This window comes from Nonomuraea sp. NPDC050663, from assembly GCF_044456985.1.
GTDB lineage: Bacteria > Actinomycetota > Actinomycetes > Streptosporangiales > Streptosporangiaceae > Nonomuraea.
In genome coordinates this window covers 168,614-223,558 of sequence record NZ_JBITGL010000011.1, presented here as the reverse complement: position 1 = coordinate 223,558, position 54,945 = coordinate 168,614, and the positions used below count along the sequence as shown (strand labels likewise).

The window sequence follows — 54,945 nt, the reverse complement described above, 5'->3', positions numbered from 1 at the left end:
CGGCCTGGCTGCTGCCCGAGCAGCCCGCCCAGTTCCACCTGCTCGACGCCGTCGCCCAGATCGGCGTGCTGCTCCTGGTGGCCATCACGGGGATCCAGCTCGACTTCGGCATGGTCCGACGGCGCGGCTCCACCGCCGCGAAGGTCTCCATCGCCGGGCTCGTGATCCCGCTCGCGCTGGGCATCGCCACGGGGTTCATGCTGCCGCGCTCGCTGCTGGCCGAAGGCACCGACTACACGGTGTTCGCCCTGTTCCTGGGGGTCGCCACCTGCGTGAGCGCGATCCCGGTGATCGCCAAGACGCTCCTGGACATGAAGCTGCTCCACCGCGACGTCGGGCAGCTGTGCCTGACCGCCGGCATGGTCGACGACGCGTTCGGCTGGTTCATGCTGTCGATCGTCTCGGCGATGGCGACCACCGGGCTCCGGGTCGGCCAGATCACCCTCTCGCTCATCTCGCTCGTGGCGCTCGTGCCCTTCTCGATCTGGATCGGCCGTCCCCTGGTGCGCTGGGTGATGCGGCTCGCGTCCCGCTCGTCGGAACCGGGCCCCAGCCTCGCCACCGCCGTCGTCCTGGTGCTGCTCTCGGCGGCCGCCACCCACGCGCTCGGCCTGGAGGCCATCCTCGGCGCCTTCCTGTGCGGCATCCTGATCGGCCGTTCCGGCCACGTGAACTCCGACTGGCTGGCGCCGCTGCAGTCGTTCGTGCTCTGCGTGCTCGCTCCCCTGTTCTTCGCCACCGCAGGACTACGCATGGACCTCACCCTGCTGGGCAAACCCGAGGTCCTGGTCGCGTCGGTCGTGGTCCTGCTGGTGGCGATCGTCGGCAAGTTCGCCGGCGCCTACATCGGCGCCCTGCTCAGCCGGTTGAGCGGCTGGGAGGCGCTGGCGCTCGGCGCCGGCATGAACGCGCGCGGCGTCATCGAGGTGATCGTCGCGATGGTCGGGCTCCGCCTGGGCGTGATCACCACGGAGATCTACACCATCGTGATCGTCGTGGCCATCGTCACCTCGCTGATGGCGCCGCCGATCCTGCGCTTCGCGACCCGGCGGATCAAGGTCACCACGGAGGAGCGCATCCGGCACATCCACCACCGCCAGCTCGTGGAGTGAGCCTCACTCCAGCGGCACGACGTACGCGCGCCGTTCGCGGATCAGCCCGTCGCGCATCACGAACACCTCGCCCATCGCCGCCCGCATCACGCTGCCGTCCTTCTGGAGCGCTTCGAGGGTCATCTCCGCCATGACGACGTCGTCCTCCTCGACCATGCGGGTGATCACCACCTTGGGCGGGACGCCGACCGGGTCCGGCCCCTCGATGTTGGCGTCGTAGGCCTGCTTGCCGGTGATGTGGAAGTGGCCGAACACGGTCCACTCGATGTCGTCGGTCAGGCACGCCAGGATCTGGGCGTGGTCGGAGCTGTTGAAGCCGTCGATGTAGCGGCGGACGGTCTGCTTGTTCGCGGACATGGTGTCTCCTTCGTTCACTGACCGGTCGGTGCCGGGCTGGCGTTCTCGACACCGGTCATCGGATCAGCGGCTCACCGCCAGGTGTCCCTGGTCCACGAGTACCACCTGATCGGCCGGCCGGATGCGGGGCAGCCGGTGCGCGATGACCACCAGGGTCCTGCCACGGCAGTACGACCGGAGCGCGTCGTACACCTCGTCGGAGGTGACGCCGTCGAGGGCGCTGGTGACCTCGTCGACGACGAGCACCTGCCAGTCGGCCAGCAGCGCCCTGGCCACCGCCAGGCGCTGGCGCTCACCGCCGGAGAGCTGGTGCCCCTCCACGCCGATGGGGGTGTCGAGGCCCAGCGGCAGCTTGGCCACCAGGTCGTCGAGCCGGACGGCGGCGATCACCCGGAGCAGGTCGTCCTCGGTCACGGCGTCGCGGGCGAACAGCAGGTTCTCCCTGATGGACGTGTCGAACAGGGTGGTGTGCTGCGGCACGATCGTCGCCACGTCGCGCAGCTCGGCGCCGCCCGCCCCGTGGACCTCGACGTTCCCTGAAGTGGGGCGCAGGAGCCCGGCGACGATCAGCCCGAGCGTGCTCTTGCCCGATCCGGTGCGCCCGCGCACGACCGTGACCGAGCCCGCGGGCAGGTCCAGGTCGATGCCGCTGAGCACCTCCCGTCCGTCGTCGCCGTACCGGTGGCCGACCCCGCGCAGCGTCACGCCGACCCCGCGCAGCGTCACGCCGGCCCCGCTGCCTCGGGCCTGGCGTCCGTGGTCGCGCACCGGCTCAGGCAGGTCGAGGTACTGGATGACGCGCTCGAACTTGGCCAGCGAGACGTGGAGGCTGCTCGACAGCTGCAGAAGGGACTGGATGGGCTGCGACAGCTGCATCTGGAGGATCACCATGACGATCACGGTGCCGATGCTCAGTCCCGAGACCGCCGTGCCCGCCACCCAGAACACCAGCGGCGGCACGCAGGCGAACGACGCTCCGATGATCACGTAGGCGGTGGCGCCCACGACCCGCTGCCGCACCGTGATCTCGCTCAGCTGCCGGCACACCCCGACGAACCGTTCGAGCCGGCGCCCTGAACGGTGCAGCGTGCGGCCCAGGATGATCCCGCCCAGGCTGAGGTCCTCGGCGGCGAACCGCAGGAGCGAGGTGAGGTGCCGCTGACGTTGCCTGGCCAGGTCCTGGCGCCGCCGGGCGAAGCGATGGTTGAGCAGGGCCAGCACATAGGCCAGGGAGAAGGAGAGCAGGGCCAGCTGCCAGCTCAGCACCACCATCGCGATGCCCGAGGCGGCCAGCGCGGTGAAGGATCCCAGGGCCTGCTGCGCGGTGCTGGTGACGAACCGGTCGATCCCCTCGATGTCGCTGACCAGCCTGGCCTGGACCTCCGAGGTGCTCTCCTCGGTGTAGAAGGCCAGTTCCTGCGCCTGGGCCCGGCCGTACACCGTGGCGCGCAGGGTGGTCGTCACCCGCTGGCCGATGACGTTGGTGAGAGCCACGTTGCCGACGTCCAGGGCGCTGACGACGATGCCGAGGACGACCATGAGCGCGCACAGCAGGGTCAGCAGCACGGCGTCTCCGCGCAGCAGCCCCTGGTCGATGACCATGCGGGTCAGCAGTGGATTGGCCACTCCCAGAGGAACGGTGATCAGCACGATGAGCAGCGAGGCCGCCACCTTCCACCGGTACGGGCGGAACCAGGTGAGCATGCGCCGGAGCACGGCGGTGGCGGTCATGGGAAGGGATGGGGGTCGGAGGCGAGTTCCCCGGGCGTCAGGTCCCGGTCGCGGTGGCCGAGCAGCCGCGGCACCGTCAGCAGCCGGGGCAGGTCGTGGAGCCGGCGATGGTCGTGCCCGAACGTCATCGACAGGGTGCCGGGGATCAGCACCTTCACGCAGGCGAGGCCGCCCGCCCGGTGCTCGGACCCGGTCTGGTCGATCACGATCACGTCGAGCCCCGTCTCCAGGTAGCGGCCGGCCGTCTCGTTGAGCACGCTCGTCAGGTCCGTGCCGGAGAAGCCCCGTGTGTCTCCGATGTCGGCCGGCATGCGGCGGCCGGGCGCCCCGGTGAGGAAGTCGAGCCGCCGGGCCGCGTCCGGATGCGCGTACAGCAGGGCGTGGTCCTCCATGTCCTTGACGAGCCCCGGCTCGTCCACCATCCGCCGCGCCTGTTCAGCGTGCTCGGCGTACTTCTCTCCCACGGGGGCGATGCTCGCGGCGACCTCGGAGAGGGCATTGGCCATCGCGCGTTCCGGGTCGGGGCTGGACCCGGCCGCGGAGATCGTCGCCGCCCGCCCGTCACCGCGCGGGTTCACGGCGACGGCCCACACGCACGGGATCCGCTGCTCGACGCTGATGTCATGGAAGAACACGTCGTAGCCGGTCTCCGCCTCCACGCACGCGTGCTGCAGCAGCAGCCCTCGATCGGTGACCCCGGACAGGTCGATGCGCGGCGCGGGCATCCGGCAGTACCAGGTCAGCAGGAAGGCGTCGCGCTCCGCGACCTCCAGGATCCCGTGCAGGACGGCCTCTTCGAGCGAGCCGCCGAGCGCGCATCCGTTGGAGATCTCGTAGACCAGCTCGTGCCCGTTCTGGTAGTAGGCGCACGACTCCGGCACCAGGATCGGTTCCTTCCTGGCGAAGGAGTAGCCCCAGACCCAGGTGTAGGTCTCGTTCACGTCGAACGGCCGGTAGCGGAAGCCGGGCAGGCGGTACCTCTCCGCGGGGTAGAGGCCCAGGATTCGCGGATCGAGAGCGTGCCCGGCGACCTCGGCGAAGCTCGCGCGCACCGTCGGCCTGCGCGCGCCAGGAGCCCCGCCGTACCTCTCGAGCCCCTCCAGCACGGCGGTGCGCCGGGCGGCGGCGCGCGTCTCCGCGCGTCCGTAGCCCGTCACCTCGCCGCTGCGCCCGCCCACGCCGGCCGAGGCGACCGTCATGACACCCGCCGTCCATTCCGAGATCGAGCCGATCAGCCCGCATACCGGGTCGACGTACAGCTCCTCCAGGTCCTGCGCGGGGTCACGGGTGCGGAAGCCGCGTTCGCGGTGCATCCGCCGTGGTTCCATGACGAGATCGGCCAGCTCTGCGGTGTCGTCCGGCGCGTCACCACAGGTGCCGCAGAAGGCGTCCGGCAGGAACGGGTGCACGCTGACGTCCAGGCGTTCGAGATCCACCATCAGCAGGGCCCGGCTCGTGCGAAGGCCGGCGCCCGCCGACAACGACGCGACCTCGGCCGCGACGAGTTCGGCCACCTGCGTGGCCGCGAGCGGGGTGACCCACGACGAGGGGCGTTCGCGCAGGACCTCGCCGTGCCTTCGCCAGATGGCCCGGTGCCCCTCCTGATCGGCGCGGACGCGGCGGCGGCGCCGTTCGGCGCATGACACGCAGCCCGGGACGCCCGGGGTCTCCAGGGGGCCGATCACCACCTGGCCGAGCTCGGCGCGCACGCGCAACCAGGGCACCGCGAGCCCGATCGCGGCCGCCCGCGTCTCCGCGGTGCGGGCGGTGTTCCAGCTGTCGTCGGCCGCGACCAGCAGCACCGGCGCGCCCGCGACCCGCGCCGCCGTGTCGTGGCGGGCGACCTCACGGTCAGCCGCCGTGTCGTGGCGGGCGACCTCACGGTCAGCCGCCAGCCGGGCGGCGATCGCGTCGTGCATCAACCCGCGTCCGACCAGGGCCACCTCACGCATCAGACACCACCACCCGAGTCAGATAGGGCATGATCGAGGACACCGCCTCGTCATGATCAAGAGGTACGGCCAGCGCCACCCGGCCGCCGGCGCGCAGCCGCGACACCACCTCCGCCAGGTCTGCCGGCCTGAGCGAGGCCCGTCGCGATGGTCCGCGCAGCCGGTCCGGCAACGGTTCCGCGTGGCCGTCCCGCGGTGACTGCAGGCGAACGAGCGCGGACCTCAGGCCCTCTCCCAGCGCCTCGGCCGGGTCCAGGTCGGCGAAGTGGCCGATCGTGACCTCGCCCGCGCAGAAGGCGAAGGCCGGGACCCCGGGCGATCCGGTGAGGTCGTAGACCTCGGGCAGCTCGCCGAGGCGGACCAGCACATCGCGGCATCTGCGCCCCTCCTCGTGCAGGTCGACGGCCATGACGTCGATCCTGGGGAAGGGCTCGGAGCGCGAGACGAGGCCGGCCGTGACCATCTGCAGGCACCGGCCGGCCAGCCCCTTGCCGAGGGCGTGCTCCCAGCTGTCCCCGGCCGCGAGCCCGGCGGGCCCGCCGTCGAACACGTCGGCGGCCGGGACCAGCCGGGCCCGGTCAGGGCGGTCGATCTCGTGCGCCCAGACGCCGGAGCCGGTCAGCCTCCCGGGATCCACGGTGCGCGCCGCGTAGACGGCCAGCGCCCGTCGCACGGCGTCGCGGTGGGCGGCCTCGCGGCCGAACCCGGAGCCGATCCCGGCCTCCCCGTCCGGCAGGACGGCCCTGCACACGTTCACCAGCACCTGCGGCTCGTCGGCGTCCACCAGCCTGACGACCCCCAGGTACTCGTCGACGCACGGGGCGACCCTGCGCATGAACGAGCCGCGGTCGAGGTGCTCACCCGCCAGCAGGGCGCGCACCCGCTGGAGGAACATCTCACGCGAACGCGCCGGGGCCGGACGGGGACGCGGCAGGCACGGATGCCGCGTGCGCCGCCACGTGTCCTGCTCGATCCTGACCAGGTGCCGGCGTTCGCCGGGCGGCACGGCCCCCGTCAGCTCGCGGTAGGCGGCCTGAACCAGGCTCGCGGCCGCCCCCGGCGGCACGGCTCCACCCGGCCCCGCTCCACCCGGCACGGCTCCACCAGGCCCGGCTCCACCCGGCCCCGCTCCACCAGGCCCGGCCCCACCCGGAGCGGCCCCACCCGGAGCGGCTCCACCGCCGCCCATCCGGTGCGTCACGTCGTCCCAGCCCGGAGCCCCCGGCGGCAGCAGCCAGGTGGCCTCGCTCGTGACGACCAGCAGGGCCAGGGGGATCGCGCGCTCCTCGCAGACGCGCTGAAGCCGGAGGGCGCCCGGCCCATCGCCCGCGTAGAAGACCAGGTCGGCGGCGGGCAGCTCGGTCACCGCGGCGCAGGAGAGGTCCAGCACCGTGATGTCCCGCAGGCCGGATGCCGACACCGCCCGGACCAGGCTTCCCAGCGCCGGCTCGGCCCCCGCCACCACCACGGCGCGTTCCGCGTAGCCGGCCTCCCGTTCCCCTTCGAGGGCGTCGCAGGTCCGCAGGAGCTCGACGACCCGCTTCACGGCCTGCTCGCGGTCTGGCGGCAGCCCGGCGGTCAGTTGCTCGATCGTGTACCTGCCGTCGAGAAACGGCAGGAGCCGATCGACCCATCTCGCGATGGAGGTCCCGTCGATCCGCGCCAGCCCGCGATGCGTGAGGATGCGCAGGCCGTCGCCGCTCTGCGCCACGTAGACGTCATCGCGCAATCGCAGCCTCATCGCTCCGCTCCCTGAAGAACGGAACCGAGGGCGAACTCGCCGACCGAGCCCTCCTCCATCGGGTCCAGGCCGGTGGCCGCCGCGAACGCGGCGGGGTTGCCTCCGCCGAGCGCGCAGGGCGCCAGCTCCATCGCCGTGGCCACGAGGTACATCGTCTGGAAGAGGACGCCGACGTTCTTCATGATCAGCGAGTAGGCCATCGACTGGTAGCTCCCCATGACGCGCCCGAACCGTGCCGCGATCACCAGGAGAGCCTGCGGCTCCTCGCTCTCGGTCGCCGACGCGGCCGCGGTGCGCAGCAGCAACCGCACCTCCGGGGTGGCGCCCCCGACGCGTTCGAGCCGGTGGCGCTGCGGGTCGTAACGGTAGAGCCCCTGCTCCAGCCCCGAGACCCGGCGGATCACCGGGTAGATCTCCAGTTCGTGCAGGGCCCCGCCGCTGGGATGGGGGCGGCTCACGTAGTCGGCGCCGTGGGCGCGGTAGAGCTCGCGGTTGCGCGCGCAGCGGGAGAGGAACTCCCCGAGCTGCGTCGCGGTCAGCGGGCGCGTCTCGTCGTGGCGCCGGATGGAGCGGCGGCGTTCCAGCACGGTGGTCAGAGCCGGGTCGCCGACGCGCACGCGGACAGGATCGGGGCGGGCGAGCTCGACGACCTCGCCCGCGAACGGCTCGCGAAGGGCCGGCCTGCCGCTCGCCCAGGCGCCCTTGCCGTACGGCACGCCGGTCAGCTGCGTGCGGCTGCGGTGATGGAACCACAACTCGTGCGGCTGCCATGACGGCGACCCGTCGTCCTGGTCGTCGGCCGGGGAGAGCGCCAGGCCGGCGGCCCACAGGTCGCGGCGCAGCCGGTGCACGACGGGGATGTCGTCGTCGGCCAGCCGCGCGGGCCCGAGCCAGGCCAGGGCACGGGAGTCGTGCAGCCGCACGCGGCACCACGAGCGCGGGGACTCCAGGACCAGTTCGTTCCGGTCCCTGCGCATGATCGCGAACCGCGACAGCGCCAGTTCCGCGGGAATCTCCCCCTGGGGCGGCTCCTGCGGACGCTCCGGCTCGACGGTGTAGAGGTCGGTTCCCGACCAGGTCACGGTGGCGTCCAGCCATCCCTCGCTCCGCAGCAGGCTCAGGTCCTGTTCCACCAGTTCCTCGATCGGGACCGGTTCCCGTCCCAGCCGGTGCAGCAGGGCCCGTTGCACCGGGTTCAGGCGGCCGAGCGCCATGCTGTACGGCCAGCTGAGCAGGTGGTACGAGCTGTCCGGAGTGACGCCACCGGAAACTCCCGGGCGGATCCTGACCCTCTCCTCGATCGGCGATGTCATGTCGGCCGCTCCTCCTCGCTCATCTCCAGGAAGGTCCGTGTGGCCAGGGAGGAGGCGTACCTCTCGGAGAGCAGGTCGACCCCCAGGCGGTTGGCGGCCAGGTGGGCGCACGTCGTCATCACCGCGGGCCGCGACCGCGGGTCCAGCTCCTTCTGCAGCCACGCCACGGCCTGCGACCAGCCGGCCAGGCCGTCGCCCGGCGGCATGGCGTCGGCCAGCTCGACCAGCGCCCGCATGCGCCGCCCCAAGGGCAGCAGGATGTCGCGTTGCCGCGCGAACCGGTCGTCGTGATCTCCCGTCCCCGCCGCGCTTCTCCCGAGCCGGAACCAGATGATGAGGTACATCGCCACGACCGCGGTGATCCGCTGCTCGGGGGTGACTCCTGCCGAGAGCGTCGAGAGGACGATCCTGCTGGAATCCACGAAGTGCTTCTCCACCGCCGGCATCGCGGCTCGCCCGTAGCGCCGGGTCTCCCTGCGGTAGGGGATGAACGCCACGGAGTTGTTCGGCGCCAGCTCCCGGGTGAAGCCCGGCAGGCCCTCCGCGCCTGCCAGGCCGGCGGCCGTCTTCTCGTACTCCTCCTGCTGCACGGTGTCGGCGGAGGGCCGGGCACGGAAGAACGTCTGGCAGCGGGCCTCGATGACCCGCCGGACCCGGTCGTGGTCCGCGGGCTCGGCTCTCACCCGCAGGCGCACGTGGGGTCCGGCGTCCCAGTAGCGGAGGAAGAAGAAGTCGGGGCGGTCGCCCCCGTCCGCCAGCTCGTCCATGATCGAGGGGATCAGATCGACGATCACGGCGTCCTGGTCTCCCTGGTAGAACAGGTGCGCGCTCACCCACTCGTCGTGGCCCACGTCAATCGCTCCAGGACGCGACATCGATCACCATCTCCATGACGTGCTCCCCGCCGTGGTGCTCGCGGGCCGACATCGGATCGGGCAGTGCCTCCTCGAAGACGACCGCGTCGTTCGGCCGCCGCAGCAGCTCGTCGAAGGCATGCAGGAGGAAGGGGTTGGCGAAGTCCAGGTAGAGCGGCTTGTTCTCGTGGAAGCGCCGTCTGGCCAGGCCCTTGACGAAGCAGGTCTCAGGGATGCCCGTCTCCTGCCGCCACTCGGCCAGCCGTACGAGGTAGGCGCCCGGCGACTCGCCCGCGCGCCGGGCGGGGACGGCCGCCGGGGTCAGGTGGCGGCTCTCTCGGCGCACCACGACGCGCCCCACCCGCGCCCGCGGGGTCAGCGTCACCTCGGGAGCGGCCTTCCAGTGCCCGCGCGGCGCGATGCTCGCGACGGGCTCGGGCGGTTCCTCGCCGAACGCCCTGACGAGCAGGTGCGCCGCGCGCGGCAGAGTCCACGGGGCGCTGTTGCCGAGATGCAGCGGCCGGACCTGACGGTCGAGCCGTGCCGAGCGCAGCCGCAGCAGATCGCGCGTGTCGTCGCGTTCCACCCACAGGTCGTGCAGATCGAGCCGGACGGTCCCCTGCCGGGCGTCGCCGTGCCACGGATAGGTGATCTCGTACGGCGCGCAGGGCTCCCTGACGTTCAGCGAGGTCCCCAGCGAACCGCCGAGCGCGGCGAACACCGGCCGATCGCCGGGCGGCTGCGCCCACGGCGTGGTCCGGGCGCCGGTCAGGTGGTCCAGGCGGCTGTGGCTCCTGCCGTACCCGGTGAAGACGTTGTTGATCACGAAAGCGGTGCCCGGCTCGTCCGCGAGCGGCTGGCCGTACACGCCCACCGAATGGAGGTCGTCGAGCCATCGGGGGAATCCGGCCACCGCCTCGGTCAGCTCGCCGGGTCCGACGTCGACGAGCCCGTCGGGTCCGGCCGGCCGCCACAGCAGGCCGGCGGCCGTGTCGCGCAGCGCGTGCAGCTCGTGGACACGGTCGAACAGGCTGCTCCGCCCGCTTCCCGACGAATGCCACAGCCGGCCGATCTCCGTACCCTCCGGGGAGGCGGCGGCGACCTCCTGCACGAGCTCGTGGTAGAAGTCCGGGAAGGGTGCCGGTGGCCGCCGCCCCCACCAGGCGTGCAGGGCGATCTTCAACTCCTGGCCGTGGCTGAACAGCGCCAGCCACCGGCGGATGGCCTGCAGGTCGTCCAGCACCGGCCGCCAGGCACGGCGGCCGCATTCCGCCAGGGGCTCCCTGCTCACGGCCGTGTCGAAGGTCTCGCTCGTGATCGGCTGCCCCAGGTGGCCCGACAGGTCCGCCATCGCCTGGCGCACCGAGTCCAGCCGCCGCCGGTGCCGTTCGACGTCCTCGACGGGGACGTCCTCGCGCACGGCCTCGTCGACGGCCAGGAGCAGCGAGCCTGCCCGCGTGAACTGCGCGCCGAGCGAACGCAGCCAGTGACCTGCCTCGCGCGGCGTGGTGATCTGGCCGCCCGGCTGCGGCATGAGCTGCAGCAGGCCGATCTCGACGAGATGGCCGAGGAAGGCCGCCACCCGCGCGGGCTCGGCGTTCCCCGCCGCCGCCAGCTTGTCCGCCAGCTCGCCGAAGGTGATGGCGCCGTCGTCGGGGATCAGCTCCAGGCAGGCGCGGATGGCCGGGGTGCCGTCGATCGTGAGCATCGCCTCGGCGGGCGGAGGGCCCAGGAAGCGCAGCCTGTCACCGGCGGCCACCGTGCTGGGGTTGACGCGGGTGACCATGCCGCGCCGCAGCCCGTCCCCGACCAGGGCCTCGTGCAGCTCGGAACGGGCGTGATGGCCGAGGTCGAGCACGCCCGTGACGCTGTTCCGGCTCCTGGGGAGCTGGCGGACCGGGGTGTCGTCGTCGGTCCACGACCCGCGTCCCGTGATCATGAACGTGCTGAAAGGGCTGGTCTTCGCCGCCGCCCGTACCAGGTACTTGGCCAGGGCGGGAGCCAGCCGCCGGGTGTCGCGGCCCCGATCGGCCAGCCACTTGTCGAGATCGGCCGAGAGATCGGGACTCGCCTGGAGGAGCGCCCGGCGAAAGGCCGGAGCGGCCACCAGGTCGCGCAGCCTGCTCTCCAAGGCCGCCGTCTCCGCCCCGATCAGCTGATCCAGGGCCGGCCCGCCGCCACGCCACTCGTCGCCGGCGGCCACCCAGCGGCCCACCCGCTCGGCCAGCTCGTCGCCGAGCAGCTCACGCGTCGAGGCGCTCCACTCGCGCGCCGTGGGCCTGCGCCCCTGGTAGACCGCCCGCCGAAGGCCGATCAGCGCCGGCCGCGCAGGATGCGCCGCCACACGTGCGATCACCGGGTAGAGCTCGTCGCTGAGCGCCGCGCCCTCGGCCCGCGTCCATCGCCGAAGCGAGAGCCGGTCCCGCACGGCCTGGCCCGCTTCTCGCCAACGCAGTTCTTGCAGGACCCCGGCGGGAAGCCCGGCCAGCCGGATCAACGGAGCAGCGAACATGCCTCACCTCACCCGATGGTCCGCGGGCCGCCCTGCTCGAAGGGCGGCCCGCGGCGACGTCAGCTACTCCTCGGTGTCGGTGTCGTCGTCGGGCTCGGAACGCGGCTCGTTGGTGCAGCCCGAGCAGCATCCGCAGCCGCTGACTCCGTGGCAGTTGGTGAACGGGCCGTTCACGATGTCGTAGCCGCGGCCGAGCGTGAGGGTCTGCACCTCCAGCCCGCTGACGGTGAGGTCGAACACGTCCATCGGAAGATCGTGCACATCGAAGTCGAGCGTCGTGACGGTTGGCATCGATACTCCTCTTTTCACCTGGCTGGAATCTGAGGTCGTGCGCTGCCGATGCTAGGGAGCGAGGGTATGCCGGAGGTATGCCGCCAACCACGCCGGCCCGGTCTAGCGTTTCCGTCATGACCACCCACCTGCGCTCGGCGCTCTGGTTGCCGCTCTTCGACGAACTCGCCGATCCCCTGGCCGTGGCGCGCCTGGCCGCCGAGGCCGAGGAGGCCGGGTGGGACGGCTGCTTCGTCTGGGATCACCTGCGCTGGCGGGCGCCGGTGCTTCAGGCGGCCGACCCGTGGATCACGCTGGCGGCGGTCGCGACCGCGACCGAGCGGCTGCGGATCGGCCCGATGGTGTCGCCGCTGGCCCGCCGCCGTCCCGCCAAGGTGGCGCGGGAGACCGCCACGCTGGACCGGCTCAGCGGCGGCCGTCTCGTCCTGGGCGTCGGCATCGGAAGCGACAGGTTCGGCCAGGAGCTGTCCAAGACCGGCGAGGAACTCGACGACCGGCGGCGGGGGCGGATGCTCGACGAGTCGCTGGCGATCCTGGCCGCCGCCTGGTCGGGCGAGCCGGTGCGTCACCACGGCGAGCACTACACCGTCGACGACGTCACCTTCCTGCCGCGGCCGGTCCAGCGGCCGGGGGTGCCGGTCTGGGCGGCCGGATTCCCCGGCAACCTCAGGCCGGTCCGCAGGGCCGCCGGGCTCGACGGCTTCTTCCCGGTCAACCTCGAGCATCCGGACCAGCTCGCCGAGGTCGTGGCGATCCTCGCCGAGCTCAGGTCCGGCGCGGCCGGGCCGTACGAGATCGCGGTCAGCCCGCCCCTGGACGCCGACCCGCGTCCGTACGCCGCAGCGGGTGCGACCTGGTGGTTGTCGGACTTCGATCCCGGTGTACGGCTCGACACCGTGCGCGGGGTGGTGCGCGAGGGCCCGCGGGTCAGGCCTTGAACTTCTTGAACAGGAAGAAGTAGAGCTTGATGTACTGCCCGACGAGGATCCCGTTGATGATGGTCCCCTCCCTGATGAAGTGAGGGGCGCCCAGGAAGATCAGCCCGATGGCCGCCGCCGCCACCAGCAGCGTGCAGTCGAAGGCCGTCTTGATGTTGCCCCACTTGAACCCGGTCCGCTTGAAGATCGTGTTGACGAACATGTCGACCGGCATCAGCACCAGGTTGGCCCGGATCATCAGGAACAGCCCGAAGGCCAGCGTCGCGTCCGCGAACACCAGCAGGGTGAACTTCGCGGCGTAGGCGTCGAGCACGACCCAGCTGGTCAGCATCAGGTTCAGGTCGAGGAAGGCCGCCAGCACGAAGGCCGGGACCAGCGACAGGAGGTTCCTCAGCTTGAAGTCCTTGGGCATGACGAGGTACGTCAGGACCAGCATCAGGATCTCGAGGATGAAGTTGAAGGTGCCCTGGCTGATCGGCGGGAGCACCAGCGTCATCGTGCGGGTGAGGCTGCTCTGCGGCGAGATGCCGATGCCGGCCCTGATCGCGAGGCTGACGCCCAGCGTCAGCAGGTAGATGCCCGCGCCGTAGGTGATCCACCTGCGCACGAGGCTGCCGGTGTCGGCGACCCCCGCCTCCCTCTCATGCTCCAGCACAGCAGCCTCCTGTCATGAACCCGAAGCGGTCCAGCGAGATGAACAGCGTCAGGAGCTTGTTGACGACCGGTTCGCCCTCGTTGCGGTGGCCCAGTTCCGCCATGGCCGCGTCGATCGAGCGGGTCGCGTCGACGAGCTCGGTCAGGCTCATGTCGGCCATGACACCGTAGATGTCCAGGGGCAGTGCGGCCTTCACCTGCCGGTCCCTGGTGACGATGCAGCCGCCGACGTAGGTGTCGAGCTGCTTGAGGTTGGCGTGCATCTCGGCGCTGTCGGTGCCGACGACGACGAAGTAGGCGACGGGCGCGGGCCAGAAGGTCGACACGGCGCCGTCGTCCATCGAGACGCCCTTGAAGACGCCGTTGACGATGTTGCGCTCGCCGTCGGCGTAGCGCTGCACGACCGAGATGCGGCTGAGCCTGACGCCGTCGGCCTCGGGCACGACGGCGCCGTCCTGGTATGGGAGCCAGATCTCCTGCGAGAACTTGAGGTGGCCGCGGCCGTAGACGTCGAAGAGCAGGACCTTGGCCCTGGCGCCGTCGGGCGAGATCTCGATCGGGACGAGGTCGAGCTGCTCCGGCGCGAGGTCCGTCAGCCCGGGCCTGGGCTGCTTGACCATGCCGGAGTAGTCGAGGTCGGCGGTCTTGAGGAGCTTGCGGTCCTTGGCGACCAGCTCGCCGCCCTTGAACACGTAGCGCGGGTTGATCTTCGACAGGCTGTCGGTGAGCACGATGTCGGCGAAGCGGCCGGGGGCGAGCGAGCCGAACTCGTGGTCCATGCCGAACGATCGCGCGGCGTACAGCGTGCCCATCTTGATCGCCTGGATCGGGTTGATGCCCATCTCGACGGCCAGGGAGATCACCCAGTCGATGTGGCCCTTGGTCAGGACGCGGTCGACGGAGATGTTGTCGGCGCACAGCTGGAAGTTCTCGGCCGGCCACCGGCGCTTGACGATCGCGCGGAGCATGGTCTTGATGACCTCGGGGCTGCCCACCCCGAACTTGATCTGCGTGTGGAAGCCGTGGCGGATGCTCTTCTCGATGTCCTCCTCGTTCCAGACGTCGTGGTTGTTGTGCGCGCCGATGGCGGGCATGTAGTTCAGCAGCAGGTCGGGCAGAGCCGTCACGCCCCAGTGGCAGTTGACGAAGCCGCCGTTGGCGCGGCCGAGGGCGGACTTGCGGAAGTCGTCGTCGTTGCCGGTCATGTACGACAGGTGGGCGAGCTCGCCCAGGCCGATCACCGGCTCCATCTTCAGCATCGCCTCGGTCACCTCGACCGAGGTCTTCTTGCCGGGGGCGAAGGCGTAGATCCGGTAGGGGAGCTCGTCGTGGCCCAGGAACAGCGCCTGGGCCGCCTCGACGGCCTCGTCTCCGGCGGCGCTGGCGAAGTCGAGGGTCTCGGCGAAGATGGTGGTCGTCCCGCTCGGCACGATCGCCTCGCCGAACGCCGCCGGGTGGGCGAGCTGGGCGTCGAAGTGGAGGTGCGCGTCGATCAGCCCGGGAATGGCGTACAGGCCCTCGCCGTCGAACACCTCGCGCACCCTGACGACGGACTCGTCGGGGTCGAGCGCGATGATGCGCTGGCCGTGCACGAGGATCGAGCCCTGGTACACGGACTCGCTGTGGACGTCGAGGATGTTGAGGTTGCGCAGGAGGAGGTCGGCTTCCCGGTCCCCCTGCAGGATGGCGAAGATCGTCCGCACATGGTCGTAGTGCGCCTGCTGGTGCATCATTTCTCGTTTCGTGGCTCGGCTGGCGGTCTGCTCGGCGGAACGAGGCACCCTAGGACTTGCTCGTACGCACTGGGGCTATGAAATGGCACACGACCGTTGCTGACAAGCGCCGGTTTTCGCACGGACTGTACTCTTTTTTCGCACACCCTGGTCCGGGAGGGTCCATGCTCCACTCGCGCTTGCTGCACTACGTCGACGAGGTCGCGCGGCACGGCTCCATCAGGGCCGCGGGAGCAAGGCTCCACGTCGCGCCCTCGGCCATCAACCGGCAGATCCTGATGCTGGAGGAGGAGCTCGGCGAGGCGTTGTTCGAACGGCTGCCGCGCGGGATGCGGCTGACCCCGGCCGGCGAGGTGCTGCTGGCGCACGTGCGCAGGACGCTGCAGGAGTATCGCGAGGCCGTGACCGAGATCCGCGACCTGCAGTCGCTTCCGAGCGGCGAGGTGGTGATCGCCACGATGACGGGGCTGGCCAGCGGCATCGTCTCGACGGCGACGATGGGCTTCCACGCCCGCCACCCCGAGGTCAGGATCTCGATCCTGACCATGTCGGCCCACGACATCGTGCGCGCGGTGGCCGACAGCGAGGCCGACCTGGGCCTGGGGTTCAACGTGCCCACCTCCGCCCAGCTGGAGACGTGCTGGCGGCTCGACACCCGGCTCGGGGCGGTCATCGCGCCCGGCCACCCGCTGGCCCGGATGGAGTCGATCCCGCTGGCGCAGTGCGCGTCGTACCCGCTGATCTTCGCCGACCGCTCGATGGTCATCCACGGCACCATCGCCGACGCCTTCGCACAGGCAGGGCTGAAGGTGGAGCCCGCGTTCCATACCAACTCGATCGAGGCGATGAAACGGCTGGCGGCCGGGGGCGAGGCCATCGCCTTCCTCAGCAGGTTCGACATCGCCGAGGAGCAGCACCGGGGAAGCCTGGCCTTCCGGCCGGTGCGGGATCGGGCCTTCAGCGACAACGTGCTCTCCCTGATCCGCCGCGGGAAGCACGGCCTGGCGGGCCTGCTGTTCGCCGAGGAGATCGTGGCGACACTGGAGTCGGTGTGAAACTTGCGTGTCACGCAATGATGCACAACGTGCACTTTTGTTGTTAGCGTGGGCGAGGTGACGCAATCCCCCACCGCGATTCGCCAGATGCTGCCGGCCGATCTTGTGGAGCGGACCGGCTGCCCCTTCGACCCGCCCTCCGGCCTGGTTCGGCGCCGCGGCCAGGGCCCCGTCCAGCCGATCACACTGGCCAACGGCAACCCCGCCTGGCTGGTCACCGGCCTGCAGGAAGCCCGCGCCGTCCTGGCCGACCCCCGGTTCAGCGCCGACCGCGTGCGACACCCCGACGCCACCAAGCTGGCCCCCGGCGAGACCCCGCCGCCGGTCGAGAGCCGCGACGACGGCATGTTCGTCTTCATGGACCCGCCCGAGCACACCCGCCTGCGACGCCTGCTCACCGGCCAGTTCACCGTGCGCCGCATGAAGGCGCTGGAATCGCGGCTGCGCGAGATCGCCGTGGAGCACATCGACGCCATGCTGGCCGCCGGCACCGAGGCCGACCTCGTGCCCGCCTACGCGCTCCCGATCCCCTCGCTGGCGATCTGCGAGATGCTCGGCGTCGACTACGCCGACCGCGCCGTCTTCCAGGAACGCACCGCCATCGCACTGAACTCGAGCTCCCCCGACGACGAGCGGGCCCGCGCCGGCTTCGAGCTGTACGCCTTCATCCAGGAACTGGTCGCGCGGAAACGGGCGGAACCGGCCGACGACATGCTGTCAGGGCTCGTCCACGACGCCGACCCCCCGCTCACCGACGCCCAGCTGACCGACATGGCGCTCGTCCTGCTCGGCGCCGGCCACGAGACCACCGCCAACATGCTCGGCCTGGGCGCCTTCGCGCTGCTCGAACACCCCGACCAGCTCGGGGCGCTGCGCGCCGACCCCGAGCTGATGGACAACACGATCGAGGAGCTCCTGCGCTACCTGTCGATCATCCAGATGGGCGTCAGCCGGGTGGCGACCGAGGCGGTCACGATCGGCGACGTCGAGGTGCCCGCGCGGGCCACCGTGATCATCGCCACGCCCGAGGCCAACCGCGACGTCAGGCACTGGGACCAGCCCGACCGCCTCGACGTCAAGCGGGCCCGATCCCCGCATCTGGCCTTCGGTCACGGCATCCACCAGTGCCTCGGACAGCAGCTCGCCCGCGCCGAGATGCGGGTCGGGCTCAGCGAGCTGTTCACCCGCATCCCCGGCCTCCGCCTCGCCGTACCCGCCGGTCAGGTGCCGCTGCGCAACGAGATGCTCATCTTCGGCGTGCACTCGCTCCCCGTGACCTGGGGCTGAACCGTGGAGGCAGTGGGCCGCCGGGAGCGCAAGAAGCAGGCCACCCGCTCCGCCGTACGGCAGGCGGCCCTGAAGCTGGCGCTGCGCCACGGCGTGGAGGGTGTCACGGTCGAGCAGATCGCCTCCGAGGCCGACATCGCGCTGCGCACCTTCTTCAACTACTTCTCCAGCAAGGAGGAGGCCGTCGTGGCCTCGGCCGCGGCCGGCGCGGAGGCGCTCATCGGCGCGTTCCGCGCCAGGCCGCGCTCGGAGTCGGTGCTGCGGGCGCTGCGCGAAGCGGTGCTCGCGGTCATCGACCACGACGAAGCGGGCGACGCGGGCAGCCACGACTACGTCGCGGCCATCAGGCTCATCCACCGGACCCCGGCGCTGATGCCCCACCAGCTGGCCGTGCTGGCCGCGCAGGAGAAGGCGCTCGCCGACGCCATCGCCGAACGCCTCCCGCCGGGCGACCCGCACGGCGCCGGGATCTACTCGGCGCTGTGCGCGGCGACGGCCCTCACGGCGCTGCGCGTGGTCCTGGGGCGCTGGCTCGCCCACGCCGACGGGGAGCAGGCTCCCCCGCTGGACCTCCTGGGCCAGGAGATCGACCAGGCGATCGCCGCCCTTGCCGCGGGCATGGACCGGCCGGGGACCCCGGCCCACTCACCCGCCGGCGAGTGACGGCCTCGGACATGCACCCCCTCACGTGCGGATGTCCGGCTCCATCACAGAGCCCGCTTCGTGGAGCACCTCCGGCTCCAGGACGACCAGCGCGGCCTGCCAGGACGGTCCGGCCAGCACCCGTGCCAGCACCCGGCGCGCACGATCCGGCGGGAGGACCTTGGCGAGTTCCGTGAGCATGCCGGCGTGCCGGTCGGGATCGGCGGCCTGCTCCACCATGTCGGCCAGGCGCCCGGCATAGGGAAGACCCACCGAGCGCACCAGGCCGACCAGGGGACCGATGTCCCCACCGGTGATCTGCAGCCGCGTCAGAGCGTCGTTGAACAGGCCCCACTTACCGCGCGTGGCGGCTGCGCTCATCACCTGGATCAACGCTCCGGCGCTGAGTTCGGGGCTGAGCTTGTCGGCGAGCCTCAACGCCCGGGGCACCGAGCCGAGCGACGCCAGGACCCTCACCACCTTCGTGATCGCCTTGACCCTCTGCTCCGGCACGGCGATCCGATCGGCGAGCCTTTCCGCGAGCGGGAACCGTCCCAGCCTGGCGACCTCCTCGGCGAGGACGGCGCCGGCCTTGGCCGCCTCGGCGAATGACAGGGAATCCCTCAGCTCCAACGCCTGGGTGATGCTCCCGTCCGCCGCCAGCGCCCTGACGATCTTCAGGATGACGGCGGAGCGCCGCTCGGGAGAGGCGATCCTGTTCGCGGCTCTACGCGCATCGTCGAGCAGCCCGAGCTCCACCAGGGCTTCCGCCCGCGACGCGGGAGTCGTCACCTCCGTGTAGAGGATCCTCTTGGCGGCCCCCGTCCCACGGCGCGCCGCCAGCGGACCCACCAGACGGGCCAGGATCTGGCAGCGGCGTTCGTGCTCTTCGATGCGCCGAGCCACGGCCAGCCCGTCTTCGACTCGGCCGGCGTCCAGGAGCGCCCTGACCACCAGGCCCAGCGCCTGCGAGCGTTGCGGCTCCGGCAAGCCCAGCGCGAGGTTCTCGCCCCGGACGCCGAGCGCCTTGACCAGCAGCACGCGTGCGTGAGCCTGCTGGGTGGCATCGAGCAGCCCGCTGCCGATCAGCCGCTCCGCTCGTTTCATGTCTCGGTTCGCCAGGACCCGGACCAGTTCGGTCACCAGGCTGACGCGCCCTTGATCCGGTGGGACCAGCGCCGCCAGTTCCTCGGCCTGGTCCAGCTCGCCGCGGACGAGATGGGCTCGGGCGAGGTGGGCCAGCAGCCGGGTCCGGCTCGCGCTCTTGCGCGACAGCAGGCGTTCCGTCTCCTCCTTGAGCTCCCTCTCGTCCGCCTCCGCCGCCGCGAGCACCAACACCCGCTGGTTCGCCGAACCGATGGTGCGGGCCAGGCGCAACGCCTCCGCCCTGTCGCCGGCGGCGGCGTAGGCCGCGGCCACCGCCACCAGGGCGCGGGTGCGCTCCGCGGACTCCTTGATCTGCCGCGCCGACCTGGCCGCCTGTTCGGCGTACTCGCCTGCCTCCTCCGCCAGGCCCCTCGCCGCCAGGCTGGTGGCCAGCGCCGCCAGCGCGGGGGCGCGGTCCTTCGCGCCGACGGCCGCCCGCGCGAGGGAGCGGGCCCGTTCGGGGGGCAGCACGCTGATCGCCGTCGTCAGGATTCTGGTCCTGATGTACGGCAGGCCGATGGTCCGAGCCCAGCTCTCGATGGCCGCCCACTCTTCGGCCTTGCCCAGCGCGCTCAGCAGTCTGGGCAACGTCTTGCAGGTCCCGCTGCGGCGGAGCGTCACGCGGGCCATCTCCTGTGCCTCCTCCAGCAGCTCCCGCCGGTGGTCGGTGTCAGTCGCCTCCTCGGCCACCGCGCTCACCGCCCAGATCTGGGATTCCGGCACGGAGATGCGGTAGGCCAGGCGTTCCGCCCGCTCAGCCGCGCCCGCGGCGGCCAGCGCCTCCACCAGTGCGGCCGTCGCCCAGGCAGCCGCCTCACGATCGGTGATCTCCAGTGCGAGCGCTTCCGCTTCGTCCGCCAGCGGGCCGAGCCCGCTGATCTTGATTACCTGGCTCCAGGCCGCGACCCGCTCGTGCGCCTCAGGAATGCTCCGCGCCAGGTCTGCCGCCGCCTCCGGCTTTCCTTGCCGTGCCAGCGCCGCCGCGACGGAAGCCAGCGCCCGCCCGCGCTGCCGGCCATCCTCGATCTCGGAGGCGAGTTCCAGCGCACGCACCGGCTGGCCGTCCTCGGCGAGCCCGTGAACCGCACCCGCCAGAGCCTCGTCACGCCGCACCGGATCCGCGACCGAGCCGGCCAGTTCCTTCGCAACCTCCGCCCGCCCCAGCCGGGCCCAGAGTTTCGGCAGCTCCAAGGGCACGTCGGGAACGCTCTGGGTCACCTGGTCCCGGATCAGTGCGAGGCGTAGCAGGCCGGCCAGATCAGGATGCTCCCGGGCGGCCAGCACCCGTTGAGCCTCCCCCAGCTCGGCGTGCAGGACGGAAAGGCCGCCCGGCGTCCGCAGGAGCCGCTGCCCGCGCGTTTCGTCGAGGGCATACGCCACCAGCGTTTCCACCTCCCCGTGCCTGGCCAGCTCCCGGCCGTAGGAGAGCAGCAGGTAGCGAGGAGTCCGCTCCGGCCAGCCCTGCTCCCGGTAGCCCGCCGCCCAGGCGCGCAGCCGTCTCCGCCCGCCGGCCAGCCGGTCGGCCAGCAGTTCCTCCGCCACGCTGCTCAAGGTCGCGTGAGAGAAGAGCCAGGTCTCCCCGCCCACCAGGCGGAGCAGGCGCCCGAGGGCTCCGCGTAGGAGCCACTTCACCCGTGCGACCGGCAGACCGGCCAGCTCGGCCAGGTCCGCGGCCGTCAGCCCACCGCCCGAGGCCGTCAGAAGCATGAGCAGCTCGCTCTGCTCGTTCTCGCTCCTGGCCACGGTGTCGACGTCCTGGCGGGCTCTGAGCTCCAGTTCGGCGGCGTACGGCGTGGCCACCAGCTCGCGGATCCCGCAGTGCCGTAGCGGATGCTCCGCGGGCACGTTCAGCGGCAACTCGGGGTTGGATCGCTCGGTGACCAGCACCCGTACGCCGTCGGGCAGTCTCCGGGGCAGGTGCGCGGCGATTCCTGGCCCGTCGCCCCGGTCGTGGTCCAGCCCGTCCACCACCAGCAACAGCCGTTCCCCGCGGCCGCGGCAGGCGGACGCCGCTCGAGCCAGCATGTGCTCGAAACGTGGATTGAGCGTGGCCTGTCCGGAGGGTGGCCGAAGCTCGTCGGCGCCCGCGATGGCCGCGAGTTGCTCGGTCATCGACTCCAGGAAGCCCGTGACGTCGGTGTGGCCGACCCAGTTCGGGTCCACGAAGAAGGCCGCCACGCGTACCCCGAGCGGGGGGCCGAGGGCGATCGTGGCGGCCAGCGCCGTCTTGCCGGTCCACGGCTGCCCCTGCCAGCGCAGGTAGTCCTCCTCTCCTGCGCAGAAGGCGACCAGCTCGTCCAGTTCGGCCTCACGTTCCCGCAGCCCGCCGGCGGGACGCAGGCTGTCGATCTCGCGGTGGTACCCGGGTCCGGGGCCGTCGTCGAAGGGAACCGTCGTGGGGTCGGAGTAACCGATGTCCGCTCGTTGCGAAGCGGACAGATTCCAGTTCGCCGGCCGTACGCGCAGGCGATTGAGAGACTCGGTGGGGTTGTGCTCCTCGACCAGGCCGATCAGGCATCCGCCGACGAAGACCGCGCTACCGGAGGAGCCGGCCCAGGGGTCGGTGCGGTCATCGGCTTCGGGCCTGACCTCGATCACCAGTTCCAGGGTGCCGTGCCGGAGGTTGGACAGCACGGGGATCTTCCCGTCGAGCTGGAAGGTGTCGCGGCGGCCGTATCCGCGCTTCCAGGCCGGAAAGGCGACGCCCTCGGTCGTGAGGACCGCCCGACGGCTCCGATCCGCCGTGCCGTACGCCACCGGCTCCACACGATCGGGGAGGTGGATCTCGACGGCGGCGGCCTGGTCTTCGCACCACAGCACGTGACCCGTCGTCTCGAGGCCGCCGAGGAACCAGACGCTCACCTCGCGCGCGTCCTCGACGACATGGGCCGAGGTCAGCACCACTCCGGTCGTGACCCGATAGCCGGAACCGAATGAGAGTCGCCCGTCGCGACCGGTGACCGCAATCTGTACGACGCGGGAGAGGTTCAGTATTCGTCCTCGAAGGCCGCACCGGTGACCTTGATCGGCGCCTTCGATCTGCTGGTCGGAGTGAGGGTGAGCAGCACCCGATGGGTGGTGGCCTGCGATTTGCTCAACTCGCCCCCGGTTTCCACGACCCAGAGTTTGAGCTTGCCGTCGCCCTTCTTGCCATCGGTGACGGCGACCGTCACCTCCAGCTCGATGGGGCCGACCTCGAACTGCAGGTCATGGTCGGCGGCCGAGCGCATGGCCCGGGAGATCTCGGCTCTCAACTCGGTGATGACATCGGATAATTCCGGCACGCGGGGCTCCTCACCTGATCGACATGTGATTATTTAGCACATGCGACCCCTGAATGAGTACGAATTAATCATTAAACGACTTAGTTCCGATATATCAGTTGATTCGGCGAGACTCGTCTATCTTCCGGACAAAGCGGATGATTGGGTGGAGGCGACGCTGGACGCGCTGATCGACCACGGGCTGGGGGTGGTCGACCTGTATTTCAAGGTCGCCTTTCATGTGGACGACCTGATGCCCTGCATCCCGTATTACATGGCTCTGTGCGGCCTGGTGGGACGTTGGTTGGACGTCGTGGTCCACGATGTGCCGCTTGATCTCCAGTCGGTCTACGAGCAATCCCAGGTGCTTCCCGGGAATGCGTTTCTGGAGGAACGGCTGGAATGGGCACAGGTCGGCGGAGCCGATCCCGGCACCATGCCGCACGTCCCCTTCGGACCGGACGCCGCCCTCGATCCGGCCCACCTGTCGGTGGTGGAGCACGCGTCCCGTCTCCGGTTCGTGCCACCGGTTCGCACCCGGCACGCCATGATCGCGCTCGCCCGGATCACCGGCATCCGCGACAGGAAGCGGCATCGTCGCGCCCCGTTCCTGTCCACCGGGCTGGAGCCCGCGCCGACCATGAAGGACGACCCGCTCCAGGGGCTCGACCTCCAGAGGATCCGCTTCCAGGCCGCCGATCGCCGTAAGGAACTGCACGCCGGCATTCCGCAGGACCAGGTGAGCGCCCGGGAGGACATGACTCCTTTTCGGGCGCTGGCGGCGGCCTGCGGGCTGCCTGTGGACAGCGTGCTGACTCGCCTGGGAACGGCACCCGCGATCTTCGGCCCCGACGTCCCTCCCGGCGCGGACGAGGGATTCCCGCAGGATGCGGAAGCCGCCCCCCAAGCAGGTCACTTGACGCCTCCGGCCGGCGGCGCGTTCTGGCGCTGCCCTCGGTCCGGCAACCATCGTCACGGTGACCGCCATCCCTCGCTCCTGGTCCGGGACCAGCAGATCCGCTGTATCCGCTGCGACAACAGGCCCATCAGCGTGGTCAGGCTGACCAGCGAGACCTTCGCCGTCACCCCGGACGAGGCCGCGGCATTCCTGCTCGATCTGGACTGCGTCATCCGCCATCCTCAGGAAGGCCTTCGCAGGGCCGATCTCGCTCTCCCCTCACCTGCGGCCGGCACCCTCGTCACCGCGCACGTCGGCACGAGCAGACCCGAGGGCTACGAATGCGTGATCCACGACGCCGGCATCGGCCATCCTCGCCCGGCTTTCCTCCTGCGTCCCGAGACCGGCGGGGCCGCCCGCGAAGCAGGACAACCTCTCGACCTCGCCGAGGGAGAGGTCGTCACCGCCCTCGTGGTGGACCGGGAACGGAGCCTGCTCTCCCTCACCAGCCCTGACCTCGTCGTACGCGCCCTGGCGGGATTCGTACCGGAAATCGTGGCCGGTCAGGTCGTCGTCACGGATGTCGCGCGGGTCCCAGGACAGCTGTGCAAGATCGTGGTCGCGCCCACCCAGCCAGGGATGGACGCCAGGACGGCCTGCATCGGCCTGGGCGCCGACCGGATCCGGGCCGTCAGCAGGCTGGTCAACCGCCGTCGGCACACGGACGTGAGAGAACGGCTGGAGATCATTCCCTACGCCTCCGACAGAGAGGTCCTCCTCAAGAACGCGCTGGGCAGACCGCGCGCTGTGAATGTGCTCATCCGCGAGCGATGTGCCGTGCTGGCAGTACCGCGTCACCAGATAGGCGGCGCCGTGGGGCGCGGCGGGCTCAACAGCCAACTCGCCGGACAGCTCACGGGTTTCTACACCGAAGTGGTCCCCAGGGGCACGGACCTGGAGAGCGCCCTCGTCGCGCTCATCGAGGAGCGGCGGAACGCTCGTCGCGCTCACTGAGGTGCCCACCGGTCGTACCGTGGAGAGATGAGCACCCGCATCCTGGTCGTCGACGACGATCTCACGGTCGCCGAGGTCGTGACGCGATACCTGGAGCGCGACGGCCACGAGGTGGAGCACGTCGGCGACGGCGCCGAGGCGCTGCGCAGGGCCATGGCCAACCCGCCCGACCTGATGATCCTCGACCTCATGCTGCCGAAGGTCGACGGCCTGAAGGTCTGCGAGAAGCTGCGCGAGCGCTGGCCGGTGCCGGTCATCATGCTGACGGCGCTCGGTGAGGAGACCGACCGCATCGCTGGCCTGGAGACGGGCGCCGACGATTACATGGTCAAGCCGTTCAGCCCTCGCGAGCTGGCGTTGCGGGTGCAGTCGGTGCTGCGCAGGGCCAGGGGCGCCGCCCCCGCGACGGGCGTGCTGCGCGACGGCGACCTGGTCGTCGACGTCGGGGCGCGCCAGGCCCGCCTGGGCGAGGAGACGCTGGCCCTCACGGCCCGCGAGTTCGACCTGCTGGCCTACCTGATGCGCAACCCGCGCCAGGCCTTCAGCCGCGACGACCTGCTCAAGCTCGTGTGGGGCTGGACCTTCGGCGACACCTCGACGGTGACGGTCCACGTGCGCAGGCTGCGGGAGAAGATCGAGCCCGACCCGACCAGCCCGAGGCGGATCGTCACGGTGTGGGGCGTCGGCTACCGCTTCGAGCCCTCGCCATGACGATCACGAGCGTCGTCGCGGTCATCGCCGGGCTGGGCGGGCTGGCGGGCATCGCGGCGATGTCCCGCCTGCGCACCCTGCGCTCGATGGTGGTCGTCGTCGCGGTCGTGGCCATCCTGGCCACCCTGTCCGGCGTGGTGGCCGGGATCGTCGGCATGGCCATCGAGGGCCCGGCCGGGAACACGGTGCTCGTCGTGATCGCCGTGGGCGGGGCGGTCGGCCTGGGCGCCGCCTTCTTCGCCGCCCGCCGCGTGGTGCGCGAGAGCAGGCGGCTGGAGCGGGCCGTGAGCGCCAGCGACTACACCGCGCCCAAGGGGCTCCCCGCCGAGCTGCAGGGCATCGCCGACAGCCTGGAGGAGTCGTACGCCCGCGAGCGCGCGCTGGAGGGCGCGCGGCGCGAGCTGGTCGCGTGGGTGAGCCACGACCTCCGCACCCCGCTGGCCGGGATGCGGGCCATGGTCGAGGCCATCGAGGACGGCGTCGTCACCGACCCCGAGACCGTCGGCCGTTACCACACGCAGATCCGCGTCCAGGTCGAGCGGCTGTCCGGCATGGTCGACGACCTGTTCGAGCTGTCGCGCATCCACGCGGGCGCGCTGCGGTTGTCGCGGGCCAGGATCGGGCTGGTGGACCTGGTGGCCGACACGATGGACTCGGCCGAGCCGCTCGCCCGCGCCAAGGGCGTACGGCTGGCCGCCTCCGCCGAGCCTGTGCCCGTCGAGGCCGACGCCGGGGCGCTCACCCGCGCGCTGGGCAACCTGGTGGTCAACGCCATCCGCTTCACCCCGTCGGACGGCGTCGTCACGCTGCGCGCCTTCGCCCGCGACGACGCCGCCTGGCTGCTGGTCGACGACGGCTGCGGCGGCATCCCCGAGCCCGATCTGCCGCGGCTGTTCGACGTGGCGTTCAGGGGCGAGTCGGCCCGCACGCCCGGCTCCGACGGCGGCGCGGGGCTCGGCCTGGCCATCGCGCGCGGCATCGTCGAAGCCCACGAGGGCACCATCAGCGTCGTCAACGACGGACCGGGCTGCCGCTTCGAGATCAGGCTGCCGCAGCCCGCGGATCTTCGGAGCTAGGCTTCGCGCCAGTCGCGGAAGGCCGCCAGCAGCCGGTCACGGTCCTCGTCGGGCAGCGGCTCCGCCGGCAACGCGCCGACGGCCGGCCCGACCGCGCGAAGCTGCTCCAGGTAACGCTCGCAACCCTCGCACCGGCGCAGGTGGCGCTCGAAGCGCGCGTGCGACCTCTCGTCCAGCGCTCCGTCGAGATAGGCGGTCACGAGTTCCACGAACTCGGCGCACCTCATGTCCGTCCCGCCATGGTCAGAAAGTACCTCTCCACCCGGTTGCGCAGCGCGGCGCGGGCCCGGTGCAGCAGGACCCGCTGGTTGACCGCGGTGATGCCGAGCAGTTCGCAGACCTCGTCCGCGCTGTAGCCCTCGGCGTCGCGCAGCACGATCACCGCGCGCTGCCGCGGCGGCAGCGTGGCCAGGGCGCGGGCGAGCTGCTCCCCCGCCTCGCGCACGAGCGCCTCCCCCTCCGCGCTGGGCCAGGCGGCCGGAGGCTCCCGCCAGTGCCCCAGCCGGAAGCGGCCGGGATCGACCGCGGGCTCCCCGCCGTCGATGCTGCTCCACGGCACGGTACGGCTCTCGCGGACCCCTCGCCGCTTGGCGGTGTTGATCAGGATCCGGTGGACCCACGTCTTGAACGACGAACGTCCCTGGAAACCGTCGAGACCGCGGAGCACCCCCAGCCACGTGTCCTGGAGCACCTCCTGCGCGGAGGCGTCGGTGGAGACGTAGGAGCGCGCCAGCCAGAGCAGGTTGCGCGACCACGCGTCGACGAGGGCGGCGAACATGACCTCGTCCCCGGCGCGCAAGGCGGCGACGATCTCGGTGTCGGCGGGCAACGATGCCACGAGTCCCTCCCACTCATGGCATCGTCCCCCGGCTCACCGATGTTCCGGGTTCTCGAAGTCGAACCTGCAGCCCGCGTCCCACTCCGAGCGCTGGTTGCCGTGCGCTGGGATGCCGCCCGCGTCCTTGAGCAGGCGGGCCAGGTGCAGCAGGTTCCAGGTCATGAAGGTCGTGTTGCGGTTGGTGAAGTCGTTGTCGGGCCCGCCGGAACCCGGGTCGAGGTAGGAGGGCCCGGGTCCGGCCTCGCCGATCCAGCCCGCGTCGGCCTGCGGCGGCACGGTGTAGCCCAGGTGCTGCAGGCTGTAGAGGATGTTCATCGCGCAGTGCTTGACGCCGTCCTCGTTGCCGGTGATCAGGCAGCCGCCGACCTTGCCGTAGTAGGCGTACTGCCCGGCCGCGTTGAGCATCGAGGAGCAGGCGTAGAGCCGTTCGACGACCCGCTTGGTGACCGAGCTGTTGTCGCCGAGCCAGATGGGCCCGGCGACGACCAGGATGTCGGCGGACATGACCCGCTCGTAGATCTCCGGCCAGGCGTCGGTGGCCCAACCGTGCTCGGTCATGTCGGGCCAGACCCCGGTGGCGATGTCGTGGTCGATCGCGCGGATCTCCTCCACGCGGACACCCTGCTTGGCCATGATCCCGGCGCTCAGGTCGATGAGCCCCTGGGTATGGCTGCGTTCCGGGCTTCGTTTGAGGGTGCAGTTCACGAACAGGGCATGAAGATCGTCGTACGGCATGGCATGTCCTCCTTCGAGGGTTCGTGTCACCAGGGCTTTCTCGCGTTACGCCGTAGTTCTGCACACCGGCTGTGCGTACTAGTGCACAGGCCGTGCGCATTCCGGATGGTCCCATGAGCGGCATCACCCACCCCGGAAGGAGCACCGACATGGGTCTCATCACTCGCCTCGGCACATGCGTCCTGCTCGTCGCGGCGTCCCTCGCCGTCACCACCCCCGCCGCCACGGCTGCCGTGCCCGGCCGTACTCTCGTCTCCGCCGGCTCCCTCAGCGACTCCACCGCGCGCAAGACCGCTCGGGCCTTCTGCCCCGCGGGCACCGTCGTCGTGGGAGGCGGGGCCGCGCTGCAGACGATCGGCGGCGACGCGGTCAAGTTCAGGACCGCCACCCCGTTCCGTTCCGTGGTCGACGGCCGCTACGGCTACACCGTCATCGCCGAGGAGTTCCTCGCCTTCGACGGCGACTGGAGCGTCGCCGTCCGCGCACTGTGCGCCCCGGCGCCCGCCGGTTACGAGATCAGGAGCGTCACCGTCGACGGCAGCTCGGCCAGTCCCAAGACCGCCGCCGCCACCTGCTCGGCGGGACGCCGTGCCCTGGCACCCGGCGGCACGGTGCGCGGCCCCGACGAGCTCACCCCGCAGGTCGCCCTGCTCGGCGCCATGGTCAACAACGCCCGCGACGGCGCCTACGCCATCGGCACCGAGGTCAGGGCCGGGTTCGCCGGGCAGTGGGACATGATCGCGACCGTCGTCTGCGCCAACCCGCCGGCCGGCTACGGCGTGGTGGAGCAGCAGGCTTCGTCCGGCGGCTCGTCCGACAGCGTCGCCCAGGTCAGCTGCCCCGAAGGCACCACCGTGCACGGCAGCGGCGGCCTGATCATCCCCAGCACGGCCGGTGACACCCACCTGTACGTGCTGAGCTCGATCGAGCCTCGCACGACCCTGGTGCGTGCCGCGCGCACCACCCCCGGGCAGACCAACACCTGGTACGTGAGGGCCCAAGCCGTCTGCGCCGTCTGATCCGTATCATCTCCGGCATGGTCGCCACCCCCGGACGACAGCCCACCAGGCGCGCGCTGCTCGTCGCCGCCGGTGGGCTGCTGGCCGGTTGCTCGCGTCCCGCCGAGGTCGACCAGGTCCGGCTGAGGCTGGCCACCGGCCCGGAGGGCGCCGTCTACCGCCGCATCGGCGGGTCGCTGGCCGCGCACATCACCGCCCAGGTGCCGGGCGCCACGGTGGTCACCGTCCCGAGCAGGGCGGCCACCGACAACATCCGCAAGCTCATGGCGGGCGAGGTGCACCTGGGCCTGTCGAGCCTCGACGCCCTGACGGCCGACGACGGCAGCGTGCCGGCCGGCCTGTCGGCGGTGTGCCGGTTGTACGACAGCCACCTGCACCTGGTGGTCATGGCGGGTTCGCCGGTCGAGGAGTTCGCCGACCTGCGCGGAAGGCGGGTGTCGCTGGGCGCGCGCGACTCGGGGACCGAGTTCACCTCGCTCCGGGTGCTGAAGGTCGGTGGCATCGAGGCCGAGGGGCGCTACCTCAGCCAGGCCGAGTCGGCGGCGGCGCTGCGCGACGGGGAGATCGACGCGATGTTCTCCCTCACGGGCGTGCCGACCCCGGCCATCACGGAGCTGGCCAGGCAGCATCCGGTGCGGATCATCCCTCTGGTCGCGCAGGCGGCCAAGCTGTTCGAGCAGTTCGCCGGGCCGTACGCTCCCGCCACGATCCCGGCGACGGCCTACGCCGGGGTTCCCGCCACCAGGACCGTCGCGGTGCCGAACCTGCTGCTGGTGCGCGACGACCTGCCCGCCGAGCTCGTCTACGCGATCACCGACACGATCTTCACGCACACCCGCACGATCACCTCCGCCGGGCGGGGCGGGGCGGAGGCGCTGCCGGAGGCGTGGCACATCAACGTGCGGACGGGGATCTCCACCGGCCCGATCGCCCTGCATCCAGGGGCGGCGTCGTGGTTTCGTGATCGGAAGCGATAGGCAGCGTGAACACCGCGGCGAAGCCGTGACCATCGGGGCGCGGCAGGCCGTCCTCCAGCCGCAGCACTCCCCCGGCCGTCCCGATCAGGTCGGCGCAGATCGCCAGGCCGAGGCCGGTGCCCGGCACGTTCTGGTGTCTGGGCGAACGCCAGAACCTGCGCAGCGCCTGCGCGCGCTCGGCCTCGTCGAGTCCCTGGCCGTCGTCGCGGACCGCGATGGTGACCACGCCGCCGGCGGCCCGGGCGCTGACCTCGACCAGACGCGCGCCCGACAGCCGCAGCGCGTTGCTGATCAGCTCGTCGAGGATGCTGCCCAGGCCGCCTGAGGGTTCCTGCACCCGCAGTCCCGCGGGCACGTCGACGTCGAGCCTCTGCCCCGCCGTACCGGTCAGAGCCCGCCATCGTTCGACGCGGGTGGCCAGCACCTGGTCGAGGTCGACGGGCGAGGCCGTGCGGATGCTCTCCATCCTGGCGCTGGCCTGCAGCGAGTTGAGCATGCGCTGCATGGCCTTGAGCTCGTCGACCGCGACGTCGAACATCTGCCGCCCGTCGTCGCCAGGACGCAGGTGCGGTTCCAGGCTCTCGACGGCCAGCCGCAGGCTGGTCAGCGGGTTGCGCAGCTGGTGGGAGGCGTCGGAGACGAAGGCGCGCTGCCGCTGCACGGCGTTCTCGACGGCGTCCATCATGATGTTGAACGAGCCCGCCAGGCGTCGCAGCTCGACCGGGCCGTTCTCGGCGTCGGCCCGGATGGTGAGGTCGCCCTGGGAGATGCGCGAGCTGGCCGCGTCGAGTTCGCGCACCGGGCGGATCACCCACGCCGACACCGGCCAGGCGACGGCCATCAGCCCGACGAGCGGCAGCAGCCCGAGCCCGGCGAGCTGGGCCCAGCGCACGAGGATGCGGCGGCGGGTCTCGGACAGGTCGGAGATCGACACAACGGCGCCGACGACCTCGCTGTCGCGGCCCACCGGCTCGGCGACGACGAGGGCGGCGTCGTCCCACGGCGCCCACTCCCATGAGGGCTCCGACCGGGTGCCGGCCAGCGCAGCGGTGACGATCCGCGGCAGGGCGGGCTCGGCGCGCGCCGCCTGCTGGTAGGCGCCGGTGGGCCCGAGCAGGACGGCGCCCGATGTGTCGATCACCGCGACCGGGATGCCGTACAGCGAGTGGTAGCGCGTCAGCTCCTGCTGGAGCGCCTCGGTCCTGCCGGTCGACAGCGCGGTCTCGGTCAGCGAGGCGAACCTGCCGACGTCGTTGAGCCGGTCGACGTAGGTCTCTTGCATCTCGCGCTCGCCCACCGTGATGCTCAGGGGGACTCCGAGCGCCGCGACGAGCAGCACCGCGAGGGGCACCAGGACGACGAGCAATCTACGGTGCAAGTCGGTAACCGACTCCGTGAACCGTGCGGATGGGCACCTGCGGCCCGAGCTTGTGCCGTACCGCCGCGATGTGGGTGTCGAGGGTGCGGCTCGACGCCTCCCAGGCGGCGCCCCAGACCTGGTCGAGGATGGCCTCGCGGCTCACCACGTTCGGCGAGCGCCTGGCCAGCAGCAGGAGCAGCTCGAACTCCTTGCGGGTCAGCGTCACGTCGGCTCCGCCGACGGTGACCTCGCGGGTGCCGACGACGATCCGCATCGGTCCGAGCACCAGCGGCTCGTCCTCGGGGCGCAGGGCCCGGTGGGCCCGCGTACGGCGCAGCACGGCCTCGATCCGCGCCAGCAGTTCGGGGATGCCGAACGGCTTGACGATGTAGTCGTCGGCTCCGGCGCGTAGGCCGCGCACCCGCTCGTGTTCCTCGGAGCGCGCGGTCACGGCGATGACGGCGGTCTCCGGACGGTCGCGCAGCCTGCGGATCAGGTCGAGCCCGTCGCCGTCGGGCAGGCCCAGGTCGACGAGGACCACGTCGGAGGGTTCGGCTCGTACGGCTTCCGCCGCGGTGGCCATGCGGTTGACCTCGAACCCGGACTGGGTCAGAACGGTGACCAGCGCCCGCGCCACGCGGTCGTCATCCTCGATGATGGTGATCCGCATACCGGCGGATTGTACGGGTATGTCCGATGTTTGTGTTACCCCCAAATTTCTTGGGATTCTTTTGACACCATCGGGGTCACCGCAAGCCCACACTGGGCCCCTGCCCTGATGAGGAGGCCGGGACATGACAACCCCCCGCACATTCCGGATGATCGCCGCGATCGGCGTCCTGTCCCTCGCCGCGGCCTGCGGCGGCAACGGAGGAGGCGGCGCCCCACAAGCGGGCGCCGGCGCCTATCCGGAGCAGAACATCACCATCGTCGTCCCCTTCAGCGCGGGCGGACCGACCGACACCGTCACCCGGATGATCGCCGAGCCGATGGCCGCCAAGCTCGGCGGCAAGATCGTCGTCCAGAACGTCGAGGGCGCGGGCGGCACGGTCGGCGCGGGCGAGGTCGCCAACGCCAACCCCGACGGCTACACCGTGCTCATGCACCACATCGGCATGTCGACGGCGCCCGCCCTCTACTCCAACCTCGGCTACAAGCCGCTGGAGAGCTTCGAGATGATCGGCCTGGTCACCGAGGTGCCCATGACGATCGTGGCACGCAAGGACTTCGAGCCCGCCACGCTCCAGGACCTGGTGACCTACGTGAAGGCCAACTCCGCCAAGGTCACCCTGGCCAACGCCGGCGTCGGCGCCGCCTCGCACCTGTGCGGCCTGCTGTTCCAGACCGCCACCGGCGTCAAGCTCCAGGAGGTGCCGTACAAGGGCACCGGCCCCGCGCTGACCGACCTGGTCGGCGGCCAGGTCGACTTCATGTGCGACCAGACCACCAACACCAGCGGCCAGATCTCCGCCGGTGAGATCAAGGCCTACGCGGTCACCACCCCCGAGCGCGTCAAGAGCCTGCCCGACCTGCCCACCACCGCCGAGGCGGGACTGCCCGGCATGGAGGTCAGCGTCTGGCACGGCCTGTACGTCCCGAAGGGCACGCCGCAGGACGTCGTCGCCAAGCTGACCGACGCCCTGAAGACCGCCCTGGCCGACCAGAAGGTCGTCGACCAGATGGCCAAGCTCGGCACCGCGCCGGTCAAGGCCGAGGACGCCACCCCCGAGGCGCACAAGAAGAAGCTCGAGGAGCAGCTCGGAGTCTGGGGCAAGGTCATCGCCGACGCCGGGGTCAAGGCCCAGTGAAATCCGTTCCGGATCTCGTCGCCGGCGGGATCTTCGTCCTGATCGGCGGCGCGTTCGTGGTGGGGTCGCTCGACTACGAGCTGGGCACCCCGCTGCGGATGGGCCCCGGCGCCTTCCCCCTGCTCGTGGGCGCGATCGTGGCCGTGCTCGGCCTGGCCATCGCCGTCAAGGGGCTCGTCGCCGGCGAGGTGGCCGAGTTCGGGCCGATCCCCTGGCGCGCCGTCGCCGCCATCGTGGCGGCGCTGCTGTTCTTCGGCTTCACCGTGCGCGGCCTGGGCTTCGTGCCCGCCTCGGCGGTGACCACCCTGCTCACCACGCTGGCCAGCACGCGCGTGCGGCTGCTCGCGGCGCTGGCCGTGACCGGCGGGCTGACCGTGGCCGCCACGCTGATCTTCGTCGTCGGGCTGCAGCTGCGCATCCCGCTGTTCGGTCCCTGGCTGGGGTTGTGACATGGATCTTCTCGACAACCTCGCTCTGGGGTTCTCCACCGCCCTGCTGCTCGAGAACGTCGTCTACTGCTTCATCGGCGTGCTGCTCGGCACGATGGTCGGCGTGCTGCCCGGCATCGGGCCGACGGCGACCGTGGCGATGCTGCTGCCGATCACGTTCAACTTCGAGCCGGTCACCGCGCTGATCATGCTGGCGGGCATCTACTACGGCGCCCAGTACGGCGGCTCCACCACCGCCATCCTGATCAACCTGCCGGGCGAGTCGTCGGCGGCCGTCACCGCGCTCGACGGGCACGAGATGGCCAGGCAGGGCAGGGCGGGAGCCGCGCTGGCCGCGGCGGCGATCGGCTCGTTCATCGCCGGAACCGTCGCCACCGTCGTCCTGGCCGTCGCCGCCCCTCCCCTGGCCCGCGTCGCGCTGCAGTTCGGCCCGGCGGAGTACTTCTCGCTGGTGCTGTTCGGCCTGATCGTCTCGATCGCGCTGGCACGCGGCTCCACGCTGAAGGCGCTGGCGATGATCGCGCTCGGCGTGCTGCTCGGCACCGTCGGCCAGGACCTCTACACCGGCGAGCCCCGCTTCACCTTCGACCAGCGCGAGCTGTACGGCGGCATCGACTTCGTCTCCGTCGCGGTGGGCATGTTCGGCGTGGCCGAGATCCTGCGCAACCTGGAGAACGAGGCCGCCCGCACGGCCCTGGTGAGCAAGGTGCGCAACCTCTGGCCCACCCGCGAGGACCGGCGCAGGATCGTCGCGCCGATCGCGCGCGGCACCGTGCTCGGCTCCGCGCTCGGCGTGCTGCCCGGCGGCGGCCACGTGCTCGCCTCGTTCACCTCCTACGCCGTCGAGAAGCGGGTCTCCAAGCGGCAGCAGGAGTTCGGGCACGGCGCGATCGAGGGCGTGGCGGGCCCCGAGTCGGCCAACAACGCCGCCGCCCAGACCTCGTTCATCCCGCTGCTCACCCTGGGCCTGCCCGCCCACCCGGTGATGGCGCTGATGGTCGGCGCGTTCATCGTGCACGGCATCACCCCGGGACCGAACGTCATCACCGACGAGCCCGCGCTGTTCTGGGGCCTGATCGCGTCGATGTGGATCGGCAACGTGCTGCTGGTGCTGCTCAACCTGCCGCTGATCGGCATCTGGGTGCGCATGCTGCGCATCCCGTACCAGGTGCTGTTCCCGATGATCATCCTGTTCGCCGCGATCGGCACCTACTCGCTCGGGTTCAACGCCTTCGACGTCTACGCGATCGTCTTCTTCGGGCTGCTGGGATACATCCTGATCAAGTGCGGGTGCGAGCCCGCGCCGCTGCTGCTCGGGTTCGTCCTCGGGCCGCTCATCGAGGAGAACCTGCGCCGCGCGATGATCATCTCGCGTGGCGACGCGACGGTCTTCCTGACCCGGCCCCTGTCGGCGGTCCTGCTGGCGCTGGCCGCCGGCGCCCTCGTGCTCGCCGTCCTGCCGGCGATCCGCAAGCGCCGCGAGGTGGTGTTCACGGAGGACGACTAGGAGGCGGTGACGTGCGGCACCGCTTCGTACAGGGCCCAGTCGGCGCTGATCGCCGCGGCCGTCGACAGCAGGACGGGCAGGTGCTCCTCGGTCAGCTTCTCGACCGTCGTCTCGGCCGCGTGGGCGTTGACGTTGACGGCCGCGATCACGTTGCCGAGGCCGTCGCGCAGAGGGGCGGCGACCGACCGGATGCCGAGCGCCAGCTCCTCGTCGGTCACCGCCCACCCCCTGGCCCGTACGGCACGCAGCGCCGCTTCCCGTTCGCCCGCCGAGGGCCGCCACCGTGGCTCGATGCCCGATCGGCTCGGCTCGGCCAGCACCAGGTCGACCTCGGCGGGCGGCAGCGCGGCCAGCAGGACCTTGCCCAGCGAGGTCTGCAGGGCCGGGAAGCGGGTCCCGATCTGCACCGACAGCGTCACGATCTTGGGGACGGCGACACGCGCCACGTAGACGATGTCGGAGCCGTCGAGCTGGGCGATCGAGCAGGATTCGCTGGTCGTGGCCACCAGCCGTTCGAGGTGCGGCCTGGCCACCTCCCACAGCCCCATCGAGCGCACGTAGGACACGCCGAGTTCGAGCACGCGGGGCGTGAGCGCGAAGCCGCCCCGCTCGGTCCTGGCGTAGCCCATCTCGGTCAGCGTCAGCAGGATGCGCCGGGCGGTCGGCCTGGCCAGGCCCGTGGCGGTGGCGACCTCGGTGAGGGTCATCACCGGGCGTCCCGGCTGGAACGCCCGGATGACCTCGAGACCTCGTGCCAGTGCCTCGATGAAGTCGGGTCCAGTGTCGCCGCGTGCCATGGCTCAGACTCTAGAGGCTGTGGGTGTCGGCACTGCTGTAGTCGGTGTAGGTGTACGGGTTGTCGAGGATCTTGGATTCGGGCACGTCGGGGTTCATCCCGCGCTCCCAGGCCTCCTGGCCCATGGTCGAGCGCAGGTGCTCCACCGACCGCTCGGCCGCGCGCCTGGCCGCGTCGAGGTCGGCCCCGACCAGCCGGTGCTCGTGCTTGACCACGCGGCCGTTGACGATCACGGTGTGCACGTCGCCGCGCTGCGCCTGGAAGACGACGTGGCCGTACGGATGGTGCAGCGGGAAGCTCACGGGTGAGTGGTCGTTCTTGATGAGGACGAGGTCGGCCTTGTAGCCCGGCTCCAGCCGTCCGAGGTCGGGGCGGCCGATGGCCTGCGCGCCGCCCCTGGTCGCCCATTCCACGACCTGGTCGGCGCGCAGCCCCGCGTGGGTGACGGTGCCGCCGGTGGCGTGGGCCTCCAGGTGCTCGCGGGAGCGGTCGGCGCTCAGGGTGGCGCGCATGGCCGAGAACAGGTCGCCGCTCCACCAGACGCTGGTGTCCATCGACAACGAGACGGGGATGCCGTGCGAGCGGATACGCCAGGTGGGCGGGTATCCCTGGCCGGCGCTCTGCTCGCTCTCGGTGGACACCGAGACGGATCCGCCGGTGGCGGCGATGCGGTGGTAGGAGTCGGTCGACAGCGAGGCGGCGTGCACGTAGACGGTCTGGGGCGTCATGAAGCCGTGGTCGTACATCAGCTGGATGCCCGCGTCGCTGGTGGCGCCCCAGACCCCGGCGTGGGTGGTGACCGGGGCGCCCAGCTCGCGGGCCACGTCGAAGGCGGGCTTCTCCGGGAAGGCGGGGTCGCCGAGCACGTCGAAGGCGAGCTGGAATCCGAGCAGGTCGTCGCCGGTGATGCGGCGGGCGACGAAGTCTCGGAAGGCGGCCGAGGTCGCCCACTCGGCGGGGGCCTGCTGGATGTTGCCGTAGGCCAGGACGAACCGGCCGGGCACCGACTGGAGGGCGTCGGCCGCGGCGTCGGCGTGCTCGGCGGTCTGCAGGTTGTGCGACCAGTCGACGACCGTGGTGACGCCCGCTTCGAGCGCCTCCAGGGCGGCCAGGACGTTGCCGGCGTGGATGTCCTCCGGGCGGAACAGCCTGCCGTACTCCAGGTAGTTCCAGACGAAGTACTGGGTGAGGGTCCAGTCGGCGCCGTAGCCGCGCATGACGGTCTGCCACATGTGGCGGTGGGTGTCGATCATGCCGGGCATGACGATGCCGCCGGTGGCGTCGATCTCCAGCGCGCCGTCGGGCGCCTCCAGGGCGGGGCCGACGGCCGCGATGCGGTCGTCGACGACCAGGACGTCGGTACGGCTGAGCACCCGGCGGCCGTCGTCCATCGGCAGCACCGTGCCGCCGCGCAGGACCACCGGGCGGCCGGGCTGGAAGGGGGTCCTGTCGTTCATCGGCTACCTCCGGTCACTTGTCCGCTATACGGTCAATCTGAGGTGGAGACGCGCTCGTGTCAACGCGTTACCATGGCGGACATATGTCCGTTCTACGACCGCATGGAGGGACATGGGACCGCTGTCCGGCGTGCTGGTGGCCGACTTCTCCCGGATCCTGGCCGGGCCGTACGCCACGATGCTCCTGGCCGACCTCGGCGCCGACGTCGTCAAGGTCGAGGGCCCGCGCGGCGACGACACCCGCGGGTGGATGCCGCCGGTGCGCGGCCAGACCTCGACCTACTACCTGGGCGTCAACCGCGGCAAGCGCTCCATCGCGCTCGACCTGCGCGAGGAGGCCGACCTCCGGGCCGCCAGGGAACTGGCCGGGCGCGCCGACGTGATGGTGGAGAACTTCAAGCCCGGCGGGCTGGCCCGCTTCGGGCTCGACTACGACAGCGTGCGTGCCGCCAACCCGGCCATCGTGTACACCTCCATCACCGGATTCGGCTCCGGAGCCGGGCGCCACGTGCCGGGATACGACCTCATGGTGCAGGCGATGTCGGGGCTGATGAGCCTCACCGGCGACGCCGACGGCCCGCCGTACAGGTCGGGGATCTCGGTCTTCGACGTGATGGCCGGCAACCACGCCGTCATCGGCATCCTGGCGGCGCTACGGCACCGCGAGACGACAGGGAACGGGCAGCTCGTCGAGATCAACCTGCTGTCCTCGGCGCTCACCGGGCTGGTCAACCACAGCTCCGCCTACGTTTCCGGCGGCGTCGTGCCGTACCGGATGGGCAACGCCCACCCCAGCGTCTTCCCGTACGAACCGCTGCCGACCGCAGACGACGAGATCATCGTCGCGGCGGCCAACGACGGGCAGTTCCGCAAGCTCTGCGAGGTGCTCGGCATCCCCGAGGTCGCCGATGACGAGCGGTTCGCCACGAACGTCGGACGCACCGCCAACCGCGCCGCCCTGCGGCCCCTCCTGGAGGAGCGGCTGGCCGAGCGCGGCGCCGTCGAATGGTTCGACCTGCTGGTCAAGGCCGGGGTGCCGTGCGGGCCGATCCAGACCATCGACGGCGGGTTCGCCATGGCCGAGAGGTTCGGGCTCGACCCGATCGTCGAGGTGGGCGGCGTGCCGACCACGCGCCACCCGATCCGCTTCAGCGAGACGCCCGTCGACTACACGCTCCCGCCGCCCGAGCTCGACGAGCACGGCGCGGAGCTGCGGCGATGGCTGGCCGGCGAAGAGCACGGCACGCACCCAGGAACCGGCACGCACCCTGTCTCCGGTAGGCGCCCCGCCCCCGGCGCCCCGGAGGACGGCCATGGCTGAACACCCCGACGGCTACCCCACCGCCCTGGGCGCCTCCACCCCGGAAACGATCACGCTGCTCGGCGCCGACCTCGCCGGCGACATCATGGGCAAGGTCGGCTTCGGCGAGCTCGCCTTCTGGCTGGCCGCCCAGCGCAGGCCCACCACCGGCGAGACCCGCGTCTTCGAGGCCGTCCTGGCCGCCCTCGCCGACCACGGCTTCACCCCGACCGCCATCGTCACCCGCCTGACCTACCTGTCGGCCCCCGACTCCGTGCAGGGCGCGCTCGCCGCCGGGCTGCTCGGCGGCGGCTCACGCTTCCTCGGCGTCACCGAGGACAGCGCCCGCTTCCTGCACCGGCACCTGCCCGACCCGCTGCCCGCCGACGACACCGCCTGGGACACGCTGGCCCGCGACGTCCTGCGCGCCCAGGGCGGCGCCAGAATCCCGGGACTCGGCCACCACCTGCACAAGGACGGCGACCCGCGCACCCCGCGCCTGATGCGGATCGCCGCCGAGGAAGGCCTGTTCGGCCCGCACCTGTCGCTGTTCGCCGCCATCGGACGCGTGCACCCCCGGCTGCTCGGCAAGACGCTGCCGCTCAACGGCGCGGGCGTCTGCGGCGCCGCCCTGGCCGACCTGGGGCTACCCCTGGAGCTCCTGCGCGGCTTCGCCCTGCTGGCCCGTACGGCGGGGCTCATCGGCCAGCTAGCCGAGGAACTGCACCGCCCCGTGGCCAACGAGATCTTCCTGTCCGTGGACCTGAACCACCGCTCCGTCCCCCCTGGAGGCCCCGGAGGCTCGTATGGCTGAACTGGTCGCGGTCATCGCGTCCACCCACCACCCGTTCTACTACCGCGCCAGCATCTCCACCGGGCAGGAGCGCCCGCCGTTCGCCGACGAGTGGGTGCGCAAGGTGCTGGCCTTCCGCGAGACCCTGACCAGGGCCAGGCCCGACGTGCTGGTCATGGTCGGCTCCGACCACTTCCACCAGTTATGGCTCGACAACATGCCGCAGTTCCTCATCGGCAAGGCGCCCCACTACGACGCCAACTGGTACAACGAGGAACGCGAGTTCGGCCTGCCGCGCATGGTGATGGCCGGGCAGGAGGACCTGTCGGCCCACCTGCTGCGCGAAGGCCTCGACGCCGGCTTCGACCTGGCCTTCTCCAATGAGCTGCGCATCGACCACTCCATCACCTGCCCGATCATCACCCTGCGCCCGCAGAACGACCTGCCGATCGTGCCCGTCTACACCAACATCTTCGCCCCGCCCCTGCCGCGCCCCCGGCGGTTCGTCCAGCTCGGCAAGCTGATCAGGGAGCTGGTCGAGTCGTGGCCGTCCGACAAGCGGGTCGCCGTCATCGGCACCGGCCACCTGTCGCTCGAACTGGGCGGACCACGCCAGTTCGGCCCGCACGGGCCCGACCCCGAGTTCGACCGCAAGGCCGTGGAGTGGATCGCCACGGGCGACCTCGACGGCTGCCTGTCCGAGGTCACCCTCGACAGCCTGCACCTGCCGGGCAACGCCACCCACGGGTTCATGGACTTCATGCTGATGATGGGCGTGGCCGGGGAGGGCGTGAAGGCGGACTACGTCGACACGTACGACCTGTTCCACACCATGGAGGCCTACTTCACCTGGTATCCGAGATGAGCAAATACCTTCTGAACAAGTTCCTGTTCACCGTCGACCGTGACCCCGAACTGGTCGAGAGGTACCGCGACGACCCCGCCGCCACCGTGCAGTGGTGGGAGGAGACGCAGGCCAACCGGCTGCTCAACTGCCCGGAGATGGAGTCGTCCACCTGGCTGCAGTTCGACGACGTCGAACGTGAGGCGCTGGCCTCGCACGACTACCCGACGCTGTTCGAGCTGGGGGCGCATCCGTTCCTCACGCTGACGTTGTTCATCGCCGTGTTCGAGCGTGACCACCCGCCGCTGGGGTTCCAGCTGGAGTACGCGCAGCGGCTGGCACGCTTCGGCCTGCCTTATCCGGACATCGCCACCTAGACACCGATCATCGCGCCAGCCTCGGCAGCAACGCGGATGCGGCGATGATCCCGAGCACCGCCGACACGGCCAGCACGGCGAAGTCGAGCGGCAGGTGCGCCGGGGTGCCGAGCAGCAGCCCGCGCAGCGCGTCGACCTGGTAGCTGAGCGGGTTGACCGCGCTCAGCGCCTGCAGCCAGCCGGGCATCAGGCTGGTCGGGTACAGCGCGTTGGAGGCGAAGAACAGCGGCATGGTGATCGCCTGACCGATGCCCATCAGGCGGTCGCGGTTGCGCACGATGCCCGCGATCGCCACCGACAGGCACGAGAAGAACGCCGCCCCGAGCACGACGGCGACGGCGACGCCGAGCAGGCGCAAGGGGTTCCAGCTGATCCCCACGCCGAGCACGGCGGCCAGGATGACGATGACGAGGGCCTGGATGAGCGCCTTGATGCCGGCGGCGAAGGCCTTGCCGGCGACGAGGGCGGTGCGGGGTGTGGGCGTGACGAGGAGCTTGTTCAGCACGCCGGCGTCGCGTTCCCAGATGATCTGGATGCCGTAGAAGATCGAGATGAACATGGCCGACTGGGCGATGATCCCGGCGGCCAGGTAGTCGAGGTAGGGGATGCCGTCGCTGGGGATCAGCCCGATCCTGGTGAACGTCATCCCGAAGATCAGCAGCCACAGGGCGGGCTGGATGGCCCTGGTGTACAGCTCGCTGCGGTCGTGGCGCAGCTTCTGCAGCTCGACCACGCACATGGCCACGATCCTGGCGGGCAGGACCCGCCATCCGGTGAGCGGTCGCGGCGGGGTGAGCAGCAGGTCGAGCCGGTCAGCCGAGGCGGGTTGCGGTGCGGCGGGTGCTGCGGACATCGCGGAATCCTCCTTCGAGCTCGCCTTCGAGGCCGCTGCCTGCCAGGTCGCGGAAGACGTCTTCCAGGGTGGGGACGGCGTCGCCGCCCTGGCGGGCGCGCAGGTCCTCCTTCAGCCGGTACGGCGTGGCGCAGGCGCGCAGGACGCCGCGGTGCATGAGGCCGATGCGGTCGCAGTACTGGTCGGCCTCGTCCATGTAGTGGGTGGTGACCAGCACGGTCATGCCGGTGGCCGCGCGGACGGCGTTGATGTGCTCCCACACGCCGGTCCTGGCGATGGGGTCGAGCCCGATGGTGGGCTCGTCGAGTATGAGCAGCCGGGGTGCGCTGACCAGCGCCTGGGCCAGTTCGAGCCGGCGGACCATGCCGCCTGAGTAGGTGGCGGCCATGCGTCCTGAGGCCTCGGCCAGGCCGACGGCGGTGAGCGCCTGCTCGACGCGGGCGGCGCGCTCGCGGCGCGGCACGTCGAAGACCCTGGCGAACATCGCCACGTTCTCGCGTCCGGTGAGGTTGCCGTCGGCGGACAGTTGTTGCGGCACGTATCCCAGGAGCCTGCGCACCGCCATGCGTTCGCGGGAGGCGTCGTGCCCGAAGACCCTGACCATGCCGGAGGGCACGGGTAACAACGTGGTGATGCATCTGATGGCGGTGGTCTTGCCCGCCCCGTTGGGTCCGAGCAGGCCGAAGATCTCGCCTTCCGCCACCGTCAGGTCGACTCCGGCCACCGCTTCGACGGCCTTGCCGAAGCGGTAGCGCAGTCCTGTCAGATCGAGCGCGTCCGTCACGTCCCCTCCATCTCGTCGCGCAGGCCGTCGGCGATCCGCTGCAGGGCGGGGAGCGCGGCTTGGAGCGCCGCCCTGTCGTCGTCGCTGAGCCGTACGACCTGGTCTCTGACCAGCGCGGCGCGCCGCGCCTCCCAGTCGCGCAGCCGGGCCTCGGCCTGCGGTGTGATCAGCAGCCTGGCCGAGCGCCGGTCGGCGTCGTTGGTCTCGCGGTGCAGCAGCCCGGCGGCGGTGAGCTTGTTGACGAGGGTCGACACCGAGTTACCCGCCAGGTAGAGCGACGTGGCGGCGGCCGACACCCCGATGCCGGGCCGGGCGGAGACCAGGTGCAGCAGCTCGACCTCGGCGCCGCGCAGCCGGGGTCCGGGCAGGTCGCGCCTCAGGCGCCTGCGCACCAGGCGATGGATGCCGGCCAGCACTCCGGGCAACTCCTCTGCCACCATGTCCGGAATATTAGCTCTGCTAAGGATCTAAATCCAGTAGATTTACACATTACCTACATGAAGAGTAGGTTTTATGGCATGAGCCACGAGTTCCTCTGGTACATCCCGAACCAAGCCCAGCCCGGCCACCGGGGCGACGACGTCGTGAACGACCACAACTCGCTCGACACCCTCACCACCCACGCCAAGGCCCTGGAAGAGCACGGATGGGGCGGGGCGCTCATCGGCGCCGGATGGCGACGCCCCGACACGTTCACGGTCGCCACCGCACTGGCCGCGCGGACCAGGACCTTCCGCCCGCTCATCGCCGTCAGGCCGGGCTACTGGCACCCGGCCAACTTCGCCTCGTCCGCCGCCACCCTGCACCACCTCACCGGCGGGCGCGTGCTGGTCAACATCGTGTCGGGCAAGGACAACCTGGCCGCGTACGGCGACAGCAAGGGCGGCCAGGCCGACCGCTACGCGCGCACCAAGGAGTTCCTGCAGCTCGTCCGCAGGTTGTGGACCGAGGAGAACGTCACCTACGAGGGCGAACACTTCGGCGTCACCGGCTCCACCGTCGTGCCGCGCCTGGAGCACGGCCACCCCAGGCTCTACTTCGGCGGCGCCTCGGAAGCCGCCGAGCGGGTCTCGGCCACCGAGGCCGACGTGCAGCTCTTCTGGGGCGAGCCCCTCGACGGCGTCGCCGAGCGCATCGACCGGCTCAGGAACCTCGCCGAGAAGCTCGGGCGGGAGCACGCGCCGCTCGAGTTCGGGCTGCGGATCACCACCCTGGTGCGCGACACCACCGAGCAGGCCTGGGCCGACGCCGAGGCCAAGGTCGAGGAGATGGCCAAAGGCGGCATCGCGCGCGATCCGCTCAGGCAGCCCGCCGTCGGCCAGCAGCGGCTGCTCGACCTCGCCGCGCGGGGGGAGGTGCTCGACGACAACCTCTACACGGCGCCGGGTAAGGTCGGCGGTGGCGGCGCGGGCACCACGTGGCTGGTCGGCTCGGCGGACGACGTGGCCAGGTCACTGCGCAAGTACCAAGCGCTCGGCATCACCCACTTCGTGCTCTCCGACACGCCCTACCTGCCGGAGATCAAGCGTCAGGGTGAGCAGTTGCTGCCCCTGCTGCGATGAGAGGGTGTCATGCGTCTGACGACGGGGTTGCTCGCGATGGCGGCCGGTGTGCTGCTCACGCTCATGACCCTGAGCAACGCCGTGCTCGCCCAGCACACCGGCGCGGTGTTCGCCTCCTGGGCCGCGCACGGCATCGGCGCCGTCGTCGCCCTACTGCTCATGCTCGTCACCCCGCGTGCCGCCACGCCCGAGGGCAGGACACCGCTCTGGTACTACCTGGGCGGCATCCCCGGAGCGCTGGTCGTGGTGCTGTCGGCCGTCGCGGTCAACAGCGAGCTGGCCCTGTCCGGCACCATCGCGCTGATGCTCACCGGTCAGGTGATCTTCGGCGCCGTCTCCGACCATCTCGGCCTCCTCGACACCCCCAAACGCCCGATCACCGGCACCGACCTCGCCGTCGCCGGGTGCGTGTTGTCCGGCGCGGTGCTGATCGTGCTCGGGGCGTGACGCATGTTGTTCTTCGTCGTCCTGGCCCTGAGCAACGGCCTGCTCATCGGCGTGAGCCGTACGATAAACGGCCGGCTCAGCACCCGCAGGGGCGCCTTCGCCGCTTCGGTCTGGAACCACGTCGTCGGGCTGGCATTCCTGAGCGTGGTGCTGCTGGTCATGCGGATCTGGCCCGACGTCACGCAGGTTCCCGTCGCCGCCTACGCGGGCGGCGTGTTCGGCGCGCTGTTCGTGGCGGTCAACAGCTACGTCTTCCCCCGGCTCGGGGCGATGAGCGCCGCCGTCCTGGTGATCGCCGGCCAGGTGCTGTCGGCCGTGGTGATCGACTGCGTACGGCAGGCGGCGCTCCCCTCACCGCTCCGCCTCGCCGGGGTGGCCCTGGTGCTCGCCGGGCTGTGCCTGCCCCTGATCAGGAAGTGAGGAACGCCGAGGCGCGGTGGAGCTGGTCGGCCAGGCGGCCGGGCGGGAACAGCCACAGCCCGAGCGAGTCGGCGCCCGCGTCGAGCAGGGCCTGGAGCCGCTGCCCGACCTCGCCGGGCGTGCCCGCGGCGGCGAACTCGTCGATCCACTCGTCCTCGGCGACGAGCGGCTCGTCGCCGGCCAGCGCCGCCCTCGCCTGAGCGGTCAGACCAGCGTCGCCGGGTCGACGAACTCCGGCGGCACGTCGGTGAACTCCATCACCTCGACGCGCAACGAGTCCGTCCCCAGGTAGGCGCCGGTGCGGAGGTCGAGCCAGAAGCTCTGGCCGCCCACGCTCACCCGCAGCGCCTGGCGCCCGTCGAGCGCCGCCCGCTCGGACCGCACGCCGGGTGTGACGGCCAGCACGCCGTAGACGCGGGCCCGCAGCGCGGGCGAGATGGGGGCGCGCACCAGGTCGTGCGCGGCCTCGTCGACCCACCTGCGCAGCGCCTCGTCGTTCGGGTCGAGCTCGCGCAGTTGCGAGGAGTCGAGCCCGGTGAAGCCGATGAACCAGCCCTCGTGGTGCCGCCATCGCCTGGTGGCCGGATCGCGCAGCCGCCTGACCTTGCCGACCTCGGCGGGGATGGGCTTTCCCGCCTGGTCCCAGGCGGTCGCGTCGGCGACCGTGGCGGGCCGCAACCGGGCGGGGAAGGCCTGCTCGGAGTACTTGCCGTTCTGCAGGTCATGGACGCGGTCCACGCGGAAGGCGCGCACCAGCCGGTAGCCACCCATGTCGAAGGTCTGGGTGGAGACCGTGCGCAGGTGGAAGAACCTCCCGTACGGCTGCAGCCGTACGGCCGACCGCGCGACCGCCGTCAGCAGCGGGTCGGCCGGGCGCGTGGCGACGGCGGCGGGCCCCGGGATCAGGTTGAGCACGATCGCGCCCGCCAGCACCACGCACGCCCAGCGGAAGAACGGCACCCGCCGGTCGGCGGCGGGATCCGTCATCGGCGGCGCACCTCGAAGGTGCTGCACCCGTCGGAGTCGACGATCCCCCTGATCGCGGTGGGCTTGTCGCCCTCGATCGCCGCCTTCAGGTCGACCATGAGGTACTCGCCCGGCTGGTCGATCCAGCGGTCGCCGGTCAGCTCCAGGACGGGGCCGGTCAGGCGGCCGCGCATGGCGAAGGAGCCGGAGGGCACGTCGGGATTGCTGGGATCGGCTTTGAATGCGAACGTGGCCTCCAGCTCGCCGGATCCCGCGTCGGTGATCGTGAGTTCGAGCGCGGTCTTGCCCTGGTTGCACATGTAGGTGCCGGTCCACGTGCCGGCCACCGCCGAGATCCCTGAGGTCTCCGGAGCCGACGAGGAGGTCGGCGAGGGGGACGGCGTGGAGGTCGGATCGGCGGCGGCCGTCGAGGGTTCCGCGGTGACGGGCACGTGGGCGAGCGGCGCCGGGTCCTTGTCGCCCGTCAGGGTGACCGCGGCGAAGGCGCCGCCGCCGACCAGGACGAGCAGCCCCAGAACGAGCGCCACGACGAGCCCGGCCGAGCTCTTGCGCGGCGCGGTCTGCGTCTCGGGGACCGGCATGCGCAACGTCGGCGAGGGCCCGCCCTGATGGGGCACGAACTCGGGCCGGCCGCCCGCGAGCATGCCCGACGCGTCCTGCGCCGTCGGCCGGTGCTGCGGCTGCTTGGCCAGGCACCGGTCGAGCACCGTCCGCACGCCGAACGGCACCCGGGACAGGTCGGCGGGCAGGTTCCCCACGCGGTAGGCCATCTCCTGCGCGTCGGCCCCGCCGAAGGGATGCTGCCCGGTGGCGGCCCAGGTCATGGTGGCGGCCCAGGAGAACAGGTCGGAGGCGTATCCCGGCGCGTATCCCGCGACCTGCTCGGGCGCCAGGTAGTCGGGCGTGCCGTACCACCCGGGCGGCAGGTCGGTGCGGACGTCGTAGCCCGCCACCCGCGCTCCGCCCGTGGCGACCAGGATGTTGGAGGGCCGCAGGTCGCCGTGGACGACCCCGGCCCGGTGCAGTTCGGCCAGCGCGCCGGCGGTCGCGAGGGCCAGCCGGTGCAGGCCGTTCTCACCCAGAGGGCCGGCCCGGAGGACCAGTTCCTCCAGGGAGGTCCCCTGCACGTATGAGCCGTCGGCCGCCCTGCCGAGGTAGGCCGCGCCCTGTCCGCCCCTGCCGAGCACGGCTGCCAGTTCGTAGTCCCCGTTCATAAGGATTCCGACCATAACGACGTATCGCCCCGTACGTGAAGGGAAATCACGTAGCCCTACGGACCTCGATACGGATAGACACCGGTACGCCTCGTCACCCAAGGTGCTTAACGGGAGCAACCGTGCCGGTGCGGCCCAGGGCAGCCTCGCCGGCACGGTGCTGCGGGTCCCACGAGGAGATCAGATGCTTACCGTCGTCCACGCCGACCTGCGCTCCTTTCCCGGCGAGCCCTCGTCAGTTCCTGCCGCTCGACGGTGGGCCCGCCGGGCACTTTCCGACCAGACCGATTCGATCGTCACCGCCCAGGACGTCGAGCTGATGGTCAGCGAGCTGGTCACCAACGCGGTCAAGCACGGCTCGCACGGGCGCGTCACCGTGGCGTTGTCGGCGATGGACGGCACGATCCGCGTCGAGGTGCACGATCCCGGCCACGGCACGCCGATCAGGCGTTATCCCCGGCCCGAGAGCCTGGGCGGGCGCGGACTGATGCTCGTCGAGCAGCTGGCCGTCGACTGGGGCGTGCGGCTGGACCCCGAGGGCACGACCGTCTGGTTCGAGGTGGGCCAGTAGGGTGTGCGCGTGTCTGCGCACAACCACCAGCACGCGTGTTGCGGCCCCGCCCGCGAACCCTCCGCCGCCGTGCCGTCCGTCCCGGCGGCGGTCAGGCGCGGCCCCGAGCCGCGCGGAATGGTCCGCGTCCCCGGCGGCACGTTCCTCATGGGCAACGACGACGAGCTGGCCAGGCCGGAAGACGGCGAGGGGCCGGTCAGGGCGGTCGAGGTCGAGCCGTTCCTCATCGATCCGGTGTGCGTGAGCAACGCCAAGTTCGCGGCGTTCGTGAAGGCCACCGGCTACGTCACCGAGTCCGAGCGGATCGGCTGGTCGTTCGTCTTCAGGCAGTTCGCCAGGCACGGAATCATGGACGCGAGCGTGCCGCAGGCGCCGTGGTGGGTGGGCGTCGAGGGCGCGACATGGCGCGCGCCCGAGGGCCCGGGCTCCAGCGTGGCCGACCGGCAGAACCATCCGGTGGTGCACGTGTCGTGGCACGACGCCGATGCCTACGCCGCGTGGGCGGGCAAGCGGCTGCCGACCGAGGCCGAGTGGGAGTACGCCGCCAGGGGCGGGCTGGAGCGCAAGAGGTATCCCTGGGGCGACGAGCTCGCGCCGAACGGTCGCGAGCGCTGCAACATCTGGCAGGGCCCCTTCCCCACCGCCCCGAGCAGGGGCACGGTGCCGGTCAAGTCGTACCAGCCCAACGGCTACGGCCTCTACAACGTCTCCGGCAACGTCTGGGAGTGGACGAGCGGCTCCTGGGACGACACGCACAAGGTCATCAGGGGCGGCTCGTACATGTGCCACGACTCCTACTGCAACCGCTACCGGGTCGCGGCACGCACGGCCAACACCCCCGACTCCGCGACCGGCCACATGGGCTTCCGCTGCGCCTACTAGTCCAGCTCGTACTCCACGAAGGACAGCCGGTTCAGCAGCGTCGCGCCGTTCTGCCAGCGCCAGCCGTCGTAGACGTCCTTGCGGAAGGCGTAGGAGCCGTACGGGTAGTAGAGCGTCAGGAACGGCACCTGCTGGGCGATCTGGTTCTGTAGCGTTCCAGCCGCATCGATGCGCGTCTGCAGGACGGGCGAGGTGGTCAGGGTCCGCAGCGCCGGGCTCTCGAAGCCGGCGGTGTTCAGCATCCACGACAGGCCCGCGCCGCTGAGCTGGACGGGAGCGGGCCACTCCCGCAGCGCCAGGTCGTAGGCGCTGATCTTGCGCACGTCCGCGACGGGCTTGACCTCGACGGCGATGCCGATGTCGTGGAGCTTGTCGCGGATGAGCTCGGCGGCGCGCAGCCGCTCCGACGACCCGGAGTCGATGATGAGCCGGTAGCGCATGGCCTTGCCCTCCAGCACCCGCACGCCGCCGGGACCGGCCTTGGCGCCCAGCGAGTCGAGCTCGCGCCTGCCCTGCTCGGGGTCGAACAGCAGCGGCTGCGGCATGCCCTGCAGGGGGGACTCGATGTGCACGAATCCGGGGCTGCCGGGGGTGCCCTGGCCGTAGAGCGCGGTGTTGACCAGTTCCTCGACGTCGACGCCCCTCGCGATGGCGCGGCGCACCTCGGGCCGGTCGAAGGGCGGTCGCGCGGTGTTGAACGTCAGGGTCGTGGCGCCGAACTCGGTGCCCTGCGCGACGCCGATCTGGTCCTGCTTCCTGAGCTCCTCGACGTGCCGGGCGGGCAGGGCGTGGGCGATCAGGTGCACCTTGCCGGCGCGCAGGGCCGCGAGCTGGGCGGCCGCCTGCGGGATGACCGTCGCCTTGATGGTCGCGACCTGGGGCTTGCCGCCGAAGTAGGAGGGGTTGGCGGTGAGGGTGTCGGGGGCGGTCAGCTTGTACGGGCCGGTGCCGTTCTTGGTGTCGCCCGGCCGCATGATCGGCGTGCGGGCCAGGACCCGGCGGGGGAATTCGGGGTCGGGGGCCTTCAGGTTGACGGTGACGCTGTCGCCGTTGGGCACGACGCTCTGGATCTGCTGCACGCCCGCCCGGCGCAGGCTGGCCGCCACGTCGTCGGCGGTGAGCGGCTTGCCGTCGTGCCAGGTCACCCCCTTGCGCAGCGGCAAACTGAAGATCCGGTTGTTGCTCTCGGCCGCGACGGCCGTGGCCAGCAGCGGGAGCACGTCGTCGCCCTTGGCCATCACCAGCGAGTCGAAGACCAGCTCGCTGTTCTTGGGAAAGCCCGCCGACACGGCGATCGTGAGGTGAACGGGCGGGTCCGCCTGGGGCGCCGCCTCCTCGGAGCCGCAGGCTGCGAGTGCGGCGACGAGCACGAGCGATGCTAAGGTTCGTCGGCACACAGGAACCTCCCGGGGGTATCAACTTGGACATCTATCGGACGCTGGCCTCGTACGGCGAGCGCTACCGGCTCCAGGTCGTCCCCGAACCCGGCGAGGGGTGGATTGCCGCCGACCGACTGCTCGATCATCGTTCCCCCGAACTGGCAGCCGTACTCGACGCCGAAAGGGTAGCCAGCGGCCAGGTCTCAGCGCACGCCACCGCGCTGACGGTTATGGCGGTATATGCCGGAACTGTCACGGCTGCTGCCCTCCTGTCATGGGCCCTTCACGGACGGTGGCCGGATCTGCGCCCCGGCAACGTCCTGGTGCTGCCCGGCGAGGAACACGGCTTCGACGGCGTCGCGGTGCGCCGCGAAGAGGTCGAGAGCGGCGACGTCGACGACCTGGTCGAGCAGATCGTCCACGGCCACCTGGAGCCGCTGGCCGCCGCCATGCACCTGGCCACCAAGGCGAGCCTGCACCAGCTGCGCGGCGGCATCACCCACGGCTGCGCCGCCGCGTTCAGCGCCGCCCGCGCAGCCGACGTCGAGCAGCGGGAGCGGGCCCACAAGGCGTTCGTCGCGGCCTGCCCGCCGGAGTACGCCGCGCTCGGCGAGCTCGTACGCCTGCGCGAGGGCGAGCGGGAAGGCCTGTTCTACCTGCGCGAATCCTGCTGCCTCTACTACACGGCCGAGCACGGCGGCCTGTGCGCGAGCTGCTGTCTCACCAGCCGGGACGACCGGCTCGCCGCCTACCGCGAGGTGCTAAGGTCACGGGCATGATCGTGAACCGCACCTTCTGGTGGCACGCCCCCTGAGGCGGTTCATCACCATGGCCGCCCGGTGAGGCGGCCATCGTCGTTTTATGGGCGCCTTCGCCGCTGACGACGGAAAGGCTCCGCGATGACCTGGTCGACCCTTCTGACCCACCTGCTCGCCCGATCCCCGCTCACCCGGGAGCAGGCCGCCTGGGCGATGAACGAGATCGTCGCCGGCCGGGCCACCGACGCCCAGATCGCCGGCCTCGCCGTCGCGCTCAGGGCCAAGGGCGAGAGCCCGGAGGAACTGGCCGGGCTGGCCGACGCGCTGCTGGTCCACAGCACCCCGCTCCACCTCGACGGCGACCTGGTCGACATCGTCGGCAGCGGCGGCGACCAGGCCCACACCGTCAACGTCTCGACCATGGCCGCCATCGTCGTGGCCGCCTGCGGGGTCAGGGTGGCCAAGCACGGCGGCCGCTCGGCCTCCTCGTTGTGCGGCGCCGCCGACCTGCTCGAAGAGCTGGGCATCGACATCGAGGCCGTGCCCAGGCCCGACGCCGAGATCAGCTTCCTGTTCGCCCCGCGCTACCACCCGGCGCTCAAGCACGCCTCGAAGGCCCGCCGCGAGCTGGGCGTGCCGACGGTCTTCAACTTCCTCGCCCCGCTGACCAACCCGGCCAGGCCCACGGCCCAGGCCGTCGGCGTCGCCAACCGGAGCCTGGCCCCGACCGTGGCCGAGGTGCTGGCCAGGCGCGGATGCTCCTCGATCGTCTTCCGCGGCGACGACGGCCTCGACGAGCTGACCACGTGCGCGCCTTCGCAGATCTGGCTGGTACGGCACGGCGCCGTCACCGAGACCCGGCTCGACCCGGCCGGCCTGGGCATCAGGCGCGCCACGCCCGACCAGCTCAGGGGCGGCGACGCCGTACAGAACGCCAGGATCGCCCGCGAGCTCCTCGACGGCAAGCCGGGCCCCGTGCGCGACATCGTGCTCCTCAACGCGGCCGCCGCGCTGGTGGCGGCCGAGGGAGCGCCGGAACCACGCGACCTGACCGCGCGGCTCGGCCTGGCCCTCACCAGGGCGGCGGCCGCGATCGACGACGGCAGGGCGGCGGCCACGCTGGAGCGGTGGATTCTCCAGGGGCTCAGGTGATGCAATGAGGACCCCCGAGAGGAGCAGACGTGAGAAACAACCTCGACCTGGCCGAGGAGGCTCAGCGGCTGGCCGATGGAGCCCCCGCCGGCTCGCTGGACCGGGTGGCGGCGCACTCGGTGGCCATCACCTGCGCCACCACGCGCGACACCGAGCAGGCCAGGCAGACGCTCGACGGCCTGGCACCGCAGGAGGTACGGCAGGCGGCGATCGAGCTGTTCGACCGCCTGGCGATTGAGTAGTCCATACTCAAGCGCCCAGGGCCACGACAGGAGCACGCTGGCAGCATGCTCACCATTCGTGCCCGCCGCCTGTTCGACGGCCATGACTTCCTGGACGACCAGGTGGTCACCGTCCACGACGGACGTGTCGTCCAGGTCGCTCCCGGCCACGTGGCCGAGGTCGACCTGGGCGACGCCACGCTGCTGCCCGGGCTCATCGACTGCCACGTCCACCTGGCCTTCGACGCCGGGCCCGATCCCATCGCCACCCTGGCGGGGCTCGACGACGCCCAGGTGCTTGAGCTGATGCGCCGATCGGCCGCCCAGCACCTGGCCGCCGGCGTGACCACCGTGCGCGATCTCGGCGACCGCGCCTTCCTCGCGCTGCGGCTCGACGGCGGGCCCGAGGTGCTGGCGGCCGGTCCGCCGATCACCACCGTCAAGGGCCACTGCTGGTTTCTCGGCGGCGAGGTGAGCGGCGAGGAGGGTGTGCGCGAAGCCGTACGGGAACGTGCCAGGCGCGGCACGCACGTGGTCAAGATGATGCTCACCGGCGGCGAGATGACCGAGGGCACCCACTCGCACCTGCCGCAGTTCACCCTCGCCGAGGCGAAGGCCGCCGCCGACGAGGCGCACGCGCACGGCCTGCCGATCGCCGGGCACGCCCACGGCGCCGAGGGCGTCGCGCAGGCGCTCGAGGCGGGGTTCGACACGATCGAGCACTGCTCGTTCATGACGGAGGAGTCGGCGGAACCCGACCACGAGCTGCTCGCCCGCCTGGTGGCGGCGGGGTCGGTCGTCTCGGTCACCGCGGGCATGGTGCCGCTCGGCGGCCCGCCGCCGCCCAGCATCGCCAAGCGGCTGCCGGGCATCATGCGCGTCATCGCCGCCTTCCGCGAGCACGGCGTGGACTTCGTGATCGGCACCGACGCGGGCATCGGGCCGCCCAAACCGCACGGCGTGCTGCCGCACGGTGCCAAGATGCTCACCGACTTCGGCTGGTCCGAGCTCGAGGTGCTGCGTGCGATCACCACGCGGGCCGCCCAGGTCTGCCGGGTCGGCCACCGCAAGGGCAGGATCGCACCCGGCTTCGACGCCGACCTGGTCGCCTTCGACGGCGATCCCGGCCAGGACATCACCGCCCTTCAGCGACCCGTGACGGTCTACCGGCTAGGCTCTGCTGCGCCGATTTGACCGTGACGCGAGGGGTGCGCCGTGCCAGCCGAGATCCTGCGATCGAGAAGCGGCCTGGGCGGCCGGGTCGCCCCCATCGAGCTCTTCTTCGACCTCGTCTACGTCTTCGCCATCACCCAGCTGTCGCACCTGCTGCTGGAGCACCTGAGCCTGGGCGGGCTGGGCCAGACGGCGTTGTTGCTGCTGGCCGTCTGGTGGGCGTGGATGTACACCACGTGGACCACCAACTACCTGCACCCCGACCATCCGGCGATCCGCTTCGTGCTGGTGGGCGTCATGCTGGCCGGGCTGGTGATGGCGGCGGCCGTGCCTCAGGCCTTCACCTCCCAGGCCGGGGCGTTCTGGTTCGCCGGCGGCTACATGGCCATCCAGATCGGCCGCACGATCGCGGTCACGCTGCTGTCGCGCGGCGAGGCCGTGCAGCGGGTCTTCATGCGGGTGCTGGCCTGGATGCTGGTCTCCAGCGTCCTGTGGATCGCCGGCGCCCTGGTCGCGCCGCAGCCGCTCCAGATCGTGCTGTGGGCCGCGGCCGTCGCCGTGGAGTACACCGCGCCCTGGCACGGCTACCGTACGCCCTTCATGGGCCGCTCGGTGACGGCCGACTGGACCATCGACGGCGGCCACATGGCCGAGCGCTGCCAGCTGTTCGTGATCATCGCGCTGGGAGAGTCGATCCTGGTCACCGGCGCCACCCTGGGCGACCACTTCGAGGCGCTGCCGCTGACCGCCTTCGTCGTCGCCTTCCTGGGCAGCGTGGGCCTGTGGTGGATCTACTTCGACCGTACGGCGGAGGCCGCCGCCGAGCGCATCGCCGCCTCCGACGACCCCGGCAGGCTCGGGCGCTCCGCCTACACCTTCATCCACCTGCCGATGGTCGCAGGCATCATCGTCTCGGCCGTCGGCGACGAGCTGGCCATCGCCGACCCGCTCCACCACCATCACGGATCGTGGTGGACGGCCGCGATGGTCCTGGGCGGTCCGATGCTCTTCCTGGCCGGGCACGCCATGTTCAAGCGGGCCGTCTTCGGCTACGTTCCGGTCAACCGGGTGCTGGCGATCCTCGCGATGGGTGCGCTGATGCCGTTCGGCCTGCCTCCCCTGGCGATGACCGTGGCAGCCACGGTCATCATTTGGGGCGTGGCGATCTGGGATTCTGTCCTGGCCCGAAAAGTGGTTAGGTAGACCTCACAGACGCGTGCCGTACAGTGTCGAGTGCCGATCAAGGGAGGTCCGGTGACCACGAGTGCGGTCGAGGCACGTGGCAGTGATTTCGCCAAACTAGCCAGGAAGATCTCCGACGCCGGTCTGCTCGACCGGCGTCCGGTGTATTACGCGATCCGGATGAGCCTGTGCGTGCTCACGGTCGTGGCCGGTCTGGTGGCGTTCGTCTGGGTGGGCGACTCCTGGTGGACGCTGGCGGTCGCGGCCTTCCTGGCCTTCGCCTTCGGGCAGATCGGATTCGTCTCCCACGACCTGGGACACCTGCAGGTCTTCCGCCGTCGAGGGCCCAGCACGATCGCGGGCCGGATCTTCGGCAACCTGGGCATCGGCCTGGGCTGGGAGTGGTGGACCGACAAGCACACCCGCCACCACGCCAACCCCAACCACGAGGACCACGACCCGGACGTCTCGCCCGCGGTCATCGTCTGGTCGCAGGACCAGCTACGGCACAGCCGCGGCCTGCCCCGCTTCCTCGCGCGCTACCAGGCCTACCTGTTCTTCCCGATCCTCACCCTCGAGGCCTGGCACCTCCACATCGCCAGCTACAAGGCGCTCTTCCGCCGCGGCGCCAAGCACCGGTGGCTGGAGCTGGCCCTGCTGACCGGCCACTTCGCGTGGTACCTGACGCTGATCTTCACGGTGCTCTCGCCGGTCAAGGCACTGGCCTTCCTGGCCGTGCACCAGGCGCTCTTCGGGCTCTACCTGGGCAGCACCTTCGCGCCCAACCACAAGGGCATGCCCACGCTGACCAGCGAGAGCA

The 54,945-nt window shown here is 71.2% G+C and carries 54 protein-coding genes (2 of these 54 only partly in view); 29 read left to right on the top strand and 25 right to left on the bottom strand.

What is annotated here, in order from left to right; all coding sequences use genetic code 11:
• Positions 1 to 1,112, top strand: the 3' portion of a protein-coding gene (locus ACIBH1_RS31540; RefSeq protein WP_397317601.1) for a cation:proton antiporter. Its footprint begins 178 nt before the window's first position; 1,112 of the gene's 1,290 nt are visible here — the last part of the coding sequence; its start codon lies beyond the left edge, outside the window; its stop codon occupies positions 1,110 to 1,112.
• A 3-nt stretch (positions 1,113 to 1,115) separates the two neighbouring features.
• Here the strand turns inward: ACIBH1_RS31540 and ACIBH1_RS31535 are convergent, their stop codons facing one another.
• The 8 genes from ACIBH1_RS31535 to ACIBH1_RS31500 form a co-directional block, all read right to left on the bottom strand.
• A complete protein-coding gene (locus ACIBH1_RS31535; protein WP_397317600.1) occupies positions 1,116 to 1,469 on the bottom strand; it encodes a nuclear transport factor 2 family protein in 354 nt (117 codons plus the stop codon).
• Positions 1,470 to 1,532: 63 nt separating this feature from the next.
• Positions 1,533 to 3,200 (bottom strand): ABC transporter ATP-binding protein, encoded by a 1,668-nt coding sequence (locus ACIBH1_RS31530; protein ID WP_397317599.1) that lies wholly within the window; start codon positions 3,198 to 3,200, stop codon positions 1,533 to 1,535.
• Positions 3,197 to 5,152, bottom strand: a complete 1,956-nt coding sequence (locus tag ACIBH1_RS31525; protein WP_397317598.1) for a TOMM precursor leader peptide-binding protein — start codon at positions 5,150 to 5,152, stop codon at positions 3,197 to 3,199. Before ACIBH1_RS31525 ends, ACIBH1_RS31530 begins: the two co-directional genes overlap by 4 nt.
• On the bottom strand, positions 5,145 to 6,893 hold the full coding sequence (locus ACIBH1_RS31520) for a hypothetical protein (RefSeq protein WP_397317597.1): 1,749 nt from the start codon (positions 6,891 to 6,893) through the stop codon (positions 5,145 to 5,147). The genes ACIBH1_RS31525 and ACIBH1_RS31520 overlap by 8 nt, the downstream gene beginning before the upstream one ends.
• Positions 6,890 to 8,206, bottom strand: a complete 1,317-nt coding sequence (locus ACIBH1_RS31515) for a SagB family peptide dehydrogenase (RefSeq protein WP_397317596.1) — start codon at positions 8,204 to 8,206, stop codon at positions 6,890 to 6,892. Before ACIBH1_RS31515 ends, ACIBH1_RS31520 begins: the two co-directional genes overlap by 4 nt.
• The gene (locus tag ACIBH1_RS31510) at positions 8,203 to 9,057 is read right to left on the bottom strand and encodes a lantibiotic dehydratase C-terminal domain-containing protein (protein WP_397317595.1); all 855 of its coding nucleotides are present in this window, start codon (positions 9,055 to 9,057) and stop codon (positions 8,203 to 8,205) included. The genes ACIBH1_RS31515 and ACIBH1_RS31510 overlap by 4 nt, the downstream gene beginning before the upstream one ends.
• Position 9,058: 1 nt before the next feature.
• The gene (locus ACIBH1_RS31505; protein ID WP_397317594.1) at positions 9,059 to 11,572 is read right to left on the bottom strand and encodes a lantibiotic dehydratase; all 2,514 of its coding nucleotides are present in this window, start codon (positions 11,570 to 11,572) and stop codon (positions 9,059 to 9,061) included.
• Between the two features lie 63 nt (positions 11,573 to 11,635).
• Positions 11,636 to 11,863, bottom strand: a complete 228-nt coding sequence (locus ACIBH1_RS31500) for a hypothetical protein (protein WP_397317593.1) — start codon at positions 11,861 to 11,863, stop codon at positions 11,636 to 11,638.
• Between the two features lie 116 nt (positions 11,864 to 11,979).
• On the opposite strand from ACIBH1_RS31500, the gene ACIBH1_RS31495 reads away from it, so the two are divergent.
• Positions 11,980 to 12,801: an LLM class flavin-dependent oxidoreductase gene (locus ACIBH1_RS31495; RefSeq protein WP_397317592.1), complete on the top strand. Its 822-nt coding sequence runs from the start codon at positions 11,980 to 11,982 to the stop codon at positions 12,799 to 12,801.
• Here the strand turns inward: ACIBH1_RS31495 and ACIBH1_RS31490 are convergent.
• Positions 12,791 to 13,456: a YitT family protein gene (locus ACIBH1_RS31490; protein ID WP_397317591.1), complete on the bottom strand. Its 666-nt coding sequence runs from the start codon at positions 13,454 to 13,456 to the stop codon at positions 12,791 to 12,793. The two genes, ACIBH1_RS31495 and ACIBH1_RS31490, sit on opposite strands and share 11 nt — an antisense overlap.
• Positions 13,443 to 15,188 (bottom strand): adenine deaminase C-terminal domain-containing protein, encoded by a 1,746-nt coding sequence (locus ACIBH1_RS31485; protein WP_397317590.1) that lies wholly within the window; start codon positions 15,186 to 15,188, stop codon positions 13,443 to 13,445. The genes ACIBH1_RS31490 and ACIBH1_RS31485 overlap by 14 nt, the downstream gene beginning before the upstream one ends.
• 164 nt (positions 15,189 to 15,352) lie before the next feature.
• Between ACIBH1_RS31485 and ACIBH1_RS31480 the strand changes: the two genes are divergently transcribed.
• The 3 genes from ACIBH1_RS31480 (at position 15,353) to ACIBH1_RS31470 (ending at position 18,193) form a co-directional block, all read left to right on the top strand.
• Complete coding sequence (locus ACIBH1_RS31480) at positions 15,353 to 16,243, top strand: LysR family transcriptional regulator (RefSeq protein WP_397317589.1); 891 nt, start codon at positions 15,353 to 15,355, stop codon at positions 16,241 to 16,243.
• Positions 16,244 to 16,330: 87 nt separating this feature from the next.
• Positions 16,331 to 17,530, top strand: a complete 1,200-nt coding sequence (locus ACIBH1_RS31475) for a cytochrome P450 (protein ID WP_397317651.1) — start codon at positions 16,331 to 16,333, stop codon at positions 17,528 to 17,530.
• A gap of 3 nt (positions 17,531 to 17,533) precedes the next feature.
• A complete protein-coding gene (locus ACIBH1_RS31470) occupies positions 17,534 to 18,193 on the top strand; it encodes a TetR/AcrR family transcriptional regulator (protein WP_397317588.1) in 660 nt (219 codons plus the stop codon).
• Between the two features lie 21 nt (positions 18,194 to 18,214).
• On the opposite strand, the gene ACIBH1_RS31465 is transcribed toward ACIBH1_RS31470, so the two are convergent.
• Complete coding sequence (locus tag ACIBH1_RS31465; RefSeq protein ID WP_397317587.1) at positions 18,215 to 22,219, bottom strand: hypothetical protein; 4,005 nt, start codon at positions 22,217 to 22,219, stop codon at positions 18,215 to 18,217.
• A gap of 86 nt (positions 22,220 to 22,305) precedes the next feature.
• Positions 22,306 to 22,602, bottom strand: a complete 297-nt coding sequence (locus tag ACIBH1_RS31460) for a trypco2 family protein (protein WP_397317586.1) — start codon at positions 22,600 to 22,602, stop codon at positions 22,306 to 22,308.
• A gap of 145 nt (positions 22,603 to 22,747) precedes the next feature.
• Here ACIBH1_RS31460 and ACIBH1_RS31455 point away from each other — a divergent pair, with 145 nt between their 5' ends.
• Genes ACIBH1_RS31455 through ACIBH1_RS31445 form a run of 3 tightly spaced genes read left to right on the top strand, consistent with a single transcriptional unit; the run spans position 22,748 to position 26,280 of the window.
• Positions 22,748 to 24,493 carry a hypothetical protein gene (locus tag ACIBH1_RS31455; protein WP_397317585.1) on the top strand — a complete coding sequence of 582 codons (1,746 nt, stop codon included), beginning with the start codon at positions 22,748 to 22,750 and terminating at the stop codon, positions 24,491 to 24,493.
• A 27-nt stretch (positions 24,494 to 24,520) separates the two neighbouring features.
• Positions 24,521 to 25,204: a response regulator gene (locus ACIBH1_RS31450; RefSeq protein WP_397317584.1), complete on the top strand. Its 684-nt coding sequence runs from the start codon at positions 24,521 to 24,523 to the stop codon at positions 25,202 to 25,204.
• Complete coding sequence (locus ACIBH1_RS31445; protein ID WP_397317583.1) at positions 25,201 to 26,280, top strand: sensor histidine kinase; 1,080 nt, start codon at positions 25,201 to 25,203, stop codon at positions 26,278 to 26,280. Before ACIBH1_RS31450 ends, ACIBH1_RS31445 begins: the two co-directional genes overlap by 4 nt.
• Here the strand turns inward: ACIBH1_RS31445 and ACIBH1_RS31440 are convergent.
• From ACIBH1_RS31440 to ACIBH1_RS31430, 3 genes are read right to left on the bottom strand one after another with little or no spacing between them, the layout of a single operon-like run.
• Entirely contained in the window at positions 26,277 to 26,489 is a 213-nt protein-coding gene (locus ACIBH1_RS31440; protein WP_397317582.1) for an anti-sigma factor family protein, read from the bottom strand. The two genes, ACIBH1_RS31445 and ACIBH1_RS31440, sit on opposite strands and share 4 nt — an antisense overlap.
• A gap of 14 nt (positions 26,490 to 26,503) precedes the next feature.
• Positions 26,504 to 27,118 (bottom strand): RNA polymerase sigma factor, encoded by a 615-nt coding sequence (locus tag ACIBH1_RS31435; protein ID WP_397317581.1) that lies wholly within the window; start codon positions 27,116 to 27,118, stop codon positions 26,504 to 26,506.
• A 33-nt stretch (positions 27,119 to 27,151) separates the two neighbouring features.
• The gene (locus ACIBH1_RS31430; protein ID WP_397317580.1) at positions 27,152 to 27,853 is read right to left on the bottom strand and encodes a flavodoxin family protein; all 702 of its coding nucleotides are present in this window, start codon (positions 27,851 to 27,853) and stop codon (positions 27,152 to 27,154) included.
• Between the two features lie 149 nt (positions 27,854 to 28,002).
• Here ACIBH1_RS31430 and ACIBH1_RS31425 point away from each other — a divergent pair, with 149 nt between their 5' ends.
• Positions 28,003 to 28,872 (top strand): hypothetical protein, encoded by an 870-nt coding sequence (locus tag ACIBH1_RS31425; RefSeq protein ID WP_397317579.1) that lies wholly within the window; start codon positions 28,003 to 28,005, stop codon positions 28,870 to 28,872.
• A gap of 17 nt (positions 28,873 to 28,889) precedes the next feature.
• A complete protein-coding gene (locus tag ACIBH1_RS31420) occupies positions 28,890 to 29,849 on the top strand; it encodes a TAXI family TRAP transporter solute-binding subunit (protein WP_397317578.1) in 960 nt (319 codons plus the stop codon).
• Here the strand turns inward: ACIBH1_RS31420 and ACIBH1_RS31415 are convergent.
• Together ACIBH1_RS31415 and ACIBH1_RS31410 are read right to left on the bottom strand one after the other, a co-directional pair.
• On the bottom strand, positions 29,767 to 31,227 hold the full coding sequence (locus ACIBH1_RS31415; protein ID WP_397317577.1) for an ATP-binding protein: 1,461 nt from the start codon (positions 31,225 to 31,227) through the stop codon (positions 29,767 to 29,769). The genes ACIBH1_RS31420 and ACIBH1_RS31415 overlap by 83 nt on opposite strands.
• On the bottom strand, positions 31,217 to 31,879 hold the full coding sequence (locus tag ACIBH1_RS31410; protein ID WP_397317576.1) for a response regulator transcription factor: 663 nt from the start codon (positions 31,877 to 31,879) through the stop codon (positions 31,217 to 31,219). Before ACIBH1_RS31410 ends, ACIBH1_RS31415 begins: the two co-directional genes overlap by 11 nt.
• 124 nt (positions 31,880 to 32,003) lie before the next feature.
• Here ACIBH1_RS31410 and ACIBH1_RS31405 point away from each other — a divergent pair, with 124 nt between their 5' ends.
• From ACIBH1_RS31405 to ACIBH1_RS31395, 3 genes are read left to right on the top strand one after another with little or no spacing between them, the layout of a single operon-like run.
• Positions 32,004 to 33,017, top strand: a complete 1,014-nt coding sequence (locus ACIBH1_RS31405; protein ID WP_397317575.1) for a tripartite tricarboxylate transporter substrate-binding protein — start codon at positions 32,004 to 32,006, stop codon at positions 33,015 to 33,017.
• Positions 33,014 to 33,466, top strand: a complete 453-nt coding sequence (locus ACIBH1_RS31400; RefSeq protein ID WP_397317574.1) for a tripartite tricarboxylate transporter TctB family protein — start codon at positions 33,014 to 33,016, stop codon at positions 33,464 to 33,466. Before ACIBH1_RS31405 ends, ACIBH1_RS31400 begins: the two co-directional genes overlap by 4 nt.
• A 1-nt stretch (position 33,467) precedes the next feature.
• On the top strand, positions 33,468 to 34,973 hold the full coding sequence (locus ACIBH1_RS31395) for a tripartite tricarboxylate transporter permease (protein WP_397317573.1): 1,506 nt from the start codon (positions 33,468 to 33,470) through the stop codon (positions 34,971 to 34,973).
• Here the strand turns inward: ACIBH1_RS31395 and ACIBH1_RS31390 are convergent.
• Together ACIBH1_RS31390 and ACIBH1_RS31385 are read right to left on the bottom strand one after the other, a co-directional pair.
• Positions 34,970 to 35,770 (bottom strand): IclR family transcriptional regulator C-terminal domain-containing protein, encoded by an 801-nt coding sequence (locus ACIBH1_RS31390; protein WP_397317572.1) that lies wholly within the window; start codon positions 35,768 to 35,770, stop codon positions 34,970 to 34,972. The genes ACIBH1_RS31395 and ACIBH1_RS31390 overlap by 4 nt on opposite strands.
• A 10-nt stretch (positions 35,771 to 35,780) precedes the next feature.
• A complete protein-coding gene (locus tag ACIBH1_RS31385) occupies positions 35,781 to 37,226 on the bottom strand; it encodes an amidohydrolase family protein (protein WP_397317571.1) in 1,446 nt (481 codons plus the stop codon).
• A 112-nt stretch (positions 37,227 to 37,338) separates the two neighbouring features.
• On the opposite strand from ACIBH1_RS31385, the gene ACIBH1_RS31380 reads away from it, so the two are divergent.
• The 4 genes from ACIBH1_RS31380 to ACIBH1_RS31365 are packed head-to-tail and all read left to right on the top strand — an operon-like array spanning position 37,339 to position 40,540.
• Positions 37,339 to 38,547 (top strand): CaiB/BaiF CoA transferase family protein, encoded by a 1,209-nt coding sequence (locus tag ACIBH1_RS31380; protein ID WP_397317570.1) that lies wholly within the window; start codon positions 37,339 to 37,341, stop codon positions 38,545 to 38,547.
• Positions 38,540 to 39,340: a citryl-CoA lyase gene (locus ACIBH1_RS31375; protein WP_397317569.1), complete on the top strand. Its 801-nt coding sequence runs from the start codon at positions 38,540 to 38,542 to the stop codon at positions 39,338 to 39,340. Before ACIBH1_RS31380 ends, ACIBH1_RS31375 begins: the two co-directional genes overlap by 8 nt.
• Positions 39,333 to 40,184 carry an extradiol ring-cleavage dioxygenase gene (locus tag ACIBH1_RS31370; RefSeq protein ID WP_397317568.1) on the top strand — a complete coding sequence of 284 codons (852 nt, stop codon included), beginning with the start codon at positions 39,333 to 39,335 and terminating at the stop codon, positions 40,182 to 40,184. Before ACIBH1_RS31375 ends, ACIBH1_RS31370 begins: the two co-directional genes overlap by 8 nt.
• A complete protein-coding gene (locus ACIBH1_RS31365; protein WP_397317567.1) occupies positions 40,181 to 40,540 on the top strand; it encodes a hypothetical protein in 360 nt (119 codons plus the stop codon). The genes ACIBH1_RS31370 and ACIBH1_RS31365 overlap by 4 nt, the downstream gene beginning before the upstream one ends.
• Positions 40,541 to 40,547: 7 nt before the next feature.
• Here ACIBH1_RS31365 and ACIBH1_RS31360 read toward each other — a convergent pair whose 3' ends face one another.
• The 3 genes from ACIBH1_RS31360 to ACIBH1_RS31350 are packed head-to-tail and all read right to left on the bottom strand — an operon-like array spanning position 40,548 to position 42,617.
• Positions 40,548 to 41,393, bottom strand: coding sequence for an ABC transporter permease (locus ACIBH1_RS31360; protein ID WP_397317566.1), 846 nt, complete (start codon positions 41,391 to 41,393; stop codon positions 40,548 to 40,550).
• Positions 41,353 to 42,177: an ABC transporter ATP-binding protein gene (locus ACIBH1_RS31355; protein WP_397317565.1), complete on the bottom strand. Its 825-nt coding sequence runs from the start codon at positions 42,175 to 42,177 to the stop codon at positions 41,353 to 41,355. The genes ACIBH1_RS31360 and ACIBH1_RS31355 overlap by 41 nt, the downstream gene beginning before the upstream one ends.
• On the bottom strand, positions 42,174 to 42,617 hold the full coding sequence (locus ACIBH1_RS31350; RefSeq protein WP_397317564.1) for a MarR family winged helix-turn-helix transcriptional regulator: 444 nt from the start codon (positions 42,615 to 42,617) through the stop codon (positions 42,174 to 42,176). The genes ACIBH1_RS31355 and ACIBH1_RS31350 overlap by 4 nt, the downstream gene beginning before the upstream one ends.
• A gap of 78 nt (positions 42,618 to 42,695) precedes the next feature.
• Between ACIBH1_RS31350 and ACIBH1_RS31345 the strand changes: the two genes are divergently transcribed.
• The 4 genes from ACIBH1_RS31345 to ACIBH1_RS31330 are packed head-to-tail and all read left to right on the top strand — an operon-like array spanning position 42,696 to position 44,806.
• Positions 42,696 to 43,739, top strand: coding sequence for an LLM class flavin-dependent oxidoreductase (locus ACIBH1_RS31345; protein ID WP_397317563.1), 1,044 nt, complete (start codon positions 42,696 to 42,698; stop codon positions 43,737 to 43,739).
• A gap of 9 nt (positions 43,740 to 43,748) precedes the next feature.
• Complete coding sequence (locus ACIBH1_RS31340; protein ID WP_397317562.1) at positions 43,749 to 44,186, top strand: DMT family transporter; 438 nt, start codon at positions 43,749 to 43,751, stop codon at positions 44,184 to 44,186.
• A 3-nt stretch (positions 44,187 to 44,189) separates the two neighbouring features.
• Positions 44,190 to 44,606, top strand: coding sequence for a DMT family transporter (locus ACIBH1_RS31335; RefSeq protein ID WP_397317561.1), 417 nt, complete (start codon positions 44,190 to 44,192; stop codon positions 44,604 to 44,606).
• Complete coding sequence (locus tag ACIBH1_RS31330) at positions 44,603 to 44,806, top strand: hypothetical protein (protein WP_397317560.1); 204 nt, start codon at positions 44,603 to 44,605, stop codon at positions 44,804 to 44,806. Before ACIBH1_RS31335 ends, ACIBH1_RS31330 begins: the two co-directional genes overlap by 4 nt.
• A 4-nt stretch (positions 44,807 to 44,810) precedes the next feature.
• Here the strand turns inward: ACIBH1_RS31330 and ACIBH1_RS31325 are convergent, their stop codons facing one another.
• Complete coding sequence (locus ACIBH1_RS31325) at positions 44,811 to 45,593, bottom strand: hypothetical protein (protein ID WP_397317559.1); 783 nt, start codon at positions 45,591 to 45,593, stop codon at positions 44,811 to 44,813.
• Positions 45,590 to 46,807 carry a serine/threonine-protein kinase gene (locus ACIBH1_RS31320; RefSeq protein WP_397317558.1) on the bottom strand — a complete coding sequence of 406 codons (1,218 nt, stop codon included), beginning with the start codon at positions 46,805 to 46,807 and terminating at the stop codon, positions 45,590 to 45,592. The genes ACIBH1_RS31325 and ACIBH1_RS31320 overlap by 4 nt, the downstream gene beginning before the upstream one ends.
• Before the next feature lie 184 nt (positions 46,808 to 46,991).
• On the opposite strand from ACIBH1_RS31320, the gene ACIBH1_RS31315 reads away from it, so the two are divergent.
• Together ACIBH1_RS31315 and ACIBH1_RS31310 are read left to right on the top strand one after the other, a co-directional pair.
• Entirely contained in the window at positions 46,992 to 47,378 is a 387-nt protein-coding gene (locus ACIBH1_RS31315; RefSeq protein ID WP_397317557.1) for an ATP-binding protein, read from the top strand.
• Positions 47,379 to 47,495: 117 nt separating this feature from the next.
• Complete coding sequence (locus tag ACIBH1_RS31310) at positions 47,496 to 48,260, top strand: formylglycine-generating enzyme family protein (RefSeq protein WP_397317650.1); 765 nt, start codon at positions 47,496 to 47,498, stop codon at positions 48,258 to 48,260.
• Here ACIBH1_RS31310 and ACIBH1_RS31305 read toward each other — a convergent pair.
• Positions 48,257 to 49,630, bottom strand: coding sequence for an ABC transporter substrate-binding protein (locus ACIBH1_RS31305; RefSeq protein WP_397317556.1), 1,374 nt, complete (start codon positions 49,628 to 49,630; stop codon positions 48,257 to 48,259). The two genes, ACIBH1_RS31310 and ACIBH1_RS31305, sit on opposite strands and share 4 nt — an antisense overlap.
• 50 nt (positions 49,631 to 49,680) lie before the next feature.
• Here ACIBH1_RS31305 and ACIBH1_RS31300 point away from each other — a divergent pair, with 50 nt between their 5' ends.
• The 6 genes from ACIBH1_RS31300 to ACIBH1_RS31275 all read left to right on the top strand — a co-directional run.
• On the top strand, positions 49,681 to 50,418 hold the full coding sequence (locus ACIBH1_RS31300; protein WP_397317555.1) for a (2Fe-2S)-binding protein: 738 nt from the start codon (positions 49,681 to 49,683) through the stop codon (positions 50,416 to 50,418).
• A gap of 120 nt (positions 50,419 to 50,538) precedes the next feature.
• Complete coding sequence (gene trpD / locus ACIBH1_RS31295) at positions 50,539 to 51,549, top strand: anthranilate phosphoribosyltransferase (protein ID WP_397317554.1); 1,011 nt, start codon at positions 50,539 to 50,541, stop codon at positions 51,547 to 51,549.
• A gap of 29 nt (positions 51,550 to 51,578) precedes the next feature.
• Positions 51,579 to 51,791, top strand: coding sequence for a hypothetical protein (locus ACIBH1_RS31290; RefSeq protein WP_181614112.1), 213 nt, complete (start codon positions 51,579 to 51,581; stop codon positions 51,789 to 51,791).
• Positions 51,792 to 51,836: 45 nt separating this feature from the next.
• On the top strand, positions 51,837 to 52,964 hold the full coding sequence (locus ACIBH1_RS31285; RefSeq protein ID WP_397317553.1) for an amidohydrolase family protein: 1,128 nt from the start codon (positions 51,837 to 51,839) through the stop codon (positions 52,962 to 52,964).
• A gap of 21 nt (positions 52,965 to 52,985) precedes the next feature.
• Entirely contained in the window at positions 52,986 to 54,146 is a 1,161-nt protein-coding gene (locus ACIBH1_RS31280; protein WP_397317552.1) for a low temperature requirement protein A, read from the top strand.
• 51 nt (positions 54,147 to 54,197) lie between these two features.
• On the top strand, positions 54,198 to 54,945 hold the 5' portion of the coding sequence (locus ACIBH1_RS31275) for a fatty acid desaturase family protein (RefSeq protein WP_397317551.1). 266 nt of this gene lie beyond the right edge of the window; only the first 748 of its 1,014 coding nucleotides appear in the window; its start codon is at positions 54,198 to 54,200; its stop codon lies off the right edge, out of view.

What these genes read in the sequence shown, in the direction of transcription:
- ACIBH1_RS31535 (WP_397317600.1), bottom strand. Translation starts at nt 1,469, where the DNA reads ATGTCCGCGAACAAGCAGACCGTCCGCCGCTACATCGACGGCTTCAAC.
- ACIBH1_RS31530 (WP_397317599.1), bottom strand. Translation starts at nt 3,200, where the DNA reads ATGACCGCCACCGCCGTGCTCCGGCGCATGCTCACCTGGTTCCGCCCG.
- ACIBH1_RS31525 (WP_397317598.1), bottom strand. Translation starts at nt 5,152, where the DNA reads ATGCGTGAGGTGGCCCTGGTCGGACGCGGGTTGATGCACGACGCGATC.
- ACIBH1_RS31520 (WP_397317597.1), bottom strand. Translation starts at nt 6,893, where the DNA reads ATGAGGCTGCGATTGCGCGATGACGTCTACGTGGCGCAGAGCGGCGAC.
- ACIBH1_RS31515 (WP_397317596.1), bottom strand. Translation starts at nt 8,206, where the DNA reads ATGACATCGCCGATCGAGGAGAGGGTCAGGATCCGCCCGGGAGTTTCC.
- ACIBH1_RS31505 (WP_397317594.1), bottom strand. Translation starts at nt 11,572, where the DNA reads ATGTTCGCTGCTCCGTTGATCCGGCTGGCCGGGCTTCCCGCCGGGGTC.
- ACIBH1_RS31500 (WP_397317593.1), bottom strand. Translation starts at nt 11,863, where the DNA reads ATGCCAACCGTCACGACGCTCGACTTCGATGTGCACGATCTTCCGATG.
- ACIBH1_RS31495 (WP_397317592.1), top strand. Translation starts at nt 11,980, where the DNA reads ATGACCACCCACCTGCGCTCGGCGCTCTGGTTGCCGCTCTTCGACGAA.
- ACIBH1_RS31485 (WP_397317590.1), bottom strand. Translation starts at nt 15,188, where the DNA reads ATGATGCACCAGCAGGCGCACTACGACCATGTGCGGACGATCTTCGCC.
- ACIBH1_RS31480 (WP_397317589.1), top strand. Translation starts at nt 15,353, where the DNA reads ATGCTCCACTCGCGCTTGCTGCACTACGTCGACGAGGTCGCGCGGCAC.
- ACIBH1_RS31475 (WP_397317651.1), top strand. Translation starts at nt 16,331, where the DNA reads ATGCTGCCGGCCGATCTTGTGGAGCGGACCGGCTGCCCCTTCGACCCG.
- ACIBH1_RS31450 (WP_397317584.1), top strand. Translation starts at nt 24,521, where the DNA reads ATGAGCACCCGCATCCTGGTCGTCGACGACGATCTCACGGTCGCCGAG.
- ACIBH1_RS31445 (WP_397317583.1), top strand. Translation starts at nt 25,201, where the DNA reads ATGACGATCACGAGCGTCGTCGCGGTCATCGCCGGGCTGGGCGGGCTG.
- ACIBH1_RS31430 (WP_397317580.1), bottom strand. Translation starts at nt 27,853, where the DNA reads ATGCCGTACGACGATCTTCATGCCCTGTTCGTGAACTGCACCCTCAAA.
- ACIBH1_RS31425 (WP_397317579.1), top strand. Translation starts at nt 28,003, where the DNA reads ATGGGTCTCATCACTCGCCTCGGCACATGCGTCCTGCTCGTCGCGGCG.
- ACIBH1_RS31420 (WP_397317578.1), top strand. Translation starts at nt 28,890, where the DNA reads ATGGTCGCCACCCCCGGACGACAGCCCACCAGGCGCGCGCTGCTCGTC.
- ACIBH1_RS31410 (WP_397317576.1), bottom strand. Translation starts at nt 31,879, where the DNA reads ATGCGGATCACCATCATCGAGGATGACGACCGCGTGGCGCGGGCGCTG.
- ACIBH1_RS31405 (WP_397317575.1), top strand. Translation starts at nt 32,004, where the DNA reads ATGACAACCCCCCGCACATTCCGGATGATCGCCGCGATCGGCGTCCTG.
- ACIBH1_RS31395 (WP_397317573.1), top strand. Translation starts at nt 33,468, where the DNA reads ATGGATCTTCTCGACAACCTCGCTCTGGGGTTCTCCACCGCCCTGCTG.
- ACIBH1_RS31390 (WP_397317572.1), bottom strand. Translation starts at nt 35,770, where the DNA reads ATGGCACGCGGCGACACTGGACCCGACTTCATCGAGGCACTGGCACGA.
- ACIBH1_RS31385 (WP_397317571.1), bottom strand. Translation starts at nt 37,226, where the DNA reads ATGAACGACAGGACCCCCTTCCAGCCCGGCCGCCCGGTGGTCCTGCGC.
- ACIBH1_RS31380 (WP_397317570.1), top strand. Translation starts at nt 37,339, where the DNA reads ATGGGACCGCTGTCCGGCGTGCTGGTGGCCGACTTCTCCCGGATCCTG.
- ACIBH1_RS31375 (WP_397317569.1), top strand. Translation starts at nt 38,540, where the DNA reads ATGGCTGAACACCCCGACGGCTACCCCACCGCCCTGGGCGCCTCCACC.
- ACIBH1_RS31370 (WP_397317568.1), top strand. Translation starts at nt 39,333, where the DNA reads ATGGCTGAACTGGTCGCGGTCATCGCGTCCACCCACCACCCGTTCTAC.
- ACIBH1_RS31365 (WP_397317567.1), top strand. Translation starts at nt 40,181, where the DNA reads ATGAGCAAATACCTTCTGAACAAGTTCCTGTTCACCGTCGACCGTGAC.
- ACIBH1_RS31360 (WP_397317566.1), bottom strand. Translation starts at nt 41,393, where the DNA reads ATGTCCGCAGCACCCGCCGCACCGCAACCCGCCTCGGCTGACCGGCTC.
- ACIBH1_RS31350 (WP_397317564.1), bottom strand. Translation starts at nt 42,617, where the DNA reads ATGGTGGCAGAGGAGTTGCCCGGAGTGCTGGCCGGCATCCATCGCCTG.
- ACIBH1_RS31345 (WP_397317563.1), top strand. Translation starts at nt 42,696, where the DNA reads ATGAGCCACGAGTTCCTCTGGTACATCCCGAACCAAGCCCAGCCCGGC.
- ACIBH1_RS31340 (WP_397317562.1), top strand. Translation starts at nt 43,749, where the DNA reads ATGCGTCTGACGACGGGGTTGCTCGCGATGGCGGCCGGTGTGCTGCTC.
- ACIBH1_RS31335 (WP_397317561.1), top strand. Translation starts at nt 44,190, where the DNA reads ATGTTGTTCTTCGTCGTCCTGGCCCTGAGCAACGGCCTGCTCATCGGC.
- ACIBH1_RS31325 (WP_397317559.1), bottom strand. Translation starts at nt 45,593, where the DNA reads ATGACGGATCCCGCCGCCGACCGGCGGGTGCCGTTCTTCCGCTGGGCG.
- ACIBH1_RS31320 (WP_397317558.1), bottom strand. Translation starts at nt 46,807, where the DNA reads ATGAACGGGGACTACGAACTGGCAGCCGTGCTCGGCAGGGGCGGACAG.
- ACIBH1_RS31315 (WP_397317557.1), top strand. Translation starts at nt 46,992, where the DNA reads ATGCTTACCGTCGTCCACGCCGACCTGCGCTCCTTTCCCGGCGAGCCC.
- ACIBH1_RS31310 (WP_397317650.1), top strand. Translation starts at nt 47,496, where the DNA reads ATGGTCCGCGTCCCCGGCGGCACGTTCCTCATGGGCAACGACGACGAG.
- trpD (WP_397317554.1), top strand. Translation starts at nt 50,539, where the DNA reads ATGACCTGGTCGACCCTTCTGACCCACCTGCTCGCCCGATCCCCGCTC.
- ACIBH1_RS31285 (WP_397317553.1), top strand. Translation starts at nt 51,837, where the DNA reads ATGCTCACCATTCGTGCCCGCCGCCTGTTCGACGGCCATGACTTCCTG.